Origin of the sequence: Microbacterium oxydans (assembly GCF_900095745.1) — a bacterium.
Lineage (GTDB): Bacteria > Actinomycetota > Actinomycetes > Actinomycetales > Microbacteriaceae > Microbacterium > Microbacterium oxydans_B.
Map to the genome: position 1 here is coordinate 223071 of NZ_FMIR01000014.1, position 56687 is coordinate 279757.

Here is a 56687-nt window from a genome sequence, read left to right on the forward strand (position 1 = left end):
CAGCGAAGCCGGCGAGACCGATCAGGATGATGCTCTTGCGCCCGAACGCATCGCCGATCCGCGCGGCCACGATCAGCGTCGCGGCCAACGACAGGGCGTACACATCGACCAGCCAGAGCCCCTCGGTGTCGGTCAGGCCCAGCTCGCCGCGGATCGCGGGGAGGGCGGTCGAGACGCTGCTGATCGCGAGGGCGCCGATGAGCACTCCGAGCAGGAGCGGGACCATCGCGAACCAGAGGCGAAGGGAGGAGCGAGTGCTGACGAGAGTGGGGGTGTTGGTCACGGTCTCAGTCTGTAAAGTACAGACAGAAGCCACAAGTACGGTCATTTCTGATACGTACTGACACTTCGGATACTAAAGGGGGCCATGCCATGCGGGAGAAGACCGAGCGCATCATCCGCGACTGGACCGAGACCTGCGACGCCGAGGTGTCGATCGCGGTGCTCGGCGGGGCCTGGAAGCCCAGCATCCTGACCCTGCTCGGCGAGCACGAGGTGCTGCGCTTCGGCGAGCTCGGACGCCTGCTCGAGAACCCAACCGCACGCGTGCTCACCCGTCAGCTGCGCGAGCTCGAGGAGGACGGACTCATCACCCGCACCGTGTACCGGGAGGTGCCGCCCAAGGTCGAGTACCGACTCAGCGAGCTCGGCGCGAGCTCCGGGCAGCTGCTGACCGAACTGACCCGCTGGGGCACGCTCTACGCCGGCCGGCAGCGGTCCGTGCTCACCGAGACAGCCGACGCGCCGTCCACACCGGAAGCCCTCACAGCGGCGACCTCCTGAGACTCGCGCACGCGAGTTCCGCCCTCAGATCCGGCGCGGTCCCGGACCGTCGGTGCCGAGCGCATCCTCGGGGTTCAGCAGACGGCACGCCTTCATCGACAGGCAGCCGCAGCCGATGCATCCGGTGAGCTCGCGCCGCAGGTGCTCGAGCTGCGTGCGGCGGAGGTCGAGCTGCTCCCGCCACAGCTTCGCCACCCGCTGCCAGTCGTGCTGCGAGGGCGGCTCATCCGTAGGCAGGCTCTCGAACACCTCGTGCACGTCGGTGAGGGGGATGCCGAGGCGCTTGGCGACCACGATCAGTGAGATCCGCCGCAGCATGTGCCGCCGGTAGCGGCGCTGGTTGCCCGCGGTGCGTGTCGAGACGATGAGTCCGAGCTGTTCGTAGAAGTGCAGTGCCGTCGCCGGCACCCCGCTGCGGCGGACGACTTCGCCGATCGGCAGCAGATCATCGGGTTCCAAAGACATCTGCACCTCCTCTTGACCTCGAGTTTACTCGAGGTATTAGCGTGACGATCGGCCGCCGAAGAACGGCGCCGCGGGGCGGATGACCGCCTGCTCCGACGTCACGAAGGGCACCCCATGACGCACACCCCCGAGCGCACCGCCACCGCGGGGAGCTGGCGCGAGCTCCTCGGCAGTCGCTACGCCCCGATCGCCTCGGTCCTCGCCGGAGGCGTGCTGCTCGAGGCGAGCAACGTGTATCTCACGACCAGCCTGCTCCCCACGATCGTCGGCGACATCGGCGGCGCGGAGTTCTACGCGTGGACGATGATGACCTTCCTCCTGGCATCGGTCGTCAGCTCGATGATGGTGAGCCGGATCCTCACGCAGCAGGGGGCCGTGCGCGCCTACCTGCTCGCGCTCGGCCTGTTCGCGCTCGGCTCGCTGCTGTGCGCGGCGAGCCCGTGGATGTGGGCGCTGCTCTCCGGCCGCGCCGTGCAGGGCCTCGGCGGCGGACTGCTCGCAGGGCTCGGCTACGCACTCATCCAGCGCGCCCTTCCCGAGCGTCTCTGGGCTCGAGGCGCCGCCCTCGTCTCGGCGATGTGGGGCGTCGGCAACATCGTCGGCCCCGTCGTGGGCGGCGTGTTCGCGCAGCTGGATGCCTGGCGGGTGACGTTCGTCGGTCTCGCCGTCGTCTCCGCGCTGATCGGCATCGTCGTGGTGCGCGCCCTGCCGAGGACCGCCCGAGCCCGCTCGAGCGAATCGGTGCCGTGGGGATCCCTCGTGCTCCTCTCCGGCGGCGTCGCCGCGGTGGGTATCGCGAGCGTCGTCCCCAGCGGCCTCGGCACCGGGGTCGCCATCGTGGTCGGCGTCGTCCTGGGCGCATGGTTCCTGCGTCACGAGCGCCGCGGGCGCACCGGCATCCTCCCCCGCATCACGTTCGCCCCCGGCTCCTCGCTTGGCTGGGTCTACGTCACGGTCGCGGTCCTGGCCTTCGCGATCGGCACCGAGGCGTTCATCCCGCTCTTCGGCCAGGAGATCGGTGGATTGATGCCGTTCGTCGCCGGACTGCTCGGTGCCGCCCTGTCCCTCGGCTGGTCGATCACCCAGGTGTTCACGGCCAACGCCACCGGCATCCGCTCGCGCCGCGTGCTCATCACCCTCGGCCCCGTCGTCGTCGCCGCCGGCCTCGCCGCGTACGGACTGCTGCAGCATGAGGGCCCCTCCGCCGTTGTGATCGCACTCTGGTTCGCCACCCTGTTCCTCGCCGGCGCAGGAATCGGCCTGGGCTTCCCCCATCTGACCGTGGCCGCGCTCGGCAGCACGTCGGGCGAAGAGGAGGGCGCCAAGGCGGCCGCAGCGGTGAACACCGTCTTCATCATCGCGAGTGCGTTCAGCTCGGCGATGGCCGGAGTCCTCGTCAACCTCGCGATGCCGGACGTCGTGGATGCCGCCCGCCTGCTGATGCTCGTGTTCGCGGGCGTCACCGTTCTCGGCGCCTTCGTCGCGCGCGGCGCGAGCTGGGGCATCGGGCTGTCCCGCGACGACGAGCAGCCCGCCACTACGACGTCCGACTGACGGAAAGGAAACCTCACCATGGAAACGAAAACTCGGGTCACCGTGATCGGCCTCGGCGAGATGGGCTCCGCGATCGCGAAGGCCCTTCTCGACCGCGGTCACTCCACGACCGTCTGGAACCGCTCCGCGAGCAAGGCCGACCCGCTGGCCGCGGCCGGCGCCGAGGTCGCCCCGACGGCGGCGGATGCCGTGGCGGCGAGCCCGCTCGTCATCGTCTGCCTGCTCGACAGCGGCGCGGTGGATGCGGTCGTCGGAACACTCGACGCGGCGGTGGAGGGAAAGGTCATCGTGAACGTCACCAGCGGCTCCCCCGCGCAGGCACGGAGCAACGCGGAATGGGCTCGCACGCGCGGCGCGAAGTACGTGGACGGGGGGATCATGGGAGACCCGTCGGATGTCGGCAGACCGAACTTCCTGTTGTCGTTCAGCGGCGATCGCGACGGCTTCGACCCTCACCACGAGGTGTTGGAAGACCTCGGCACCCTCACCTACTACGGCGAGGATGCGGGGCTCGCTGCCGTCGAGTTCCTGGCCCAGGTGGCCGTCGGCTACGAGTTCCTCCTCGGTCTGCTGCACACGTTCGCGCTCGTGAAGGCGGAGGGCGCCGACGTCGAGGGGTTCGCCGACCGCGTCGCCGGGTCGGTCGGCGGCTACGTGCCGCTGGTGCAGGCCTTCGGCACCGCCGTCGCGAGTGGGGAGTACGGGCCCGACCTCGGTTCACTCACCGTGCAGGCCGCGCTGATGGACGACCTGATCAGCCACCGCGAGTCCCTCGGCGTCGACACCCTGCGCATGCGCGAGGTCAAACGCCTGATGGACCGACGGATCGCGGACGGCCACGGCGACCAGGGATTCTCGAGCCTGTTCGAGATGCTCGGCCACGCGTGAGCGAACCCACCCACTTCACACACCAAAGAAACCCGCACCAACGATATGGAGAAGCCATGATCCCCTTCGGTCCTCAACTCATCGGCCAGACGGAGAAGGCGCTGAACGCCCTGCTCCAGAGCGTCCTCGCCGGCCGCGACCTCACCGAACACGAGTGGGTCACGCTGAGGCTCACCTCGCAGTTCGACGGCGCCCACGACCTCGACGCCTTCGTCGCCGAACGGCTCCACGACCCGGATGCCGGCCGCCTGACGGCCGCTCTGCGCGATCGCGGGCTTCTCACCGACGCTGCACTCGCTCCCGCGGGCAGCGCCCTGGTCGCCGAGATCGGTCAGGAGATCGCCGCCCTCACCGCGCCCCTGTGGCGTGGGATCGAGGAGGAAGATGCGGAGACTGCGACCCGCGTGCTGAACGTCGTCCTCGAACGGAGCCTGACGCTCCTGCGCACGTCGGGCGCGTAACCCCCCGGCTTCGGGCCGGCCGCCGTCGGACGTAGGCTGGATCGGTGGCGGATTCCCAGGGACGAGTGTGGACAGGTGTCCTGCGCATCGGACCGCACCGGGGCGATCACCGGGTGGCGCTCCGGGCCGCGATCAGCGTGGCGGTGCCGCTCCTCGTGCTGTGGATGCTGGGGCGCCTCGACCTGAGCATCTACGCCAGCTTCGGCGCCTTCGCCGCGCTGTACGGCCGCCACGACGTGTTCCGCGACCGCATCCGGATGCAGGCGAGCGCCGGCGGAGTCCTGCTCGCCGCGATGCTCATCGGCACCGCGCTCTCGGTCGTGTCCGCTCCCGCCGCCGTCAGCATCCTCGTGCTCGCCGTCTTCGCATCGGCTGTCACCCTGCTCGCGTACACGATGCGCTGGCACCCGCCCGGGCCGCTGTTCCCGGTGTTCGCGGTCGGCGCCTGCGCCACCATCCCCGCGACGGCAGCCTCTTTCGGCGACGTGCTCCTGGTCGGCGGCGCGAGCGTGCTGTTCGGGCTCGCCGTCAGCACGATCATCGGCCTGCTCACGCGCGGCACGCAGGAGGCGCCTCCCCGGTCCCGGCAGCCTGTGGGACCGATCGCGTGGGAGATGGCCGCAACCGTCGCCGTCGCGATCGTGGGTGCGGGCTTCGCGGGATTCCTGATCATGGACTCGCACTGGTACTGGGCGGCGGTCGGCGCGGTCGCCGCAGTCAGCGGCCCCCAGCTCAACGCCCGCGTGATCCGCGGCATCCAGCGCCTCGTCGGCACGTTGCTCGGCATCCTCGTCGCAGCGGGAGTCCTTGCGATCGATCTGCCGCCGCTCGCCGTCATCGCACTCGTGGTGCTGCTGCAGGCCGCCGCCGAGCTCTTCGTCGGCCGCAACTACGGCATCGCGATGGTGTTCATCACCCCGCTCGCCCTGCTGATGGTGCACCTCGCCGCGCCGACACCGGTCGACGTGCTCCTGCAGGACCGCGCGATCGAGACCGTGATCGGCGTCGCCGTCGGCACCGTGGTCGCCGTGGCATCGGCGGCGCTCCGTCGGCGGCAGTCGAAACCCTGACTCGGCGTCAGACCCTGACGGGCAGTCAGAACCGAACCGGGGTCAGACCAGCAGCGCGAAGAGGGACTGCGGCACGACGGCTCCGCCCGCGAAGGGCAGCCCGACCGTGTTCAGCAGCACCACGATCAGCACGATCGCGGCGACGAGCAGCAGGAACAGGAACGCGAAGATCACGGCGACGAACCCGCCGTAGCCGCCGGACGTCGGAACCTCGGGCGCGACCGACGGCTGCGCCCAGTCCTCGGCCACCGCGGCCGGCGCCTCGCCGTCGAGGATGCGGGGCGTCGGGCGCACCCGGTCGGAGCGACGCAGCGTGTCCGGCGGAGGCGGCGGGATCACGACATCCGCATCGGGGATGTCGGCCGACGGCGGCGGCGTGAGCAGTCCCTCGGGGATCGGTATCTCGGGCGGAGGCGGCGGGATGACGGCATCGGCGGGCGGGATCAGCGCCTCCTCGGTGGCCAGCGCCTCCTCGGGGGCCAGCGCCTCCTCGGGGACCGCCGTCTCCTCGGGGGTGACCGGCTGTTCCGGGGTGGTGCCGCTGCCGTCCGTCATGTCAGCCTCCGACTGCTCCGATGTCGGTCACCCCGACATCCGTCCGATGGAAATTCTGGAACGACCGCGAGGCCGTCGGTCCGCGCTGCCCCTGGTAACGGTTGCCGTAAGGGCCGGAGCCGTAGGGGTTCTCGGCGGGCGAGGTGAGCCGGAAGAAGCAGAGCTGCCCGATCTTCATGCCCGGCCACAGCTTGATCGGCAGGGTCGCGACATTCGCGAGCTCGAGCGTCACGTGCCCGGTGAACCCCGGGTCGATGAAGCCGGCCGTCGAATGCGTGATGAGCCCGAGGCGCCCCAGCGACGACTTGCCCTCGAGGCGGGCGGCGATGTCGTCCGGCAGGGTGACCTGCTCGTAGGTCGCGCCGAGCGCGAACTCGCCCGGGTGCAGGATGAACGGCTCCTCCGGGTCGACCTCGATCAGACGCGTGAGCTCCGGCTGATCGACCGACGGATCGATGAACGGATACTTGTGGTTGTCGAACAGCCGGAAGTAGCGGTCCAGGCGCACATCGATGCTCGACGGCTGGACCATCCCCTGCTCGTGCGGTTCGAGGCCGACGCGGCCGGATGCGAGTTCTGCCTTGATGTCGCGATCACTGAGAAGCACGGCCCCAGCCTAGTTGCCGATGCTGATCCCCTGGAGATGCATGTCCTGGCGCAGGCGGAGGACCGTGCGCCGCAGCGGTTCGACCATGGAGTGCGGCCAGCGCTCATCGGTGCGGCTGGTCGGCATCGTCACGCTCAGCGCGGCAGCAACGCCCGTCTCTTCCGGCCAGGTGAGCGGCATCGCCACGCAACGGCATCCGTCGATGAACTCCTCGTCATCCACGAAGAAGCCCACATCCCGCCCCTTCTCGATGACCGTGAGGATCTCGTCCGGGTCGGTGATCGTGCGGGCCGTCAGGCGCGGGATCGCGACCTGGTGCAGGCGGCGCATGACGTCGTCGTCGTCGAGCGTGCTCAGCAGCGCCTTGCCGATGCCGGTCGCGTGCGCGTGGAGTCGCATCCCCACGTTCGACGCCAGACGCATGGGGTTCGGCGACGGGCTGATCGCGATGTAGACGTTCTCGACTCCGTCGAGACGAGCCATCTGCACGGTCTCCCCGGTCTCGTCGGTGAGAGCGCGCATGAGCGCCGGCCCGGCCTCGAGCAGCAGGCGGTGTCCGTCGTAGCGCTGCCCGATCTGCCAGGCCTTGAGCCCCAGCGAATAGCGCTTGCTCACCGGGTCGAGCTCCACCCAGCCGGCGTCGACGAGCGTGCGGAGCAGGCCGTGCGCGCTCGAGCGCGGCAGCCCGAGCGCCCCGAGGAGTTCCGGGAACGTCTGGGCGTCGGTCGCGGCGAGGTGCTCGATGATCTCGAGGGTCCGACCGGCGGATTTCACGGCACTCGGCGCCTGCGCGATGTCTGTCATGTCTCCCCCGGAGATGAATTGTGTCCGACGCGAACGTGTGTCACACTATCGCGCGTTCAGGTCTGAGACATCAGATTCACATACGTGAACGCATTGGATTCCCTCGTCAATGGAGATGCACCGATGTCCACCCAGTCCCCCACGCGGCCCGAACTCGCCGCGATCGTCCGCAAGGTCACGCTCCGGCTGATCCCGATCCTGCTCCTGATGTACATCCTGGCCTTCCTCGATCGGGCCAACCTCGGATTCGCGAAGGCCGCCTGGCAGGCCGACACCGGGATCTCGGATGCCGCCTACGCGCTCGGCGCCGGCATCTTCTTCCTCGGCTACGCGGTCTTCGAAGTGCCCTCGAACCTCATCATGCGCAAGGTCGGAGCCAAGATCTGGCTCGCGCGCATCATGATCTCGTGGGGCATCGTCTCCTCGCTCATGATGTTCGCCACCAACGAGTGGATCTTCTACATCCTGCGCGTTCTGCTCGGCATCACCGAAGCCGGCTTCTTCCCCGGCGTCATCCTGTTCCTCACCTACTGGATCCCGCTCAAGTTCCGCGCCCGCGTGAACGGCCTGTTCTACTTCGGCGCACCGCTCGCCTTCATCTTCGGCGGACCGATGTCGGGCATGCTGCTCGACCTCGACGGCAAGGTCGGCCTCCACGGCTGGCAGCTCATGTTCCTGGTGACCGGCATCCTCACGGTGATCATCGGCATCGTCGCGTTCTTCTACCTCGACAACGGCCCGAAGGACGCGAAGTGGCTGAGCGAGGGCGAGCGCTCGACGCTCCTGGCCGCACTCGAAGCCGAGGACTCGGCGAAGGAGAACCACTCGCCGCGGGGCGCCCTGCGCGCGCTCGCCAACCCGGTGGTGCTGTACTTCGCCGCGATCTACCTCACGATCCAGATGAGCGTCTACGGGGTGACCTTCTATCTGCCCACCCAGATCGCCACGATCGTCGGCAAGCCCGTCGGTCTCGAGGTCGGCCTGCTGACGGCCGTGCCGTGGACCTTCGCACTGATCGTCACCTTCGTGCTCTCCCGCCTCGCGGACAGCACGGGTCAGCGCCGCCTGATCGCCACGTGCGCCCTCGCTGCGGCCGGCGTCGGCATCGTGCTCTCCGCCGTCATCCAGGATCCGCTGATCGCCCTGGCCGCGCTCAGCGTCGGTGCGGCGGGGTTCATCTCGGTGCAGCCGGTGTTCTGGACGCTGCCGACGTCGTTCCTCCTGGGAGCGGCGGCCGCGAGCGGTATCGCGCTCATCAACTCGCTCGGCAGCCTCGGCGGCTTCCTCGCGCCGGTCCTGAAGAACTGGGCGGACACCACGTTCGGCGACAGCGCCGGACTCATCATCCTGGCCGCGATCGCCCTGGTCGGCGCCGGCCTCATCGCCCTCAGCAAGGTCGTGAGCCCGACCGTCCGCGAGACGGACGGCGTCGGACTCGCCACGACCCCCACCGCCCGCCAGCGCTGACCACGCCCGGCAGAACAAGGAGAAACGCCCATGCGCGAACTCGTCCTCACCGAGATCGGACGCCTCGACGTCCGGGAAGCACCGATTCCGCAGCCCGGCCCCGGCGAGGCACTCATCCGGGTGGCCGCGACCGGGATCTGCGGATCCGACGTGCACGGCTACACCGGCGAGAACGGACGCCGGTTCCCCGGGCAGGTGATGGGGCACGAGTCGAGCGGGACGATCGCCGCGCTCGGCGCCGGTGTCGACGAGCTCGCGGTCGGCACGGCGGTGACGTTCAACCCCGTCGTCGTGCCCGCTGAGGATGCCGCCGCGTTCGCCGGGCGCGAGCAGCACCATCCCGGCAAGCATGTGATCGGGGTGGCGAAGGAGATCCCCGCCGCGTTCGCGGACTACGTCGTCGTCCCGGCACGCAACGTGGTGGCGCTCCCCGACGGCCTGCCGATCGAATTGGGTGCGCTGATCGAGCCGCTCGCGGTGGCCGTGCACGCCGTGCGCCGCCTCCCGGCCGGGAGCCTCGGGCGCGTGCTCGTGATCGGCGGGGGTCCGATCGGCCAGTCCATCGTGATCGCCCTGCGCGACGCGGGTGCCGGGACGATCATCGTGAGCGAGATGGATGCTGCGCGCCGCGAGCTCGCCCGGCGTCTCGGCGCCGAGACGATCGATCCGGCGGACGGTCCGGTCGCGGACCAGCTCCGCGCCGGCGGCGGGCTCGCCGACGCCGCACTCGACGCGGTGGGGATCACCCCGACGCTGCGGGACGCGTTCACCAGCACCACGCTCGGAGCCCCGATCTGCCTGGTCGGGATGGGGGCTCCGCAGGTGACCATCGATGCGTTCCTGGTCAGCACCGAGGAGCGCTCGCTCATCGGCAGCTTCACCTACGGATCCGACGACTTCGCCGATGCCACCGAGATCATCGGCGCCGACCCCGACGTCTACCGTGCGCTGATCAGCCGCGAGATCGACGTCGCCGATGCAGACACCGCCTTCTCCGCCCTCGCGGCGGGCGACGGCACCCCGGGCAAGGTCCTTGTCCGATTCGACCGAGAGGAAGAGACACGATGACCGGCGCCCCCACCATCCGCGAGGTCCGCGCCTACACCGTGCGCGGCGGCGGAGCGGACTACCACGACCAGGGCGCCGAGCACTGGATCGACGATCACATCGCGACGCCGATGAGCGTCTACCCCGAGTACCGGCAGTCGCGGCAGAGCTTCGGGATCAACGTCCTCGGCACCCTCGTGGTCGAGATCGAGGCGAGCGACGGCACGGTCGGGTTCTCGGTGACGACCGCCGGCGAGATCGGCGCGTTCATCGTCGAGAAGCACCTGGCGCGCTTCCTCGAAGGCCGCAAGATCACCGACATCGAGCGCATCTGGGATCAGATGTACAAGTCAACTCTCTATTACGGACGGCGCGGTGTGGTGCTGAACGCCATCAGCGGTGTCGACCTCGCGCTCTACGACCTGCTCGGTCGTGTGCGACAGGTGCCCGTCTTCGAGCTGCTGGGCGGCCCCGTGCGCGACGAGCTGCAGTTCTACGCGACCGGTGCGCGCCCCGACCGCGCGAAGGAGCTCGGCTTCATCGGCGGCAAGATGCCCCTGCACCACGGCCCCGCCGAGGGCGAGGAGGGGATGCGGAAGAACATCGAGCTGCTCGCCGACATGCGCGAGAAGGTCGGCGATGACTTCTGGCTCATGTACGACTGCTGGATGTCGCTCGACGTCGAGTACGCGACGCGCCTCGCCCACGCCGCCGCCGAGCACGGACTGAAGTGGATCGAGGAGGCGCTCATCCCCGACGACTACTGGGGTTACGCCGAGCTGCGCAAGCGCGCACCCTCCACCGTGCTCGTCACGACCGGCGAGCACGAGGCGACGCGGTGGGGATTCCGACAGCTGCTCGAGACCGGCGTCGACCTGATCCAGCCCGACGTGGGCTGGTGCGGCGGCATCACCGAGCTGCTGAAGATCTCGGCCCTCGCCGACGCGCACGGCACCATGGTCGTTCCGCACGGATCGTCGGTGTACTCGTACCACTTCGTCGTGACACGCACGAACAGCCCGTTCGCGGAGTTCCTCATGATGCACCCGACCGCCGAGGAGGTCGTGCCGATGTTCTCGCCGATGCTCGTGGGCGAGCCCGTGCCCGTGAACGGCCGACTCAAGGTGCCCGAGACTCCCGGCTTCGGCGTCGAGCTCTCCGACGCCATCGACAAGCACCGCCCCTACACGCACTGACCCTGGAGACACGACCTATGGAATTCCTCCGACTCGGCGCGGCCGGCGCCGAACGACCGGCCGTGCGCCACGACGGTCGCATCCACGACCTGACGCCCCTCACCGGCGACATCGACGGCGCGTTCCTCTCCCGCGACGGGATCACCCGCACGCGGGAGGCGCTCGCGGCCGGTGAGCTCCCCCTGTTCGACGGCGCCGAGGCACTGCGCGTCGGTGCGCCGATCGCGCGCCCGATGGCGGTGCTGTGCATCGGGCAGAACTACGCCGCGCACGCCGCGGAATCCGGCGACGCCCCGCCCACGGTGCCGATCCTCTTCCACAAACACCCCAACACGATCGTCGGCCCGTTCGACGACGTGCTGATCCCGCCGGGAGCCGAGAAGGTGGACTGGGAGGTCGAGCTCGGCGTCGTGATCGGTACCACCGCCCGCTACCTCGCGAGCCCGGAGGAGGCGCTCGCACACGTGGCCGGATACGTCGTCTCTCACGACGTCTCCGAACGGGCGTTCCAGGTGGAGCAGTCCGGTGGGCAGTGGTCGAAGGGCAAGAACGCCGAGACCTTCAACCCGCTCGGCCCTGCACTCATCCCCGCCGATGAAGTCGATCCCCAGGCGCTGCGGCTCTGGTCGACGGTGAACGGCGAGGCGCGTCAGGACTCGAACACCGCCGACATGATCTTCACCGTGGCGCAGATCGTGCACCACCTGTCGCAGTACCTCGTGCTCGAGCCGGGCGACCTCATCAACACCGGCACCCCGCAGGGAGTCGCGCTCTCCGGACGCTTCCCCTACCTGCGCTCCGGCGACGTGGTCGAGATCGGCATCGACGGACTCGGGAGCCAGCGACAGCGCCTGGTCGACGCGCGACGCTGAGTCGCGCTTTGGCCAACGCCCGTGCGGCAGGTAGGCTTGCCCTCACCTGCTCTCGGGCGGGTTCGGGACTGTAGTTCAATGGTAGAACTTCTGCTTCCCAAGCAGATAGCGCGGGTTCGATTCCCGTCAGTCCCTCTCTTCCTCTTCTCCCCTCCTCCACGCCCGCGAAATCGCTCATTCCGCGCAGGATTCGCGCGCGGTGCGCCGACTTCGCCGCCTCGCCGCCGACCGCCGTCATCACACTTCTACGTTGATGCGCGTGACCGACGAGAACACGAAGAACCGGGACGTTTCGCGCCGCACGCTCGTCAAGGGCGCCGCCTGGTCCGTCCCGATCATCGCCGCAGCCGTGGCGACCCCGCTCGCGGCGGCGTCGTTCACCGATGTGGGCGCCTTCGCCCTCCGCGGCAACTGCGGCGTGCTGGGAGTCCTCGGACCGGGGTTCACGCTTCAAGCCGGACCGACCGCCCCTTTGCCCGTCGGCACCACCGTCACCATCGTCGGCTCCGGTATCGCGAACATCGGAGCCTTCGGCGCCACCGGGGGCACCGCCAACATCGCGGTCCTCTCCGGCACGAGCAGACTGATCACCCTCACCGCCGAACTCCCCGCGGGCGCGACGATCGCCTTCCGCACGACGCTGTCGATCAGTGTCGCTTTCCAGCTCAACGCCGTCGCGACGCTGCCCACGGGCTACAGCGGCTCCAGCGCGAAGACAGGCGCCAGCGTCAGCTCCACCCTCATCCTCTGCTCGGGCACCTGACCGGAGCGCCGCAGTCCGGCGGCGTGTGGGACGCAGATTCACTACGCCCCACACGCCGACACGGCATCAGCGGAGACGACTCCGGCTGCGGTGCCGCAGCAGCGCCGCACCGGTGAGCACGGTCAGGACGCCCGCCGCCAGCAGCATCCACGGCTCGGCACCGGTGTTCGCCAGACCGCCCGGCAATCCACTGCCGTCACCGCCCGGGTCCCCGACCGCACCGCCGCCGGTCCCGCCGGTTCCCCCGCCGGTTCCGCCACCGGTCCCCCCGCCGTCTCGGGCGGTGACCGTCAGCGGCGCCGACACCTCGGTGCCATCCGCCCGCAGCACCACGAGCGTGTGCGCCCCGACCGGCACGGCCGCGGGAATCGTCACCTGCTGACGGAAGTCTCCGTTCCCGTCGGCCGTCGCCGCCCCGAGCGAGACCGGGTCCGACCTCAGCTCGAGCTTCACACCGGCCCCGGCCTCGAACCCGGTGCCCGCGACGGTGACCGTGCCACCGGCCTTCACCGTCTTGCTGCTGAGCGTGACCGCCGCCTCATCGACGGGATCGGGCACCTGCCACATGGTGGGCGTGAGCGGCGTGACCGTGATGTCCTCGATGGTGGCCGCGCCACCGCGAGACCAGGCGGAGACAGTCGTGGCCCCCGCCTCGGGGAACACCTGATCGGTGATCGACAGCATCCCGTCGTCGGTGAACAGCTCGACGGACGCCCGGTCCAGGTAGATCTCGAGTGTGACCGTGCCGTCGTCATCGAGCGCAAGCGGAACGTCGGAGATCGAGGCGAACGACGGGTGGAAGCCGACGTTGCCGGAGTTCGTCCGGTCGACGAAGAGCCTGCCTGATCGGGTGTCGTAGCCGATCTGCGTGCCCTTTTTCCCGTCGGAGAACACCGTGATCCCCGCCGCATCCGCATCGCCCGGGCGCAGCGTCACATCGAGCTTCGCCACCTCGGCGGTCAGCCCCAGCGCCGTGTCACCGTCAACCGCGACATCGCTGAGAGCCTCGGCCGCCTTCGGGTCGAGCTGCCCGTCGATCTGCGAGACCACCTGCTGGCGCAGCCGCGGCCCGTCTGCCGTGTCGGTCAGCACGACCTCCCGCGGCAGGCTCATCGAGCTTCGCCACGTCGAAGTGGGGATGTCGCCGGCGTAGTCCCAGTTGTTCATCCAGCCCTGCATGATCCGCGATCCGGACGGAGTGCCGAAGTACGACACCGAGGCGTAGTAGTCACGCCCCCAGTCGAGCCAGTCATAGCCCTCGAGGGCGGTCGGCACCGGCGCGTCCGAGAAGGTCACCTGGTCGAACAGGAGGTGCCCCCACCCCTGCCGGTTGTTGTCGACGGCGCGGATGGTCGCCTGCTTGCCCCGGAACTCCTCGACGTCCCACGACGCCCAGTCGAGGTTCTCGCTGTTCGAGCCGGTGGCGCTGCGCACCACGTCGCCGTCGACGATCAGGTTCACGCTCGTCTCGCTCGACCGCTTCTTCGGCTCTTCGTCGCCGATGACCAACTGGTCGAACGTCAGATGGCCCCAGCCGCCCGTCGCCTCGTCGCGGATGCGCAGCTGCGCGTCGCGACCGTCGAACTCGGCCACGTCCCACGAGACCCAGTCGAGCTCACCGCCGTCGCGTCCGGTCGCGGAGCGCACCGCCTCGCCGTCGACGACCAGCTCCGCCTGGAGCGTTCCGTCGTCCCGACGACCGCCGCCGATCAGGAACGACGCGTAATCGCCGTCGATCGTGAACGTCGGCGAGGTCATCGTGCCGACGTTCGCGTCGCCGTTCGGGCCGCCCTCGAAGGTGTTCACGCGCTTCTCGCCCAGGTAGTACTCGCCGCCCTGGGTCGCGGGGTTCCGCGCCGGATCGACGGCGAAGTCGCCTGTGAGCTCCCAACCCGTGCTCTGCAGCGTCTCCCCCTCGGGCAGTTCGAAGTCGAAGATCGTGCGCCCCGCGGGCGGCTCATTGCCGATCTGGCCACCCGGGACGTGCGGATGCTTGCCGCCGCCGACGAGCAGGTTGATGTAGTCGTCTTCGACGGTGAACTCGGGTGACTCCAGGGTTCCGATCGCCCAGTCGTGGTCGAGGAAGCTGTTCGCGAGCCCCTCCCCGACGAATCCCGTGACCGGGCTCTGGCCCTCCAAGGCACCCGCGGCCGGCGCACTTCCCCACGGCCCGTTCGCCCAGTTGCCGGGCTCGTTGGACGCGGTCCAGCCGTCGTAGTCGCCGTCGTCGAAACCCGCGAACGTCGTGCCGGCAGGAACTTCGGTCGGCCCGTCCGTGGTCTCCGAGGTGAAGGTCACGCCGTCGAACTCGCCGACGAAGTACTGCCCTCCGCTTCCACCGTTGACCGCACCGGGGTTGAGATTGACCACCATGACCCACTTGGTGTTCTCCGGGTCGCCGTCGACCGGCAGCTCGAACAGGTCGGGGCATTCCCAGATGCCGGCCGTCGAGTTCGCGGGTCCGAAGTCGGAAAGGTGCTCCCACGACTTGAGGTCGGTGCTCTTGTACAGGACCACCTTGTGGTCGAGCGCCTCGACCGCGGTCATGACCCAGTACGAACCGGCCGGGCCGTCGTACCAGAACACCTTCGGGTCGCGGAAGTTCGCCGAGTTCCGATCCAGCACGGGGTTGCCGTCGTACTTGGTCCAGGTCTGTCCGTCGTCGAGGCTGTACGCGAGCGACTGGGCCTGGAGCCCCGCATGCTCCGGGTGCTTGGCCGTGTATGCGGAGGTGTAGATCGCGACGAGCGGCTTCGATCCGGCCGGGCCGAAGCCGGCCGAGTTGTCTTCGTCGACGACGATCGACCCCGAGAAGATGTCCTCGATGGAGTCGCCGTCCTCATCGAACGTCTGCCCGATCGCCAGCGGCTGCTCCTCCCAGTGCAGCAGATCCGACGATGTAGCGTGCCCCCAGCTCATGTTCCCCCACCGGGTTCCGGCCGGGTTGTGCTGGAAGAAGAGGTGATACGTACCGTCGACGTAGATCATGCCGTTCGGGTCGTTCATCCAGTTCTTCTCGGGCGAGAAGTGGATCAGCGGACGGTACTGCTCATCCCCCGGCTGAGGTTCGGCAGCCGCTGCGGGGAGCACGCAGCCGAGGGCCAGCATGGCGCTCACCGCCCCGCCGATGATGATGCTTCCGGGCATGTGGGGCTGCGTCCGATGCGGACGTCTGGGTTCAGGCAACGGTTCGCTCTCCTTCGTGCGATCAGGGGATTGACATCGATGTCAACCGTTGATGCAGGAGCTTAGGGGGTCGCCGCCGAGAAGCGCAACAGCGATCAGGAGGTCGGCTGCGGAGCGATCTCGCCGCTTCCTCGCGGGATCAGCGCGACCGGGACGACGGTCTTCGCCGGGGCATCGTCGTCGTCACCGAGGAGGGCGAACAGCCTCTCCGCCGCCAAAGTTCCCATGCGCTGCGGGTCTTGCGCGACCACGGTCACACCCGGATCCATGAGGTCGGCGAGCGCGACGTCGTCGAAGCCGACGAGGGCGGTCGACCGGGAGAGACCGGCGGCTCGGAGCGCGTGCACGGCCCCGATCGTGATGAGGTTCTGCGCACTGAAGACGGCGGTGGGCGGGGCGTCCGACGCGAGGAGATCGGCGAGCGCGGCCTGCGCATCCTCCGCGTCGCGCAGGCCCGTGACGATCAGTTCCTCCGCCACCGGCACGCCGGCCTCGGCGAGCGCATCGAAGTAGCCCTGCCGACGCTCGCGGGCGGTGATGAGGTCGAGCCGGTCGGTGAGCAGCGCGATGCGCCGATGCCCGTGCGCGAGCAGGTGCGCCGTCGCGGCGGCCGCCCCTGCGCGGTTGTCGCTGGCGACACTGTCGACCTCGGGCTCCACCGGCTCGCGGTCGATGTAGACGACGGGCAGACCGCGCTCGCGGAGCAGGGGCAGATACTCGGGGTGATCACTGGCCGTGGTGAGGATCAGCCCGTCGACACGGCGCTGGAGGAATGCCCGCACGGCCTCCGACTCCCGCCCGGCATCGTCATCCATGCTCGAGGCGAAGACGGCGACGCCGCGGGCGGATGCGATGTCTTCGACGGCCCGATGGATGGCGCCGGCGAACGGGTTGTCCACACTTCCGACCAGGAGCCCCAGGGTGCGGGTGCGCCCATCGGCGCGGCGCAGACTCCCCGCCTGCAGGTCGAGCTGGTAGTCGAGTTCGCGAACCGCGTTCCACACCCGTTCCGCTGTGGCCTCGGTCACGTTCGGCTCGTCGTTGATCACGCGGGACACCGTCTTGACCCCGACGCCTGCAAGCGCGGCGACGTGCTTCATCGTCGCGCGGGGCCGGTGTGCCGGAGTTGTCGACATCGATGTCACGCTTGAGTCTCATTTCCTGAAGGGTGACTTGACTCTACTTCAGCGATCGACTAGAACTGCCCTTGACATCGTTGTCAACCGGGCGACGACGGCCGAGAGGAACTCAATGACGAAGCACACCCCACGATTCACCCGCGCCGTTCTGGCCGCGGTCTCGGTGTCGGCAGGTCTTGCACTGACGCTGACCGGCTGCTCCGGCGGCACGAACGCCGGAGGCGGCGGTTCCGACGACGACACGATCGGCGTCTCGCTCATCGTGAAGACCAACTCCAACCCGTTCTTCGTGGCGATGCAGGACGGCGCCAAGGCTGCGGCCGAGAAGGACGGCGTCTCGCTCACCCTCGCCGCCGGCAAGGAAGACGGCGATGAGGACACCCAGATCCAGGCCATCGAGGCCGCGATCTCCAAGGGCGACAAGGGCATCCTGATCACCCCCAACGGCCCGGCCGTGCTCGACGCGATCGACAAGGCCCGCGACGCGGGGATCTTCGTGATCGCCCTCGACACCGCACCCGACCCCGCCGACGCCGTGGACATCACGTTCGCGACCGACAACTTCCTCGCCGGCCAGTACATCGGCCAGTGGACCGCGGCGACGCTCGACGGTGAAGACGCCGTGATCGGAATGATCGACCTGTTCGACGACAAGGCCGTGAGCGTGGACTACAACCGCGATCAGGGCTTCCTCGACGGCATGGGCATCGAGCTCGGCGACGACCAGGTCAACGGCGACGAGGAGTCCGACGGCTCCTACAGCGGCGGCAAGGGCGGCTCGTACACGATCGTCGGCAACGAGGCGTCGCAGGGCGCCGAAGACGGCGGGCGTACCGCGATGGAGAACCTCCTCGCCAAGGACCCCGACATCAATGTCGTCTACACGATCAACGAGCCCGCAGCCTACGGCGCCTACCAGGCCCTCGAAGCCGCGGGCAAGAGCAAGGACGACGTCCTGATCGTCTCGATCGACGGCGGCTGTGCCGGTGTCGGTCAGGTCGAGGACGGGATCATCGACGCGACGAGCCAGCAGTACCCGGTGAAGATGGCCGAGCTGGGCGTCCAGGCGATCGTCGACCTCGTCAACGACGGCACGAAGCCGGAGAACTCCGAAGGCCTCGACTTCTTCAACACCGGGGTCGAGCTCGTGACCGACCAGCCCGTCGACGGCGTGAAGTCGATCGACACCGCCGAAGCCTCCGGCATCTGCTGGGGCGGCGAGTAAGCAGTACTCCTGCGGATGCCGCGGGCCGCACACCGGTCCGCGGCATCCCCGGAACGACCTATGGAAGTGACATCGTGACGCAAACAGCCCCCACATCCTCTCTGGATCTCGCCGCCGAGTTCCTCGACCACCGCACGCCGGTGGATCGCGTCCGCGGCGTCCTGCACCGATACCCGGCGATCAGCCCCGCCGTCGTGCTCGTCATCGCCGTCATCGTGTTCGGCGCGATCAACCCCCGCTTCTTCGCCGCAGCGAACCTCTCGCTCGTGCTCGACCAGGTCTCGGTCGTCGGCACCGTCGCCATCGCGCAGACCCTGATCATCCTCACCGCGGGCATCGACCTGTCGGTGGGCGCGCTGATGATCGGCACCTCGATGGTGATGGCGCAGACCGCCGCGAACAACGGGCTCCCCGCGCCGATCGCCCTACTCGCCGGACTCATCGCCGCCCTCGCCGCGGGAGCCCTCAACGGTCTGCTCGTCACCCGCGTGAAGCTGCCTCCGTTCATCGCGACGCTCGGTACGTTCAACGTCTTCATCGCCCTGACCCTGCTCTACAGCGGCGGCCAGACGATCCGGAAGTCGGACATGCCGGAGCTGCTCACCTGGACCGCCACCGCGCTGCCGATCGGCGACGTCCGCCTCACCGTGGGCGTGCTGATCATGCTCGCGCTGTACGCCCTCGTCGCGTACATCCTCGGCCGCACCGCCTGGGGTCGCCACGTCTACGCCGTCGGCGACGACGCGGATGCTGCACGCCTCGCTGGCATCTCGACCAAGAAGGTGCTGTTCAGCGTCTACATCGCGGCCGGCGCCATCCTCGCCGTCGCCGCCTGGATCCAGATCGGCCGCTCGGGCGCAGCCAGCCCCAACGCCGGCGCCGACCTCAACCTCGACTCCATCACGGCCGTGGTCATCGGCGGGACGTCGCTGTTCGGCGGTCGCGGCATCATCTGGGGCACGTTGCTGGGCGCGATCATCGTCGGCGTCTTCCGCAACGGCCTCTTCCTCGCCGGCGTCGACGGTCTCTACCAGACCCTCGCGATCGGCATCCTCGTCATCGTCGCGGTCGCCATCGACCAGTGGATCCGAAAGGTACGCAAATGAGCCAGACAGCGGAAACCCTCTCGCCGGCACCGACACCCACCGGCGTTCCCGTGCTCGAGGCCAAGCGCCTCGTGAAGACGTTCGGCCGCGTGGTCGGTCTCGATGGCGTGAGCCTGCAGCTGCACGCCGGCGAGGTCCTCGCGATCATCGGCGACAACGGCGCCGGCAAGTCGACGCTGATCAAGTGCCTCACCGGCGCGTACATCCCCGACGAGGGACAGCTGCTCCTCGACGGACAGCCGGTGCAGTTCAAGGGACCCCAGGATGCGCGCAACGCCGGGATCGAGACGGTCTATCAGAACCTCGCCGTCTCCCCCGCGCTCGACGTCGCCGCCAACCTGTACCTCGGGCGCGAGCGCCGCAAGCCCGGCATCCTCGGCTCCGTGTTCCGCGCGCTCGACACCGCCGGCATGCGCAAGGACGCCCGCGACCAGGTGCTGAAGCTGGGGATCTCGACGCTGCAGGATGTGACCGTCTCGGTCGAGAACCTCTCCGGAGGTCAGCGTCAGGCCGTGGCCGTGGCGCGGGCGGCGGCCTTCGGCTCGAAGGTGGTCATCCTCGACGAGCCGACCGCGGCCCTGGGTGTGCGCGAGTCGAACCAGGTGCTCGAGCTGATCGAGAACCTCCGAGGCAACGGCGTGCCCGTCATCCTCATCTCCCACAACATGCCGCACGTGTTCCAGGTCGCCGACCGCATCCACATCCAGCGCCTCGGCAAGAAGGCCGCGACCATCACGCCGCAGTCGCACAGCATGACCGATGCCGTGGCCATCATGACGGGAGCAGCGCAGGCATGAGCGACAGCCAGGTCGTCCTCTCCGCCGAGTTCACGGCGCTGCCCGCCGCGGCCGACGAGGTCGACGCCCTGATCCAGGAGTATGCGCAGAGCGTGCGGGCCGAGCCCGGCAACGAGACCTTCGAGGTCTATCGCCGGGCCGAGGACCCGGACCGCTTCGTCGTCTTCGAGCGGTACCGGGACCGGGAGGCGTTCGACGCGCACCTCGGTGCGGAGGCGGGGCGCGCGTTCAACGCCGCTCTCACTCCGCGGATCGTCGAACCGCAGAGCGTCCTCTCCTTCCTGACGCCCACCGGGCGTTCATGAGCCGTCACGTCCTGGTCATCGGAGAAGCTCTCGTCGATGTCGTCCATCGCGGAGATGGGCGCATCGACGAGAGCCCCGGCGGGAGCCCCGCCAATGTCGCCCTCGCCCTCGGTCGCCTCGGCGACACCGCGCACTTCCTGACCCAGCTCGGCGACGATGCGCACGGCGATCAGGTGCGCGAGTGGCTGCACAAGGCAGGGGTCCGGGTCACCTCTTCGGCGACGACGAAGACGGCGACAGCGACCGCGCACCTCGACGAATCCGGTTCGGCCCGCTACGAGTTCGACATCTCCTGGTCGTTGGCCGCGGCCGCGCTCTCCCACAGCAACAACATCGGAATCGTGCACACCGGCTCCATCGCCGCTCTGATGGATCCCGGGGCCGCGGTCGTGCGCGCGCATCTCACGGCGATGCGGGAGACATCGTTGATCACGTACGACCCCAATGTGCGTCCGGCACTTCTCCCCGACCGTCGTCGGGCCGTCGGCGACGTGGAGAGCTTCGTGGCCCTCGCCGACCTCGTGAAAGCCAGCGACGAAGATCTGGCGTGGCTGTATCCCGACGTCGACCCTCTCGACGTGGCCCGGTCGTGGCTGCAGCAGGGGCCGTCGGTGATCGTGGTCACGAAGGGCGCGAGCGGTGCCTTCGCCGTGGCCCGCGACGGCGTGACGCATGTTCCCGGGCGACCAGTGAATGTCGTCGATACGGTCGGGGCGGGTGACACCTTCATGAGCGCGCTCATCCACGGTCTCCTCGATCTCGGCCTCGATTCGGCGGAATCGCGCGAGAAGCTGCGCCGCATCGACGGCGACTCCCTAGCCGAGCTCCTCCGCTTCAGCGCCCGCGCCGCAGCGGTCACCGTCTCCCGGCCGGGGGCAGATCCGCCCCTTCTCGGCGAGCTCGCCACGCTGGCACCGGGCTGACCCGGGGAGCCCGTCCGAGGCATCACGAAGAGCGGCGGGAAGGTGATCTTTCCGCCGCTCTTCTCGTTCTCCCGTGCTTTCTCCTGAGATGTAGTTCGTGGCGTTACCCCTACCCCCTATGGGTATAGGCTACACCGCGACCCGGACATCCCGGCGAGCTTCCAGGAGGAACGACCATGTCCACATCCCGACCCCTGTCACCCGCGAAGCGGTGGCTCGGCCTCGTGCTGATAGCCACCGCGCAATTCGTCGTGATCATGGACACATCGATCATCGGCGTCGCCCTACCCGACATCCAGAGGGCTCTCGGCTTCACCCCCGAGTCGCTGTCCTGGGTGTTCAACGCCTACGTCGTCGCATTCGGCGGCCTGCTCCTGCTGGGTGGACGCCTCTCCGACGCATTCGGCGCCCGCAAGATCTTCGTGCTCGGCTGGATCGTCCTCATCGTCGGCTCGATCATGGCCGGGGCCGCCGGCAACGTCGGCGTCGAGATCGCCGGACGCGCCATCCAGGGCGCCGGATCCGCGATGATCGCCCCCGCAGCTCTGACCCTGCTCATGATGCTGTTCGGCGGGACCTCCGACCTCCCCAAGGCGTTCGCCGTCTACGGCGCCGCCGCACCCATTGGCGGCACGGCCGGTGTCTTCCTCGGCGGAGTCCTGACCGAGTACGTGAGCTGGCCGTGGGTGTTCTACGTCACCGTGCCGATCGCGCTCCTCGTGCTCGCCTTCACCGGCACCGCCCTCCCCCGCACCGTCCGCAAGGCATCGGGCTCGATCGACATCGGCGGAGCGGTCACGGTGACCCTCGGACTCGCGGCCGTGGTCTACGCCGTCGTCAACGCACCGGAGATCGGCTGGCTCACCTGGTCGACCCTCGGGATGCTGGCGGCCGGAATCGTCCTGCTGCTGATCTTCTTCCTCATCCAGGCCCGCAGTCGCAACCCGCTGCTGCGCCTCGGACTGCTGCGCGCCCCGCTTCTCGGAGCGGCGAACGTCGCCCAGTTGATGCTCGGCGCCGCCTGGGTGTCGATGTGGTTCTTCCTCAACCTGTACCTGCAGCAGGTGCTCGGTGCGAGCGCATTCGCCGCCGGTGCCGCACTGCTGCCGATGACCGGACTGGTCGTGCTCGTCATGATCGCACTGGCACCCCGACTACAGGAGCGGTTCGGTGCCAAGGCGCTGATCGTCAGCGGACTCCTCCTACTGGCCGGTGGGCTGGCGTGGCTCGCCTTCATCCGACCGGACGGCACCTACGCCGTCGATGTCCTGCCCGCCTCGCTGCTCGCCGCTCTCGGTATGTCGCTGGCTTTCGTCCCGTCGCTCGGCACCGCCATCAACGCGGCACCTCCGGCGGAGACCGGCGTGGCCTCCGGGCTGGTCAGCACCAGCTATCAGATCGGATCCGCGCTCGGACTCGCCGTCCTCACGGCGATCGTCTACGGCATCGCCGGGCACGACTCCACCACGGTCGAGCTCACCCAGGGATACTCCGCCGCCTTCATCGGCGCGGCGATCCTCGCCCTGCTGGGAGCGATCATCACGGCGATCGCCATGAGGAAGCCGCGGGCAGCGGCCTTCGTCTCCGAGGAGTCGGTATCGGCCTGATCCCCGACTCTCCGACGACGACCAGTGACCCCTGACCCGTAAGGAAAGAATCATGTCCACCCTGAAAGTACTCATCGCCTACGACGGCTCACCCAACGCGCAGAGCGCGATGCACACCGTCGCCGGACTCTTCCCCGGCGCGACCGCGGTGCTGTTCTACGCCCGTCAACCGTTGGAAGGCTTCGCGGCGCACCTCGAAGGCCATCCGGCCCTCGAGAGCCTGCAGGGCCTCGACGCCGCAGCACTCGACGTGTCGGAGAAGATCGCCACCGACGGTGCGCAGCTGGCTCGCGACCTCGGACTGCAGGCGGAGCCGCTCATCTCGTCGACGATGGCCACCGCATCCGAAGCGATCGTGGATGCCGCCGAGGAGCTCGACGTCGACCTGATCGTGCTGGGATCCCGAGGGCTGCGCGGAATCAAGGCGACGCTGCTGGGGAGCACCTCGGCGAACGTGCTCCACCACGCCACGCGCCCCACGCTCGTGATCCCCTCGGATGACGTGGCGGATGCGCGTCGCCGGACGCGGAGCACGACACCCGCGTCGTAGAACACCCCCGACCGCCGACCCGGCCGGGTCCGCGCAACGGATCCGGCCGGTTGAGGAATACCCCTCATGGGTATACCGTTGTCACTGATACCCGGTACGGGTACTGATCGAAAAGAGGATACGCGATGACCACGAACGAATTCCAGGTGACCGGGATGACCTGCGGACACTGCGAGATGTCGGTCCGCGAAGAGGTCGCCGAGGTCCCGGGCGTCGAAGACATCCAGGTGAGTGCGCAGACGGGCGTGCTCCTCGTCACCGGTTCCGACTCCGTCGATGACGCGCAGATCCTGGCCGCCGTCGCCGAGGCCGGGTACTCGGCGGTGCGGAAGGCATGAACGCCGGGGCGCGGCTCGCCCTGTACGGGGCGGGGGTGGTGGTGGCGTTCGGCGCGGCATTCGGCCTCGCCCAGGCCATCATCCCCCCGAGCGTTGTCAGTGAGTGGACGAAAGGTACCGAGATGGAAGAGCACGGAGCACACGGCGCAGTCGCGACCACGGAGGATGCGGCGAGCGCAGCAGCGGACACCCTCAAGGGACTCTCGCTGAGCCTCGAAGGATACGCACTGTCTCCGGTCGAGGCACCGGCGGGGGCGGACGAGCCCGGCGAGCTGAGCTTCCAGATCCGCGACGCGCACGGCACCCCGGTCACGGAGTACACGACCGCGCACGACAAGGACCTGCACCTGATCGTGGTGCGTTCAGACGGAAGTCAGTTCCGTCACGTGCACCCCACGCTGGACGAGGCCACGGGCACGTGGTCGCTGCCGTGGGAATGGGACGCCGCCGGCACCTACCGCGTCTTCGCCGACTTCACGCCGGCCGGCGCGGACGCCCCCTCGCTCACCCTCACGCACACCGTGCAGGTCGCCGGCGAGTTCACGCCCGTCACACCCGAGCCGACGCAGGTCGCCGAGGTCGACGGCTTCACCGTGTCGCTCGACGGGGCGCTCGAAGCCGGATCGGCGAGCGACCTGACCTTCACCCTCACGAAGGACGGCGCCCCGGTGACCGGCCTGGAACCGTACCTCGGTGCCTTCGGCCACCTGGTCGCGCTGCGCGAGGGCGACCTCGCCTACCTGCACGTGCACGCCGCGGGCGACGAGCCGAAGGCGGGAGAGACCTCCGGTCCGGAGATCGCCTTCGCCGCCGAGGCCCCGACCGCGGGCCGCTACCTGCTGTACCTGGACTTCCAGGTCGACGGCACGGTGCACACCGCCGAGTTCGTGCTCGATGCCGCCGCCCCCGCCGGGGACGCACCGGCATCCGACGACGACGCGCACGACGACGGCCACTGAGCCTCGCACGACGCCCGGCCGCCGGCCATCCGCCGCGGCCCTGAGCAACAGTCACCGCAGAAAGAGAAGGACATGAGCACATCAGCACCCTCGAGCGTGGGGTCCGGCGTCGAGTTGGAGATCGGCGGGATGACCTGCGCCTCCTGCGCGATGCGGATCGAGAAGAAGCTCAACAAGCTCGAGGGCGTCGTCGCGACCGTGAACTATGCGACCGAGAAGGCGAAGGTCACGGTTCCCGACGGCTACGACCCGGCACTGCTGATCGCCGAGGTGGAGAAGACGGGTTACTCGGCCGCGTTGCCCGCCCCGAAGGGCAAGCGCGCAGACGCCGGAGCGACCGGTGACGCCGAGGGCGAGGATCCGGAGCTGCGCTCGCTGCGCAACCGCCTGATCGGCTCCGTCGTGCTGACGGTGCCCGTGATCGCGATGGCGATGATCCCCGCGCTGCAGTTCATGTACTGGCAGTGGGCGTCTCTCGCCCTGGCCGCGCCCGTGATCATCTGGGCGGCGTGGCCGTTCCACAAGGCCGCGTGGACGAACCTCCGCCACGGCGCCGCGACCATGGACACGCTCATCTCGATGGGCACCTCGGCCGCGTTCCTGTGGTCGCTGTACGCACTGTTCTTCGGCACCGCGGGTACGCCGGGCATGACGCACCCCTTCGAGTTCGCGCTCGCTCCCTCCGACGGAGCGGCCAACATCTACCTCGAGGTGGGTGCCGGGGTGACGATGTTCATCCTCGCCGGGCGCTACTTCGAGAAGCGCTCCAAGAAGCAGGCGGGTGCCGCCCTGCGTGCTCTCCTCGAACTCGGAGCGAAGGAGGTCGCCGTCCTGCGCGGCGGCGTCGAGACGAAGGTCCCCGTCGAAGACCTGCAGGTCGGCGACGAGTTCATCGTGCGACCGGGCGAGAAGATCGCCACCGACGGCATCGTCGTCTCCGGGACATCGGCCGTGGATGCATCCATGCTCACGGGCGAGGCCGTGCCCGTCGAAGTGGCCGAGGGGGACTCCGTCACCGGCGCCACGACGAACGTCGGCGGTCGACTCGTGGTGCGGGCGACCCGCATCGGGTCGGACACGCAGCTGGCGCAGATGGCGCAGCTCGTCGAAGACGCGCAGACCGGGAAGGCCGAGGTGCAGCGGCTCGCCGACCGCATCTCCGGCGTGTTCGTGCCCATCGTGATCGTGATCGCGGTCGTGGCGCTCGGCGGCTGGCTCGGTGCCGGATTCCCGGTGACCGCGGCATTCACGGCGGCCGTCGCCGTGCTCGTGATCGCCTGCCCGTGCGCGCTCGGTCTCGCCACCCCCACCGCTCTGCTGGTCGGCACCGGACGCGGCGCGCAGATGGGCGTGCTCATCAAGGGCCCGGAGGTTCTCGAATCCACCCGCAAGATCGACACCGTCGTGCTGGACAAGACCGGAACGGTCACCACCGGCCGGATGACGCTGGTCGACGTGTTCGTCGAGGACGGCACCGATCGCGCGGAGCTGCTCCGGCTCGCCGGCGCACTGGAGGATGCCTCCGAGCACCCCATCGCGCAGGCCATCGCCAAGGGCGCCACTCAGGAGGTCGGCGCACTGTCGCCACCCGAGGACTTCGCGAACATCGAGGGCAAGGGCGTGCAGGGCGTCGTCGACGGTCACGCCGTGCTGGTGGGCCGTGACTCGCTCCTCGCCGAGTGGTCGCAGAAGCTCAGCCGCGAGCTCACCTCGACGAAGGCGCGCGCCGAGGGCGAAGGCAAGACCGTCGTCGCGGTCGGCTGGGACGGGCAGGCACGCGGCATCCTCGTGGTGGCCGACACCGTCAAGCCCAGCAGCGCCGAGGCGATCGCCCAGTTCAAGGCGATCGGCTTGACCCCCATCCTGCTCACCGGCGACAACGAGGCGGTCGCCCGCCAGATCGCCGCCGAAGTGGGCATCGAAGAGGTCATCGCCGAGGTCCTCCCGAAGGACAAGGTCGATGTCGTCACCCGACTGCAGCGCGAGGGCAAGACCGTCGCGATGATCGGCGACGGCGTCAACGACGCCCCTGCCCTCGCTCAGGCCGACCTCGGTCTCGCCATGGGCACCGGCGCGGACGTCGCGATCGAAGCATCCGACATCACCCTGGTGCGGGGCGACCTGCGCAGCGCCGTCGATGCGATCCGACTGTCGCGCAAGACCCTCGGAACCATCAAGACCAACCTGTTCTGGGCCTTCGCGTACAACGTCGCGGCGATCCCCGTCGCGGCGCTCGGGATGCTGAACCCGATGCTCGCCGGTGCGGCCATGGCGCTCTCGAGCGTCTTCGTCGTCGGCAACAGCCTGCGCCTGCGCGGCTTCAAGAGCATCGCCAAGCCCTGACGCCCCTTCCGCCACCACCGCCCCCCACCGAAGAATGAGAGAGGAATCACCCGCATGACGAACGACACCGAGGCACCCGCCAGCTGTTGCAGCATCAGTGCCCCGAACCCCGCCGCGGCAGGAAACGGACGCGCAAACCTGCTGGCCGGCGGTGCGAGTGACGATCTGACGACCTGCCCGGTCATGGTCGGCAACCCGGTCAGCAAGAAGGCCGCAGAGGCGGCGGGCCTCTTCCGCGATCACGAGGGCGAGCGGTACTACTTCTGCTGCGCCGGATGCGGCCCGGCCTTCGACTCCGACCCCGCCAAGTACGCCGCCAACATGGCCTGAGAGAGGATGACCCCATGACCGATCCGCATGCGCACCACCACTCGCCCGCGCACTCGATGGATGCCCCGGAGGCTGCGCACGAGAACCATGGCAGCCACGAGAGCCATGGCGATCACGAGGGGCACGAGAACCACGGCGGTCATGGGGGTCACTCAGGTCACGGCGGGCACGCAGGTCACGGCGACCATGTCGGTCAGTTCCGACGCCTGTTCTGGATCAACCTCGTCATCGCCGTACCCGTGGTGGCATTCTCGCCGATGTTCGCGATGATCGTCGGCTACGAAGTCCCCGGGTGGGCGCGGTTCATCGCGCCGGTGCTGGGCACGGTCATGTACGTCTGGGGCGGCTGGCCCTTCCTCGCCGGCGCCGTCAGCGAGCTCAAGTCACGCAAGCCGGGCATGATGCTCCTCATCGGCCTCGCCATCACGGTCGCATTCCTCGCCTCGTGGGGCGCGACGCTGGGACTCCTCCATCACGAGCTCGAGTTCTGGTGGGAGCTCGCACTCCTCATCGTCATCATGCTGCTCGGCCACTGGATCGAGATGCGGTCGCTCGCGCAGACCACGTCGGCACTCGACTCGCTCGCCGCCCTGCTGCCGGATGAGGCCGAGCGCGTCGAGGGCGACACCGTCGTCACCGTCTCTCCCGCCGATCTCGTCGTCGGCGATGTCGTGGTCGTCCGTCCCGGCGGAAGCATCCCGGCCGACGGCCGCATCATCGACGGCACCGCGGCCATGGACGAGTCCATGGTCACCGGCGAATCCCGTCCGGTCACCCGCGCCACGGGAGACACCGTCACGGCGGGAACCGTCGCCACCGACTCCGGTCTGCGCGTCGAGATCACGGCGACCGGCGACGACACGGCCCTGGCCGGCATCCAGCGACTGGTCACCGAAGCGCAGAACTCCTCCTCGCGCGCCCAGCGCATCGCCGACCGCGCCGCCGCGCTGCTGTTCTGGTTCGCGCTGCTCTCGGCCGCCCTCACCGCCGTGGTCTGGACCCTGGTCGGGAACCCGGATGCCGCCGTGGTGCGCAGCATCACCGTCCTCGTCATCGCCTGCCCGCACGCACTGGGCCTCGCGATCCCGCTGGTCGTGTCGATCGCCACCGAGCGCGCGGCTCGCGGAGGCGTCCTGATCAAGGACCGCCTGGCACTGGAGAGCATGCGCACGGTCGATGCCGTGCTCTTCGACAAGACCGGCACGCTCACCAAGGGAGCGCCGACGGTGACCGCCGTCGAGCCGACCGGCGACCTCGACGCCGACCGGCTGCTGCTCCTCGCCGCATCCGCCGAGGCCGACAGCGAGCATCCTCTCGCCCGCGCGATCGTGCGGGCCGCCCAGGAGAAGGGCACCGCTCTCGCGAAGGCATCCGGGTTCACCTCGTCGCCCGCGGTCGGCGTGACGGCGACGGTCGACGGCCGCGAGGTCCGCGTCGGCGGCCCGAAGCTCCTCGACGAGGTCGGCGGGCAGGAGATCCCGGCCGCGGATCAGTGGCGGGGCGAGGGCGCCATCATCCTGCACGTCGTGGTCGACGGACAGGTCGTGGGCGGGCTGAAGCTCGCCGACGAGGTGCGCCCGGAATCGCAGCAGGCCGTGGATGCTCTGCACCGGCTCGGCGTCGAGGTCGTCATGATCACCGGCGATGCCCAGGCCGTCGCCGAGTCGGTCGCCGCCGAGCTCGGCATCGACCGGGTCTTCGCCGGCGTGCGCCCCGAAGACAAGTCGAGGAAGGTCGCCGAGCTGCAGGCCGAGGGCAAGAAGGTCGCGATGGTCGGTGACGGCGTCAACGACGCTCCCGCCCTCGCCCAGGCCGACGTGGGCATCGCGATCGGCGCGGGGACGGATGTCGCCATCGCCTCGGCCGGCGTGATCCTCGCGAGCTCCGACCCGCGGTCGGTGGTCTCCGTGATCGAGCTGTCCCGCGCCGCGTACCGCAAGATGAAGCAGAACCTGTGGTGGGCGGCCGGCTACAACCTGCTCTCGGTTCCGCTCGCCGCCGGCGTGCTGGCGCCCATCGGATTCGTCCTGCCCATGTCGGTCGGGGCTATCCTGATGTCCCTGTCGACCGTCGTCGTGGCGCTGAACGCCCAGCTGCTGCGACGCATCGACATCACCCCCGAAGCGAGCACGCGCGCCGTCCTCGGCCGCTGAAACCCGATCATGCGACGAAGGAAGCAGAGATGACCCCCGAAGCGACGGCTGACGAACACGCCCACGGCTACATCACCGACAAGACCAAGTACCTGAACCGGATGCGCCGCATCGAGGGTCAGGCACGCGGGATCACGAAGATGGTCGACGACGAGAAGTACTGCATCGACATCCTCACCCAGATCAGCGCGCTCACCAGCGCACTCCAGGCGGTGGCCGTCGGCCTTCTCGACGACCACCTCAAGCACTGCGTCGTGGACGCCGCTCGCATGGGCGGCGACGACGCCGACGCGAAGATCAAGGAAGCGTCGGACGCGATCGCGCGGCTCGTGCGGTCCTAGCGGGACGGGACGACGCCGCCGGTCCCGCGTCGGCGCCGCAGAACCGCCGGCGCCGACGCGGACCCGGGTGTCAGACCGCCGGCACGACCTTCAAGTCGACGGCGAGCGAGTTCGCGAAGCTGATCGTGAGGATCCGGTGCGTTCGGTTCCCGAGGTACGACCGGTCCATCGGCGCGTACTTCGCTTCGCGGTCCACACCCCAGTCGATGACGAATCTCATGCCGCCTCGGGTGACCGTGATCCCTCGGGTGACGGTGATGGTCTCCTGTCCGTAGGGCGCCGGCGTGCCGTTGGCGAAGACCACCTGATCGTCGGTGCCGATGATGAGCGGGATGCGCTCGCGAGACGCTCCCGGCGTCGTCATCGCACGCCTGATCCCATCCGGGCGATGTGTCACATCCGTGGTGACGGCGCCGTCCGCGGTCACGTACCTGGTGGTGAAGGTACCCGTGTATCCCGTCAGCGCATCCGCCGGGATCACGGTGCCCGATGCAGTGGAGCCGGCATGATGCGTCGCCGTCACCGGGCCCCGCGATGAGGCCGTCCCGACCGTGTCCGCGACGGTCGTCCAGTCATCCGGCCCCGTGCTGTTCACGGTGAGGGCGAGCATGCCCGCGACGGGGTGCCAGAACGCGTTCGTCCCCATCCGCTGGAGCGAGTTCTGCCGCACGCCGTAGAGGCCTGCGGTGTAGTAGCCGGGGCGGCGGACGAACACGTACTGCTGATCGAGGGTGCCCTTGCGCAGCTCGGTGAACGTGCTCTCCGCCCGATACCGCAGCGCGGCGACCTGGGCATCGCGCTGCGCCGCGGGCACCCCGATCGGCGCCTGCGGGACATGCATGTGCAGCCGCGGCGACGAATCCTGCTTCTGCCTCGGGGCCACGGGTGCCGAGGAGGCGCTCCACGCGTTTCGCGCCTGCGTCTTCTCCTCCGCGCTCGCGTAGAAGGCACGCAGCGCGGGCACGTGCGGCAGCAGCGTCCGCGCGAGGGCGCTGCGATCCAGATCGTCCACGGGGGTGGTGACGAACGTCGCGACGATGTTGCGCGCACTCGTCCCGGAGAGGATGAAGCCTTCGTTCCGCCCGGGTTCCATGACGACGACGTACCCCCACCACGCGGCGAACCGCTCGGCCAGCTGGATGATCGACGGGTCAGGCAGCCGCTTGTAGAGGGCGCCGAGATCGGGCAGCATCACATCGAAGTTGTATCCGGCATCCGGCGCGAGGGGTTCGTGGAAGAACCCGGCCGGAGCCTGGCCGTCCTTCAGGATGATCTGCAGCCGGTTCGGAACGGAGGCGCTCACCGCGGGCTCGCCGAGGATGTGCGCCGCCTCGACCACTCCGGAGAGGCCGGCGACCACCTGATTGGCGAACTGCACAGGTCGGTTCCAATGCGGGCGCGAGGTGTCGACGAGCCAGGCCGAGCTCTTGCGGATGGCGTCGCGGATCTGCAGACGGCGGTCGTGGAGTTCGCCTGCGGCGCGGAGGTCTCGGAGGACCGCGGCGAGCGCCACGGTTCCGAATCCGGTCGGCGACAGGTGGTGCTCGGTGGGCGAGTACTCCGGGTACGAGCCGTCGGCGTGCTGCAGCGAGAGGTAGTGGCCGAGCGCCGCGTCGAGCCGTCCGAGGAGAGCGGGGTCGCGGTAGTACGGGTTCCATGGGCGGTCGTTGGCGTAGAACCACGAGAGCGTCGCGACATGCTCCATGATGCGGGTGTTGTACGGCTGGTTCGGAGTGCGCCACCAGCCGTCCTCCATCCATCCGTAGTTCGGCGCGACGTCCCTGACGCTGTTGGCGAGCGGCGCGACGATCATCAGATAAGCGGCCAGCACCTGCTCGTTCGGGGCGAACTGGGAACGCACCGGCTGCCCGGCGGGGAGCGGCGCGACGAGCGGCAACACCGTGCCGGCCGATGTCGCCAGCGCGGGCGACGCCCCCGCGTTCCCTATCGCGAGCAGCGCCGCGGCGGCACTCGCACCGACCAGGAAGTTCCTTCGGCTGAGCGCCGGCAGCATCTGCGGGCGGGCCTCATCCTCATGCATCATCTCGACTCCTTCGTCTCTGACCGGGGCATGGTGAGTGGCGACGACGCCCGGTCCGCGTCGTCGCTGTGGGGGGAAGTCAGCTCATCCCTTGAGCCCCGTCTGGGCGAGGCCCTGAACGAACTGTTTCTGCGCGATGAGGAACACCACGAGGATCGGGACGACGGTGAGAGACGCTGCGCCGAGCTGCGTGTTCCACATCTGCTCGCCGTAGAAGTCCTGATAGCGGGTGATCGCGAGTCCGAGGGTGAACTTCTCCGGTGTGCGCAGGAAGATGAGCGCCTCGAAGTACATGTTGAACGAGCGCAGGAACGCCATGATCCCGACTGCCGCGATCGCCGGCGTCGCCAACGGGAGGGCGATGCGGAAGAACACCCCGGCCCGTGTGACGCCGTCCAGCCGCGCCGCTTCCTCGTAGTCCTTGGGGAAGCTGAGGAAGTGCTGCCGGAAGATGAACACGGAGACGACCGCTGTCGGCCCGAAGATCGGGAGGATGATGAGCGGCCAGTGGGTGTCGTTGAGCCCCATGGCGTTCACCGCCGTGAAGATCGGGATGATCGTCACCTCGGTCGGCACCATCATCGCCGCGAGCAGCAGGGTGAAGGCCGCGTTGCGCAGCGGGAAACGGATCCGCGCGAAGGCGTAGCCGGCCATCGCCGAGAGCAGGATCGACGACACGGTGACGATCGCCGCGATGTACATCGAATTGCCGTACTGCTGCAGGAACGGCTGCGCCGTGAACACCTGCACGAAGCCGTCGAGGGTCCACTCCCTGGGCAGCAGCGTCGGCGGCTGGAGGAAGATCTCGTTCGCCGGCTTGAACGACGAGAAGAACATCCACAGGGTCGGATACAGGAACGGCACCGACACCACGACGAGCAGCACGTAGAGCACGACGGTGTTGATCCTGGAGCGGCTGCGGGCCGCCTTCGAAGTCTCAGACCTCATCGTGCACCCACTTGCGTCGCGTGGTCCACTGCAGCATCGTCAGGGCCAGGATGATGGCGAACAGAACGACACCGATCGCGCTGGCATAGCCGAACTGCTGGCTGACGAAAGCGGTGCGGTAAAGGAGGAACGGCAGGACGTTGGTCGAATCCCCCGGACCACCTCCGGTGAGCAGCTGCACGGGTGCGAAGACTTCGAGTGAGCCGATCGTGGTGAGGATGCCGGTGAGCAGGATCGTCGGAGCGATCATCGGCACGGTGATGGCCCAGAACGACCGCCACGGCGTCGCACCATCGAGCTGCGCCGCTTCGCGGATCTCCTCCGGTACGCTCTGCAGCGCGGCGAGGAAAAGCACCATGTTCATACCGACTCCCTTGAAGACCTGCACCACGACGAGCGAGATCAGGGAGGTGGAGGGATCTGCCAGCCAATTGGGCCCGTCGATCCCGAGCATCCGCAGCGCTCCGTTGATGCCGCCATCCGGGGCGAGGAGGAACCCCCAGGTCACCGACCAGGCGACGACCGACACCACGACGGGCGAGAAGAAGATCGTGCGGAACCCGGTGATGCCCTTCATCCGCCGATTGAGGAGCACGGCGAGGCTGATGGCGATCACGAGGTTCAGGATGAGGACGCCGGCACTGAACAGCAGGCTCGCGACGACAGAGGCCGAGAAGGTCGGGTCAGCGAAGAGACGCGAGTAGTTGTCGAGCCCGATGAACTCCATGCCGCCGGTGAGCGGACGCCACTCGTTGAAGCTGTACCAGATGACGAAGAGGAACGGGACGACGCCGAGGACGATGACGCCGAGGACCTGGGGCGCGACGAAGGCCACGCCGAGCCAGCGGTCCCCGTCAGGACGGGGACGCCGGCTCGGCAGGGCTCTTCGATCGTTCGCCGCGACGGTGCGTGCGGTCACGCGGGTCAGCCCTTGAGCGTCGGCGAGATCTGCTCGCAGATGCCGGTGACCGCGGCCTCGACGTCGCCACCCGACCACACCGGGTCGAGACCCGCACGGACCTTGTCGGAGAACTGGGAGAGCACCGGATGCTGCGGCTTGACCGAGGCGTCGGGGACCACGTCGATGATCGCCGACTGGATCTCTTCGGGCGAGAGCTTCGGCGCTGCCTGCGAGAGCGTCTCCACGTTGAGCAGGGACTCACGGGGCGGCGGGAAGAACTGCGCGAGGAGCTCGGCATTCGTGGGGTTGGTCAGGTAGGCGAGGAAGCCTGCCGCCTGATCCTGGTTCTCACTGCGCTCGAGGACGCTCACGCCCGCCTGGCCGACGATCGGGTGGTAGCCCTCCGGCCCCGCGGGCAGCGGGAGGAACGACCACTCGAAGCTGTCGTCGAGGCTCCCCGACTGGCTGAGCTGAGCGACGCTGAAGGCGACGTCGCCGCTCGCGAATGCGGCGGGCGCCGCGTTGCCGGAGACGGCGGGAATCGCTCCCCTGTCGATCTGTTCCTGGTACCACGTGAGGTACTCGATCATCTCGGGAGAGGCGAACTCGCAGGTCGTGCCGTCTTCGGACCACGGCGCGGCGCCCCAGGCATTTCCGAGCATGGTCACGGCGCTCCAGTTCGTCGGGTTGAACGTGGGCACGTTCAGTCCCGCCGCTCCCGTCTCGCTGTTCACCGCCGCGGCGATGTCCGCGACCGTCTGCCACGTGTAGTCGGGGGTGCCCACGAGGGACTCGACGTCCGGCTGACCCGCCGCGGCGACGAGGTCGTCGTTGACGTAGAGCGCGAAGGGCGAGTTCGAGAACGGATACGCGTAGACGCCGCCGTCGTCGTCCTGCCACGGCGCGAGCGCGGCCGGGAGGATGTCGTCGAGGTCGTAGCCGTCGGCGTTCTCCAGGGTCTCACGCACGTCGTGCAGGATCCCGGAATCGACGAACTCGGGGCCGCTCGCCTCCGGGATCCAGGCGAGGTCGGGAACGTCGCCGCCGGCGATCTGTGTCGTCAGCCCGGCGATGTAGTCCGGGTTCGTGACGGGTTCGAAAGTGATCGACGCGACCTCGTCACCGTGTTCTTCGACGTAGGCGTCGCCGATCTCCTGCAGCAGTGCCAGGTGACCTTCGTTGGAGGACCAGAGCGCCATCGTCAGGTCGACGGGACCTGAGGCGCCGCTGTCGGTACCGGCGCAGGCGCTGAGGGACACCGCCAGAATTCCGGTGAGCGCGATGGCAGCCCCTCGGGATCGGGTAGCTCGCATGAAGTACTCCTTCGGACTCATAACGCGCCTCGTAGCGCGCTGAAAGAAAAAGTACCAGAACTATCGAGAATATCAAGCAATATTTTCGGAAGCTTGCGGCGGGGCTGTCGACCCTCGCACGACGAGTTCCGTCGCTAGGTCGGTGTGGAAGGCCGGCGGCGCCGAGCCGAGCAGCAGCTTGTGGGCGACCTCCACCGCATAGGAGCCCATCGCCTCGGACGGCTGCCGGATGGTCGTCAGCTGCGGGGCCGTCATCCGCGCGACGAGCTGGTCGTCGAAACCGATGACGCTGAGCTCGTCCGGGACGGACACGCCGGCGCGTCGCGCGGCCTCCAGAACCCCGGCCGCCTGCGCGTCGCTCGCCGCGAAGATCGCCGTCACCCGGTCCGCTCGGCCCAGCAGGGCCTCCCCCGCCTGCAATCCGGATTCGTACGTGAAGTCGCCCTCTTCGATGATGTCGTCCCCGGGTTCGATCCCCGCAGACGCGAGAGCAGCGAGATGCCCGTGCTTGCGGGCGATCGACGCCTGCGTGTCGGAGACCCCGCCGAGGAAGCCGATGCGTCGGTGCCCGAGTGAGAGCAGATGCTGCGTCGCAGCCATTCCCCCCGCAAAGTTCGTGGCACCCACGGAGTACGAGTCGTTGTCCGGCAGCTGGTAGGTGTCGACCTCGACGAGAGGGACGCCGTTCTTCGCCAGCTTCGCGCGCTCCTGAGTCCTCAGCCGCGACTTCAGCGCGATGACCGCGGTCGGACCGTTGCGTTTGGTCCGCTCGATCCAACCGGCGGCGGGCGCTCCATCCGGAAGGTCGAGCAGCACGAGCTCGAGCCCGGCCTCGTGCGCCGCACGCATCGTGCCGCGCAGGATCTCGACCGTCAGCGGGGACGACATGCTCGAGCTCGCGAGCACGACCACCACCGTCGCCAGATCACTGCGCGAGCGCTGCTTCGGCGACAGATACTGCTTGTCGCGGAGCACCGACTCCACCCGCACGCGAGTGTCGGCAGCGACGTCGGGCGCTCCGTTCACGACCTTCGAGACGGTGGAGATCGAGACCCCCGCCTCACCCGCCACCTCGGCAAGCGATGGTCGACGCTCCTTCGCGCGCATGGGCACCCCTTCACTCAGTCAGCGTTCTGGAATTCTATGGCGAACCCGTCTCCTCTAGAGATTTTACTTGGACATGTTCGAGAAAATTACCTAGAGTTCTCGGGAAAGAAAGGTGTTCTTCCGTGACACGACAGCAGGCCGACCTTCTCATCATCGGCGGTGGCGTCGGCGGCGTCTCCGCCGCCCTCGCCGCTCTGCGCCGCGGCAGATCGGTCATCATGACCGAGCAGACCCCCTGGCTGGGGGGCCAGCTGACGAGTCAGCTCGTACCCAGCGACGAGCATCGACGTATCGAGGCGACGGGTCGTAACCGCAGCTACGCCCAGTTCCGCGACCTCGTCCGGGAGCACTACCGGACGTACTACCCGCTCACCGCCGCCGCGAGAGCCGACCAGTATCTCAACCCGGGGGCGGCCTGGGTGAGCCCGCTCAGTGTCGAGCCGAAGGTCATCGTCGCGGTGATCCACGACCTTCTCCGGCCGTACGAGGCCTCCGGCCGACTCGCTCTGATGCTCGAGACCACGCCTGTCGCCGTCCACACCGACGGTGACCGCATTGCCGCGGTGACCGTGCGCGACCGCGAGGGCGTCTCGCGCGAGCTGTCCGCGCCGTTCGTGCTGGATGCGACCGAGCTCGGTGATCTCCTGGAGCTCGGCGGAGTGGAATATGTCACCGGCCGCGAGGCTCGAGGCGAGACCGGGGAGCCCAGTGCGCCGGAGGCCGGTGACCCGCTCGACATGCAGAGCGTCACCTGGTGCTTCGCGGTCGAACACCTCGCCGGTCAGGATCACACGATCGATCGCCCCGACGACTACGACACCTTCCGCGAGTGGCGGCCGCCGCAGCTCGACGGCGAGAAGATGCTCGGATTCCGACGGGCCGCGCACGATGGCTCCATCGCCCGCGAGTACACGCTGCGGGTGAACGACGACGACGACCCCTTCGCCATCGACGTCGACCACCGCAACATGGACGGCGCCCCGGAACTGTGGAACTACCGCCGCATCGCCGCACGGCGCCAGTTCGAGGACGGCGCCTATGAGAGCGACATCGTCATCGTGAACTGGCCGATGAACGACTATGTCGGGGGCCCGCTGTTCGGTGTCGACGACGCCGCCATCCACTGGGATCGTTCGAAGGCGCTGAGTCGGTCGCTGCTCTACTGGCTGCAGACGGAGGCTCCTCGACCCGACGGCGGTGTCGGCTGGCCGGGGCTCCGCCTCGCACCACAGGTCACCGGGACGCCCGACGGGTTCGCGATGATGCCCTACTTCCGCGAATCGCGTCGCATCCGGGCTGAACGAACGATCCTCGAGCAGGATTTCGACCGCGACCTTCGCGACGGACGGGGCGCCGAGCGCTATCCCGACACCGTGGGGGTGGGCCACTACTACTGGATCGACCGGCACGCCACGACCGGCGGTAGCGCCGGTGGCGGCGGGCTCCCGGAGCCGTTCGAGATCCCGCTCGGCGCCCTTCTGCCGCAGCGCGTGCGCAATCTCCTCCCCTCAGCGAAGAACATCGGCACGACGCACATCTCGAACGGCAGCTACCGGCTGCAGCCCGTCGAATGGTCCGTGGGCGAGGCGGTGGGGGCCCTCGCCGCGTACTGCCTCGACCACGGCGTCGAACCGTCGATGGTGCGCGCGGATGCGCGGCACCTCGACGACTTCCAGCGCGACCTCGAGCGCGGAGGCGTGCAGCTGCGGTGGGACCCCACCCTTCGCTGGTAGACCGTCGTCGGCGGATCAGGCCTCGGTCGGCGCAGGACCGGTCGAGGCCCTGATCTGCAGCATCGGTGTCGCCTCCTGATAGACGGCCGGCTCCGCACCGTCGATGACGTCGAGCAGGCGTCGGGCGGCCTCTGCGCCGAGGGCGACCACATCGTGGCTGAGCGCCGTCAACCCCGGCGTCACGAGTCGGCAGAGAAGCGAGTCGTCCCACGCGATGATCGACACATCGCCGGGAACGGACAGTCCCCGCTGATGCGCCGTGGTCAGGGCGGCGACGGCCATGATGTCGTTGTCGAAGATCAACCCCGTCGGCGGGCGCGGCGACGAGAGCACGGCGCGCGTGGCGACCGCACCGGCATCCTCCGAGAGATCACTGCGGACGATGTCATGGTCGAGGCCGTACGCACGGGCGGCCTGGCCGAACGCGTCATCGCGGATAGCCGTGTACGCATACCGTCGGGGCGCCGCGACCCGGGTGATGCGACGATGCCCGAGAGCAGCGAGATGCTGGACGGCCTGTCTCATCGCGGCGGCGTCGTCCGTCCACACGGTCGTCAGGCCGGCCGCAGCACTCGGATCGCCCACCGCGACCGCAGGGACGCCGGCTTCCCTGACGACGGCGATCCGCTGATCGTGTGGCCTCAGGTCGGTGAGGAGGACGCCGTCCACACGCCGCGAACCGCGCCAACGCCGGATCGCCTCGACCTCGGCGTCCGCATCAGCGGCGACCTCGAGCAGAAGACCACGGGAGCGCACGGTGAGCGCCGACTCCACTCCCGCGATGAACTGCATGTAGAACGGCTCGACGGAGAGATCACGAGGATCCTTCGTGAGCACCAGACCGATCGTGTCCGCACCTGCACCCGCCAGGGCACGCGCGGCGCTCGCCGGTGACCAGCCGAGTCGCGCCGCCACTTCGAGCACCCGTTCCCGCGTGGCCTCGGAGATCCCCGGACGACCGTTGAGGGCATAGGAGACGCTCGCGGTCGACGTCTGCGCCTCGCGCGCGACATCGGCGATCGTGACCCGCCGGGCCCGCGCAGCGCTCGTCATCACCGATGCAGCTCCCGTCAGTCGGGATCGATGATATCCCGCAGCGAGGAGACGACGAACGCCTCCCGCGCCGAGTCGGGATCGAGCGGCTCCGGCGCGCGGACGCGGAAGATCGCGGTCTCCCCCGGGAGCACGGTGGTGAAGCCGCGATCGACCGTCGCCTCAGGATGGAGGCGATCCGGCTGGACGAGTACGTCGCGGGCGAGGAGACGTGAGCGGACGCTGATGTCCACACCACCGGCGACGACGGCGACGGCGACTTCCAGCGGTGCGTGAGCGTGCGCGCCACTCGGCGGAGAGAAATGCCAGAGGGCTCGCTGGTGGTCGACGGTGGCGACCACGAACTCTTCCGCCGGATCCCGCGGCTCGGCGATGATCGGCGGCAGCTCGATGCGGGTCACCGAGCGCGGAGGCACGGAGAGCGGGAGCGACTGCTCCGCCGCAGCCATCCCGTCGGCCCGCCGCCGCGTGAGTCCCACCGTGGAGTGCCACGCCTCGTCGTCGTCGTTGATGACGCACAGTTCGAGCCCGCCGTCCCGCGGCTCGATCGTCAGCACGCGCGGTGCGTACATGTCGCGCAGGGCGAAGTAGAGCGGTTTGCACCGGCCCGCGCTGTCGATCGCCGACCAGGACGTCACCGGCCACAGGTCGTTGAGTTGCCACACGATCGTTCCCGAGGTGCGCGGCCAACTCGCGCGCCAGTGCAGCACGCCGGTGCGGACGGCCTCGACCTGCATCCACTGCGTCTGCAGATGCCACCGGTCGAAGTCGTCCGTCGGCGGGAGGTGGCGGGCGAGATTGCGGGCGAGCTTCGCGTGCCCGTCGATGGCCTTCTGGTGATGCCGGACGTTCTCGGAGTCGAGACGAAGTTCGGGGTCCGAGACCGCATCGCGCAGCGTCCGCCAGGCGGCTGCGCCCTGCCAACCGAACTCGGAGACGAAGCGCGGAGAACTGTCACGGTAGACCGAGTAGTCGTCTTCGTTCCAGGCATCCCAGGAATGGAAGGTCTGGTGATCCGGGTCGTTCGGATCATGAGCCCAGCTGCCCGACCAGGGACTCCCCTCCGTGTAGGGACGGGTCGGGTCGAGCTCGCGGACGAGGTCCGGCAGCCACTCCAGGTAGTACCGCTCACCCCAGGTGAGCTCTCCACCCGGCTGCGATGCCCAGTCCTTGTCCAGGCGCATCCAGAGGTTCTCGTTGTTCCCGTTCCAGAGGGCGAGGCTCGGGTGAGAGCTGAGCCTCACGATGTTCTCGCGGGCTTCGGCCAGCACCTCTGCCCTGATCGGCTCCTCCTCGGGATAGGCGGCGCAGGCGAAGAGGAAGTCCTGCCACACGAGCAGGCCGAACTCATCGCACGCGGAGTAGAACGCCTCGCTCTCGTAGACGCCTCCGCCCCACACCCGCACGAGGTTCACATTCGCCTCCGCTGCCTGCTCCAGGCGCATGCGGACGCGGTCGGCGACATCCTCACCGGGGAAGACGCTCTCGGGAATCCAATTCACACCCTTGATGAACATCGGGCGGTCGTTCACCGTGACGACGAACGGCGTGCCGTGCGCATCGGGGGTCCGATCGACGACGACAGTCCGGAAGCCGACCCGCGCGCGGTGTTCGTCGAGCCGCTCTCGCTCCGACCAGAGTGAGACCTCGACCGAGTACAGGTGGGGTTCGCCGAGTCCGCGCGGGTGCCACCGCTGCACATCGGGAACGGCGACCACGATGGTCGCCGACTCTTCGCCCGGCGGCACCTCGGCATGAACGGCCTGCCCCGCGATCTCGATCTCGAGATGCAGCGGGATGCTCGCGCCGGAGGCCGTTCGCTCGAGGTCGATGTGAGCGGTGAGGATGCCGGTCTGCTCGAAGACGTCGACCAACGGACGGACCGCGGCGATCCGCGCCGTGCTCCAGCTCTCGATCCTGACGTCACGCCAGAGCCCGCATCCGGGAAGGGTCGGCCCCCAGTCCCAGCCGAAGCTGCTCGCCATCTTCCGGATGAATGCGAACGGCTGCGGGTAGGCGCTGGGGCGCGCGCCGAGCGCACGTTCCTGCTGCTCGGCATACGTGTATGCGGAGGTGAAGCAGACATCGACGCTGTTCTCCGCCTCGATCGCCGCCGTCACGTCGAACCGGTACGCACGATGCATGTTCCGCGTCTGTCCGACGGTTCGCCCGTTGACGGCGATCGACGCGATGGTGTCCACGCCGTCGAAGACGAGGTCCACCCGCTCCGCGTCGCCGTCCAGGGAAAAGGTGCGATTCAGGCGCCAGTCGCATCGAGCGACCCAGGACACGGCCTCCTCGTTCCGGTCGACGAAGGGGTCGGGAATGAGGTCTGCGTTCCGCAGATCGAGGTGGATCGCCCCGGGCACCTGCGCGGCGACGGCCCTCCCGACGAGCGGCGCGGCCTCTTCCGGGACAGGAGTGTCCCCCTCGGCGTCGACCGTCCAACTCCAACGTCCTGCCAGATCCGACGTCGTACGCATGCGGAGTCCTCCTCGCTGATTCGTGAGGAGTCCACTGTAACCTAAGCGCTTAAGTAGCTTGTTGCCGTACTGCCCCCGCGCCCTGCGGCGGCGGTGCGAATGGTCCCGCTACACCGCGAAGATCCGCCACGACGCCGCGTGCGTCGCCCCGGGGTCGAGGGTCACGAGATCCACGCCGGAGTTGAACGCGTCGGGCGGGCACGTCATCGGCTCGACCGCGAGGCCGATGCGGTGAGTGTCCGCGACGGCGGGAGTGTCGGCGGTGTGCACCTGCACCCACGGGCAGCGCTCGTCCCACGCCATCCCGACGCCGTGACCGTCGGCAGCCGTCAGCCGCACCTCGGCCAGGCCGCCGCCGCGGGCGAGGCCGGTGAAGGCATGATCGATGAAGACATCGCCGATGGGGCGCGCCGAGCGGAAGTCCCACTCCGGATGCTGCGACACCGGCTCGACGGCGACCGGGCTCAGCCGGTCGGGTGTGACCGTGAGCACCTCGGATGCCGGGAGCAGCAGGGTCCAGTCGTCGACGCCGCCCTGGCCGGCCACGAGATACGGGTGCGGACCGGTGCCCCAGGGCGCGGCATCCGCCCCGACGTTGTGCGCGGTCACCGTCTGCTGCAGCCCCTCGGCATCGAGCCGGTACTCGACCTCGACCTCGACACGGAACGGGTACCCGGTCTGCGGCAGGATCACGGCGGCCAGCACGACCCGGTCGTCGAGCACCAGACGGTCTTCGAACTCGACCCAGGCGAGCAGGCCGTGCAGCGCATGCGCGCGTTCCGGCTCGGTGAGCGCCAGCTGCTGCTCCTCTCCGCCGAACGAGTAGCGTCCGTCGACGATGCGGTTCGGCCACGGGGCCAGCGTCACGCCGCGGTAGCCGGGGCGCACGGCATCCGCATCGAACGGCACCACGAGATCACGCTCTTCGAACGTGAGCGTCCGCAGCGTCGCACCGATGCTGGCGATCACGGCCTCATACCCGTGCGCGGCGATCCGCAGCTGACGGCCGGAGCGCGGCATCGTCGTCACAGGCCCTGCGCCAGCCGGTAGTAGGCCTGGTTCCAGCGGACCTGCTTCTGGAACTCGGGCAGCGTGGTGCTGTCGTCGATCACGAGCAGCTCGACCTCGGCCATCTCGGCGAAGTCGCGGAACGCCTCGATCCCGACTGCGGTCGACATGACCGTGTGGTGGGCGGCACCGGCGGTGAGCCAGGCGGCGGCGCTGGTGGTGAAGTCGGGCTGCGGCTTCCAGACCGCGCGTCCGACGGGGAGCTTCGGCAGCGCGGCCCGCGGCGGCACGTTCTCGACCACGTTCGCGGTGAGGCGGAACCGGTCGCGCATGTCGCTGAGCGCCACCACGACGGCGGGGCCGGGATCGGCCGTGAAGACCAGGCGCACCGGGTCGTCCTTGCCGCCGATGCCGAGCGGGTGGATCTCGAGCGTGGGCTTCGCGGAGGTCAGCGACGGGGAGACCTCGAGCATGTGCGCACCGAGGATCAGCTCGTCGCCCGGAGTCATGTCGTAGGTGTAGTCCTCCATCAGGCTCGCGCCGCCGGGCAGACCCGCACCCATCACGTTCGCGATGCGCACGAGCACGGCGGTCTTCCAGTCACCCTCGGCACCGAAGCCGTAGCCCTCGGCCATCAGCCGCTGCACCGCGAGACCCGGCAGCTGCTTCAGCGCACCGAGGTCTTCGAACGACGTCGTGAACGCACCGAAGCCGCCCTCCTCGAGGAACGACCGCAGCCCGATCTCGATCGCCGCACCGTCACGCAGCGACTCGTGCCGCTCGCCGCCCTTCCGCAGCTCGGGCACGACCTCGTACAGCTCCTCGTACTCGGCGACGAGCGCGTCGATGTCGGAGGCGGATGCCGCGGCCACGGCGTCTGCCAGCTCGTTCACGCCCCACGTGTTCACCTGCACACCGAACCGCAGCTCGGCCTCGGTCTTGTCACCCTCGGTCACCGCGACGAAGCGCATGTTGTCGCCGAAGCGCGCGAGCTTCAGGTCGCGCGAGGCCGCGAGGCCCGCCGCCGCCCGCTGCCAGGTACCGAGCTCGCTGCGCAGGCGCGGGTCGGACGCATGCCCGACGATGGTCTTGCGCGGCACACCCAGGCGCGTCTGGATGTATCCGAACTCGCGGTCGCCGTGCGCCGCCTGGTTCAGGTTCATGAAGTCGAAGTCGATGTCGGCCCAGGGCAGCTCGACGTTGGCCTGCGTGTGCAGGTGCGCGAGCGGCTTCTGCAGCGCGTCGAGTCCGGCGATCCACATCTTCGCCGGGCTGAACGTGTGCATCCACGCCACGAGACCGATCACGCGGTCGTCGGCGTTGGCCTCCAGTGCGGTGCGCTTGATGGCCGCGGCATCCGTCAGCACCGGCTTCCAGACGATCCGGACCGGGACCTCGGGCGACTCGTCGAGCAGTCGCGCGATCTCCTGCGACTGCGCCGCGACCTGCGCGAGCGTCTCGGGACCGTAGAGGTGCTGGCTGCCGGTGAGGAACCAGACCTCGTAGCCGTCGAGGGAGGTGGTGAGCGGAGTGCGGGTCATGAACGGTCCTTACAGGGATTCGACGGCGGCGGCCTCGATGGCCAGGCCCCCTCGGTAGCGGTCGAGATAGGCGGAGAACCCGGCGACATCGGCCGGGTCGGGGTCGGCGGTGCTGAGGGATGCCGTGGCGAACACCCGCTGGTCGAGGTAGTCCGCCAGCGAGAGGTCTTCGGCATGGGCGAGGTACGAGGCGAGCACGGCGATGCCCCACGCGCCACCCTCGGCGGCGAGCTCGCCGACGGCGACCGGAGCATCGAGCGCACCGGCTAGGAAGCGCTGGGCGACCCCGGCGGTGCGGAACATGCCTCCGTGCGCGAACATCCGGTCGAGCTGCACACCCTCCGCCGCGAGCACCTGCATGCCGAGCGCGAGCGTGCCGAACACGCCGTAGACCTGGGCGCGCATGAAGTTCGCGAGCGTGAGCGCACTGTCGGGGGTGCGCACGAACAGCGGACGCCCCTCGATCAGGCCGGCGATCGGCTCGCCGGCGAGGTGGTTGTAGGCGAGGAGGCCACCGGCATCCGCTTCACCCTCGAGCGCCTCGCGGAACAGGACGTCGAACGCGGCATCGTCGTCGATCGGCTGGCCGGCCGCGGCGGCGAAGCGTGTGAACAGCCCCGCCCAGGCTGCGAGCTCGCTGGCGCCGTTGTTGCAGTGCACCATGGCCACGGCGTCGCCCGCCGGAGTGGTCACGAGGTCGAGCTCGTGGTGCACCTCGGCCAGCGGATGCTCCAGCACGACCATCGCGAAGATGCTCGTGCCCGCGCTCACGTTGCCGGTGCGCGGGGCGACCGAGTTCGTCGCGACCATGCCCGTTCCCGCATCACCCTCGGGTGGACACAGCGGGATGCCGGGGCGCAGTGCGCCACTCGGGTCGAGGAGGGCGGCGCCGCCGGCGGTGAGGGTGCCGGCCGCGGCCCCGGCGGGGAGCACGCTCGGCAGGAGCTGAGCCGCCGGTGCGGGCAGACGGTCACCGACGAGGGCGTCGTAGGCGTGCAGCATCCGCGCGTCGTAGGCGCCGGTCGCGGCATTGATCGGGAACATGCCCGAGGCATCACCGACCCCGAGCACCCGCTCGCCCGTGAGGCGGTGGTGCACATAACCGGCGAGGGTGTTCACGCTCGCGACCCGGGCGAGATGCGGCTCGGCGTCGAGCACGGCCTGGTGCAGGTGCGCGATCGACCAGCGCAGCGGGATGTTCACGCCGAACAGCTCCCCCAGCTCGGCAGAGGCCGCGCCCGTGCTGGTGTTGCGCCAGGTGCGGAACGGCACGAGCAGCTCGCCGGACGCGTCGAACGCCAGGTAGCCGTGCATCATCGCCGAGACCCCGATGGCGCCGAACGTGTCGGGACGGATGCCATGGCGCTCCTGCGCATCGTCGACCAGAGCCGCGTACGCCGCCTGGAGGCCGCTCCACACCTCGTCGATCGCGTAGGTCCAGCGGCCGTCTTCGAGGCGGTTCTCCCACGAGAACGAGCCTGTGGCGAGGACCTCGGTCGCGTCGGAGCCAATCAGGCAGGCCTTGATGCGGGTCGAGCCCAGCTCGATGCCGAGGCTCGTGCGCCCCTCACGGATGTCGTCGAGCGCACTCATCGGCGGGTGTCCTCGGACTGGCCATAGACGTTCTGATATCGGTCGAACAGGCTGTCGATCGCGGCCTGCGGAATCGGGATGAGCGGTCCCGCCTCGCGGGCGAGGTGCACGGTGCGTGCGACGTCCTCGACCATGACGGCGGCCTTCACGGCATCCTCCGCATCCGCGCCGATCGTGAACGGACCGTGGTTCTGCATGAGCACCGCCCGGGAGCGGTGACCGCTGAGGGTCTCGACGATGCCGCGGCCGATCGAGTCGTCGCCGATGATCGCGAAGGGGCCGATCGGGACGGGCCCGCCGAACTCGTCGGCCATCGCGGTGATGACGCAGGGGATCTCCTCGCCCCGCGCCGCCCACGCGACGGCGTAGGTCGAGTGCGTGTGCACGACCCCGCCGACGGTCGGCATGTGCCGGTAGACGTACGCGTGCGCTGCGGTGTCGCTCGACGGTGAGCGGTCACTGCCGGGCGTGCCGGGGATGACGTTGCCGTCGAGGTCGCACAGGATCATGTTCGAGGCGGTGAGGTCGTCGTAGCTCACACCGCTCGGCTTGATCACGAAGAGGTCGGCGCCGGGCACGCGGCCCGAGATGTTGCCGCCCGTCCAGATGACCAGGCCGTAGCGGACCAGTTCTCCGTGCAGACGGGCCACATCCGCGCGGACGACCGCGATCGCGTGCTCGATGTCGGGTTCGAAGGTGGGGGCGTCGTCGCTCACAGCTGCCTCTGGGTTCGCATCCGGCCACTGTGACCGGTCACAGAAGTCTGTCACGGCAGCGCTCGGTCCGTCAAGGCTCGCCCCCTGCGCCGCCCCCTCTCACCGAGTGCACGGGAAGCTGCCGAGCGCACCGGAAGTTCACGCCAGCAAGCCGTGCACTCGACAACAGGCCGTGCACTCGGCGACGAGGAGCGGGCGGGGAGCGGGCGGGGAGCGGGCGGCGGTCAGCGGGGCGGAGCGACGGAGGCGCGGGAGACCAGCACCGGCGCGATGGGAGTGAGAGCGGATGCCGCGCCCTCGGTTCCGCCGATCGCGGCGGCGACGGCCCGACGCGCGAGCTCCTCGAAGTCCTGCCGCACGGTGGTGAGCGGCGGCCAGTAGTACGCGGCATCCGGGGCATCGTCGAACCCGACCACGCTGACATCGCCGGGAACCGTGAGCCCCGCCTCGTGCAGGGCACTCAGCAGGCCGAGCGCCATCTGGTCGTTCGCCGCGAACACCGCCGTGACCCCGGAACCGCGAACCGCCTCGACCGCCGCGTACCCCGACCCGGCCGACCAGTCCCCCGCGATCACCGGTCCCGGCGTCAGCCCGCGGGCGGCGAGCTCCGCGGCGAACCCCTCGGCGCGCGACTCCGCCTCGAGCCAGTCCGCCGGTCCCGCGAGGTGCGCGATGCGGGTGTGCCCGGCTTCGGCGAGCGCAGCGACCGCCAACCGCGCGCCTGCGGCCTGATCCACCGAGAGTCCGGTCGCGCCGAGTCCGGCGGAATGCAGCGTCACGACCGGCACGTCGATGCGCAGCGCGGCGAGCGCCTCCAGCGTCTGGGCGTGCGGGGCGACGACGACGATCCCCTCCACCCCCTGCACGACGAGGTGGTCGACCGCCGCGACGACAGCCGCGACATCCGCCGCATCCGCGAAGGCCGCGCTCACCCAGTACCCGGCCTCGCGGGCCGAAGCCTCCAGCGCGGCGAGGCTGCGCGAGGGCCCGTACTGCAGCGCATCCGAGGCCAGCACGCCCAGGGTCCGCGAGCGCCGGGTGCCGAGTGCACGGGCGGCGTTGTTCATGCGGTAGCCGAGCTCGGCCATCGCGGCGAGCACGCGCTCCTTGGTGTCGGTGGCGACGTCGGGGTGGTCGTTCAGCACCCTCGACACGGTCTGCCGGGACACGCCTGCGCGGGCGGCGACGTCGCGGACGCCGATGGATCGGCTGCGGCCGCTGCTCGTGTCACTCACGCCGACGAGTGTACGACGCCCGGTCCACTCGGCCCGCCGCCGTGCCACTCTGGTGACATGCGCATCGCTCTCACCGGCTCCTCCGGCAAGCTCGGCCGCGTCGTCGCCCGCGAACTCCGCGCGAACGGCTACGACGTCATCGGCATGGACCTCACCGGCACCCGCGGCCCCGACTTCGTGCAGGTCGACCTGACCGACTACGGCCAGGTCGTCGACGCGTTCACGGCGGTCGGCGACAGGCACGACGGCATCGACGCGGTGGTGCACCTCGGCGCGATCCCGGCCCCCGGCATCCGCACCGACGTCGCGACCTTCCACAACAACATGCCGGCCACGTTCAACGTATTCTGGGCGGCCGTGCGCCTCGGCATCCGGCGCATCGTGTATGCGTCGAGCGAGACGGTGCTGGGGCTGCCGTTCGACGTGCCGCCGCCCTACGTGCCGGTCGACGAGGACTACCCCGCGCGCCCCGAATCCGTCTACTCGCTCGTGAAGACGCTCGAGGAGCAGCTCGCGACCGAGCTCGTGCGCTGGCACCCCGACCTGTCGATCACGGCCCTGCGGTTCTCGAACGTGATGGTCCCTGAGGACTACGCCGAGTTCCCCTCGTTCGACGCCGACGCCCTCGGGCGCAAGTGGAACCTGTGGGGCTACATCGACGCCCGCGACGGCGCCCAGGCGGTGCAGCGGTCGCTCGAGGTCGCAGCCCCCGGATTCGACCGGTTCATCATCGCGGCGGCCGACACGGTGATGTCGCGGCCCAACGACGAACTGCTCGCCGAGGTCTTCCCGGACGTGCCGAGGCGCCGAGAGTTCGGCCCGAACGAGACGCTGCTGTCGATCGACAAGGCGCGCCGGGTCCTGGACTACGACCCGCAGCACTCCTGGCGCGACCACGTTTGACGCCGGCAGCGCCGGGGTCGCCGAGCCCGTCGAAGCGCCTGGAACGGGTCAGCGCCGAGCGATGGTCGAGCCTCGGATGACCAGGCGCACGGGCAGATGGTGCGACCCCTCACCGATGTCGACGCCGTCGATCGCGTCGAACACGCGCTGCGCCGCCTGACGCCCGAGCTGCTGCAGGTTCGCGTCGATGCTGGTCAGCTCCGGGCGGGCGTTGGTCGCCAGCACCTCCCAGTTGTCGTAGCCGATGACGGCGAGGTCGTCGGGCACCGAGCGCCCGAGGTCCCGCGCCGAGTCGAGCACACCGCGCGCGATCTGGTCGGACCCGCAGAACACCGCATCGATATCCGGATGCCGCTGCAGCAGCAGCGCTCCGGCATCCCGACCCCAGTGCTCGGTCCATTCCGAGAGCATCGGGGCGCCGACGAACTCGAGCCCGGCTTCGGCGAGCGCGGCCCTGGCACCGGCGAGGCGATCCTGCGCCGCGGCGTAGGAGGGTTCGCCCGAGATGTGCGCGATGCGTCGGCGCCCGCACGAGAGCAGATGCTCGATCGCGAGGCGCCCTCCCGCGTAGTTGTCGGGGGTGAGAGACAGGTCGCGCGGATCGTCCGACGGCGCATACGCGTACACGACCGGAACCGGGATGTCCTGCCCCAGCGAGGGACGCGGGTCGGTCTGCCGTCCGACGACGATGATGCCGTCGACGCGGCGGCTCAACAGCTCTTTCAGGTGATGCTGCTCGCGGATCGCGTCGCCGCGGGCGTCGCAGAGGAACACGTTGATGCGCCCCGCACCGAAGGCGTCTTCCGCCCCCATGAGGATCGGGATCATGAAGCGGCCTTCGAGGTCGCTGGTGAGCAGTCCCACCGTGCCGGTGCGTCCGGCGAGGAGCCCTCGGGCCATCGCATTCGGGGTGAACGCGAGCTCTGCGGCGGCGGCCACGACCCGGGCCTTGGTGGCCACTGCGACATCACCGCGGTCGTTGAGCGCCTTCGATGCCGTGGCGATCGAGACGCCGGCATGCCGTGCCACGTCGCTGAGCGTCGCCGCCTTGCCCGCCATGTCGCCGCTGCTGACCATCTCGCCCCCTGAACGTTTCTGAAAGGTTATCGGAGCGATGCTTGACCGCCGCGCTTCATTCACGATATACCTTTCGAAAGCGGTTTCGGAGTTTTCGAAATTGCACCTCAGCTCGACACTGCCGTCGCTCGCCGACCGCATCCACTCACCGAAGAGTCCTGGAGGCAATCCCATGCACACCACCCGACGCCGTGCGTTCCGCCGCACGGCCACCATCCTCGCCGTCACCGGCCTGCTCGCCGTCCCACTGGCGGGCTGCGCAGCCGGCGACGACACCGCCGGCCCGACCGAGGAGATCCCCGCGGGAGGCGTCGACGACGGTTCGACGCTGACGCTCTGGACCCGCGCTCCCATCGAACGCCAGGCCAAACTGCTCGTCGATGCGTACAACGACTCGCACGAGAACCAGGTCGAACTCACGGTCGTCCCCAACGACGACTACGTCGCCAAGGTCGGCGCCGCCGCCGGGTCCGGCGGACTCCCCGACCTCTTCGCGGCCGACATCGTCTACGTGCCCAACTGGGCGCAACAGGGCCTCTTCGCCGACCTCTCGACCCAGATCGACGGCCTCGACTTCAAGGACGAGATCAACCAGGGCCACCTCGACGCCGGCACCGTCGACGACAAGGAGTACGTGCTGCCGTTCGCGCTCGACCTCTCGATGCTGTTCTGGAACAAGGAGCTGTTCGCCGAGGCCGGCCTCGACCCCGAGAAGGCGCCGGCGACGCTCGAAGAGTTCTCCGAGGCCGCGCAGGCGGTGCAGGCTCTGAACAAGCCCGACACCTACGGCACCGCCACGGGTCTGAACTGCGGCGGCTGCCTGGTCTTCACCTGGTTCCCCTCGGTCTGGGCCTCGGGCGAAGAGGTCATGAGCGACGACGGCACCGAATCGCTGCTGAACGGCGACGCGGCTCAGGCTGTGTACGACACCTGGGCCGAGCTGGAAGAGGCGGGCGCGGTGCTTCCGAGCTCCACCGACGAGACCGGCCCGACGTGGACCGCGGCCTTCAGCGAGGGCAAGGTCGGCGTGATGCCGTTCCCGGCGACGCTCCTCCCCTCGCTGGAGTTCGACGCGGGCGTGGCCGGCATCCCGGGTGTCGACGGCGGCGTCTCGACGTTCGTCGGCGGCGACGGCATCGGCATCTCGAAGGACTCGAAGCAGTCCGCGCAGGCCTGGAACTTCCTCGACTGGATGATGTCCGAGGAGGCACAGGTCGAGGTGCTCGCCAAGGACGGCAACGCGGTCTCACGCGGCGACCTCGCCGACAACGAGTACGCGGCGGCCGACCCCCGCCTGGTCACGATCAACGAGGTCGCGGCGCAGGGCAGCACACCCGTGGCTCTGAACTTCCAGCAGGCGTTCAACGCGCCGGGCAGCCCGTGGCTCACGCTCGTGCGCAACCGGGTGCTGAACGGCGAGGACTCCGTCGACGCCGACAACGACGAGATCACCGCCATCCTCGGGCAGTGATTTCCGGCGGGCGGCGCGCCATGACGCGCCGCCCGCCGCTCCCCTCGACTGCAGCGACAGCATCCGACAAAGCGACAGCCTCCGACGAAAGAGAACCCGATGACCTCGACCGCACCCCCGCTGCGCCGCCGACGCGCGCGCACCGGATTCGGCGGCCCCGTGCAGGGGTGGTTGTACGCCGCCCCCACCGCGATCTTCGTGGCGCTGCTCTTCGTGGTCCCGCTGATCCTCGTGCTGCAGATGTCGGCATCCGACTGGCCGCTGCTCAGCGGGAACCAGGGGTTGAACTTCCCCGAGAACTACGTGGATGCCGTCAATCACCGTCTCTTCTGGGACAGCATCCGCTTCACCCTGCTATACACGGTCATCACCACCGTGCTCCTGATCGGCCTGGGTCTCGGGCTCGCGCTGCTCGTGCAGGAGTCGACCCGCTGGAAGGGCCTCCTGCGCACGGCGTTCCTGATTCCGAGCGCCCTGGGCCTGGCATCCGCCTCGCTGCTCTTCTATGTGCTGTACTCCCCCATCGCCGGACCCTTCGCCGGACTCATGAAGTCGTGGGGCATCACCTTCCTCGGCACCCCCGACGGCGCACTGTGGTCGACGATCTTCCTCATCGTGTGGCGCTTCGCCGGCTTCTACATGCTGCTGATGCTCGTGGGACTGCAGGGCATCCCCGACGACATCTACGAAGCCGCGCGCATCGACGGCTCGAGCCGCTGGCAGACCTTCCGCTACATCACGGTCCCCCTGCTGAAGCCGACGTTCGCGCTCACGACCGTGATGTGCGTGACCGGGTCGCTGCTCGCGTTCGAGCAGTTCTACATCCTCACCAAGGGCGGCCCCGACAACAGCACGATGACGGTCGTGCAGCTGATCTACAACGTGGCCTTCCAGGGGCAGAACAGCCTCGGCATCGCCGGCGCCCTCTCGGTGATCGTGCTCCTCGCGCTCATCGTCATCAACGTCTTCCAGTTGCGCGCCTTCCGGCGTCCGGATGAGAGCTGACCCGCATGTCTCAGACACTGACCCGCACCATCGTCGCGCCGGACCACCAGCCGACAGCGCCCCGATACCGCTCCACAGCGGCCCGCATCGTCTTCGGCATCCCGTACTGGGTGTTCACGACCGCCCTCGCGGTGATCTTCCTCTACCCGCTCATCTGGACCGGCGTCTCGTCGGTCAGCCCGATGGCGGGCACGAGCCAGACCGACGGCTGGGGGTTCGGCAACTATGCCGCCCTCGGCGAGTACCAGGCGGGCATCTGGGTCTACCTCGGCAACTCGCTGTTCGTCTCGGTGCTCACGGTCGCCCTGACCCTGTTCATCTCGCTGCTCGGCGGCTACGCCTTCGCCCGGTTCTCGTTCCCGGGTAAGAACGCGCTGTTCCTGCTGACCCTCGCGATCCTGATGGTGCCGTACGCGACCCTGCTCATCCCGCTGTACGTGATCCTCAACGCGGTCGGCCTGCAGAACTCGCTGGTCGGGGTGGCCCTCGTGATCACCATGTTCCAGCTGCCGTTCTCGATGTTCATGATGCGCATCTCGTTCGAATCGATCCCGCGCGAGATGGACGAGGCGGCGATGGTCGACGGATGCTCCAGCTGGGGCGCCCTGTGGCGGGTGCTGCTCCCGGCGGTCAAGCCCGGACTCGTCACCGTCGGGCTGTTCGCGTTCCTCACGGCATGGAACGACTTCATGGCGCCGCTGATCCTCATCAACGACTCGAACCGCATGACACTGCCGCTCGCGGTCGCGAACCTCCGCGGGCAGGTGCAGGGTGTCGTCGACTACGGCGCCACCGAGGCGGGAGTCGTCGTGCTGGCGCTCCCCTGCATCGTGCTGTTCCTGATCCTCCAACGACACTACGTGCGCGGCTTCATGTCCGGCGCCTTCAAGGGATGACGATGTTCGACACCACTGCACCGGCTGCTCCGGTGGTTCCCACGCGCGGGCGCCTGCGCCCCCTCGGCCTCGACGACGTGCGCATCACGGGCGGATTCTGGGGCGAACGCCAGGCCGTCAACGGCACGGCGACCCTCGACCACATCGAATCGCGCCTGGAGTCGGAGGGCTGGCTGCCTAACTTCGATCTCGCCGCCGCGGGCACACTGCCCGAGGGGCGCCGCGGGCGGGAGTTCGCGGATTCCGAGATCTACAAGTACCTCGAGGCCCTCGCCTGGGAGATCGGACGGACGGATGCCGCGACCGATGCCCCGCTCGAGCAGCGTTTCCGCGCCGTGGTCTCGCGGGTGGCTGCCGCGCAGGAGACCGACGGCTATCTGAACACGCAGTTCGGGCGCCCGGGGCAGGGCGAGCGCTGGTCGGATCTGGAGTGGGGCCACGAGCTGTACTGCCTCGGACACCTCTTCCAGGCGGCGGTCGCTCGGCACCGCACCCGGCCGGATGCCGACGACGGACTCGTCGCGGTCGCCCGACGCGCGGCCGAGCTCGTCTGCGGCGAGTTCGGCGCCGACGGCCGCGACGCGATCTGCGGTCACGCCGAGGTCGAGGTCGGACTCGCCGAGCTGGGACGGGCGCTCGGGGAACAGCGCTTCATCGACCAGGCGGCCCTGTTCGTCGAACGGCACGGCCGCGGGTCGCTCGCCGAGATCGAATGGGGCCAGGAGTACTTCCAGGACGACGTGCCGGTGCGCGCGGCCGAGGCGCTGCGCGGGCACGCCGTGCGCGCGAACTACCTGGCCTCCGGCGCCACCGACGTCGCGATCGAGCTCTCCGACGACAGACTGCTCGACGCGTTGCGCGGGCAGTGGGACCGCACGGTCAAGCGCCGCACCTATGTGACCGGCGGTCAGGGATCGCACCACCAGGACGAGGCGTTCGGCGCCGACTGGGAGCTGCCTTCGGATCGCGCCTACTCCGAGACGTGTGCCGGAGTCGGGTCGATCATGTTCTCGTGGCGGCTGCTGCTCGCGACCGGCGACACCCGTCACGCCGACCTCATCGAGCGGACCCTCTTCAACGTCGTCGCGACGTCTCCCGCGCCGGACGGTCGGGCGTTCTACTACGCGAACACCCTGCACCAGCGTGTTCCGGGGGTACCTGCCGATCCGGAGGGAACGTCCAAGCGTGCTTCCTCGTCACTGCGGGCGCCGTGGTTCGAGGTCTCCTGCTGCCCGCCCAACGTGGCGCGCACCTTCGCGAGCCTCGCGGCCTATGTCGCGACGGCCGACGACGAGGGCGTGCAGCTGCATCAGTACGCGCCGGCATCCGTGCGGACGGCGCTGCCCGACGGACGCGTGATCGCGCTCGACATCGCGACCGGATACCCGGTCGACGGCGGCATCCGGGTGACGATCGCGGAAGACGCCGAGTTCACGCTCACCCTGCGGGTGCCGGCGTGGGCAGAGGGCGCGACGGTGCGGGTCGACGCCGACGGCGAGAGCGCGCAGCATCCGGCCACTCCCGGCACGGTCGAAGTGCGCCGCGCCTTCCGCGCCGGTGATTTCGTCGAGCTGACGCTGCCTCTCCTGGCGCGCACGACGAGCCCCGATCCTCGCGTCGACGCCGTGCGCGGCTCGGTCGTGGTCGAGCGCGGCCCCGAGGTGCTGGCTCTGGAGTCTCTCGACTTCGGCGCCGATGTGGTCGACGCGGTGGTCGCCGGCGAGCCCGTCGAGTCCGGAGGTCAGGTGCGGATGCCGTTGCGGAACCGCGCCTCCGGCGAGGTCGCGGAGGCCCTGCTCGTCCCGTATCACGACTGGGCGCAGCGCGGTCCGTCGACGATGCGGGTCTGGATCCCGACGGCCTGACCCCCGGGGCTACTCCCGTTTCCGGGTGACCGCCCGCTGCAGCAGCACGAAGACCAACAGGATGCCGCCGGTGATGATGGTCGTCATCTCCGGCGGGATGCCGCCGTCGCGCGTGATGAGCACGGTCATGAGACCGAGCACCAGCGCTCCGACGACCGAGCCGAGCACGTAGCCGTAGGCCCCGGTCAGCACGGTTCCGCCGATCACGGCCGCCGCGATCGCGTCGAGCTCCCAGCCGATGCCGGTGATGTTCTGGGCGGTGCCGAGCCGGGCGGTGTAGAGCACGGCGGCGAGGCCGGCGAGCGATCCGCTGATCACGTAGACGAGAACTTTGGTCCGCGCCACGGGGAGACCCATCAGCAGCGCGGAGTTCTCGGATCCGCCGATCGCGTAGACGGTGCGCCCTGTGCGGGTGCGGTGAAGCACGAAGAAGGCGACGAGCACGACGACGATCGCGATGATCACCGCCGGGGTGATGACGAGGTCGTTCACCTTCGGTCCGTCGATGATCTTGATCTTCTCGGCGATCAGGCGGATCGGCGAATCCGCCGGGAGCTGCTCCGGCTTGGTGCTCAGCAGGGAGGCGAGGCCGCGTCCGAGGAACATCATGGCGAGAGTCGCGATGAACGGCTGCACGTTGAAGTACCGGATCAGCACGCCGGAGACGAGGCCGAAGAGCCCGCCGATGCCGATCATGAGCACGATCACGACGAACGGATTCCACCCGGCGTTCGAGAGCATGACCCCCGCGACCGACGAGACCGCGATGACCGAGCCGACCGACAGGTCGATGCCGCCCGTGAGGATGACGAAGGTGAGAGCGACCGCGAGCACGATGAGGTGCGCGTTGTTGATGAGCAGGTTCGACAGCGTGCTCGCCTGGACGATCTTCCCGTAGGCGATCTCGCCGTAGACGATCATGCCGACGAAGATGATCACCGAGGCGATGGTCGGGACGACCGACGGATTCGACGTGAGCTGTCGGCGGATCCGATCGACGAGACTCGGGCCGGCACTCTGGACTGGTGCGGCGGCGATGACGCTCATACTGCAGCCTCCTTCACGATCTCGACTCGCGGTGAGGGCGTCTGCGCCTTCTTGCGACGTTGGAACCAGCTGCGCACCCGCTCGGACTGCAGCAGGCAGATGGCGACGATCACGATCGCCTTGAACGCCGGGGTGGCCGACGACGAGACGCCGAGGAACAGCACGGTCTTGTCGAGGGTCGCGATCAGGAGAGCACCGACGAAGGCGCCGCTGAGCGAGAACTTGCCACCGGCGAGCGAGGCACCGCCGATGACGACGGCGAGGATCGCGTCCAGCTCGAGCTGGTAGCCGGTGCGGGAGATGTCGACCGTCATGACGCTGCCGACCGACATCACCCCGGCGATGCCCGCGAGGATGCCGCTGAGCACGTAGGTCGTCAGCAGCAGCCCCTTCGGCTTGATTCCGGCCATCCGGCTCGCCTTCGGGTTGATGCCGATCGCCTCGATCATGAGGCCGAGGGCGCTGCGGCGCACCACCCACGCGACGACCAGGACGATCGCCACGGCGAGGATGAACACCACGGGGATGCCGATGACGAAGCCGTTCGCGATCCAGCGGAACGGATCGCTCGACGCAGCCGTGTTCTGGCCTCCGGTGATGACCTTGGCGATACCCCGCCCGGCGAGCATCAGCACGAGTGTGGCGATGAAGGGTTGGAGGCCGACGTAGGCGACGAGGATGCCGTTCACCGCGCCGAGGATGGCGGTGACGAGCAGCGCGAGACCGACGGCGGCGAGGGCGACACCGACCGATCCGGAATCGCCGGCTGCGGCGAGGAACTCCATCGACACGGCTCCGGCGACAGCCATCAGCGAGCCGACCGAGAGGTCGATGCCGCCGGTCGCGATCACGAGTGACATGCCGATCGCGATCATCATGATGGGTGCCGCCTGGCGGAGGATGTCGACCAGGTTGCC

At 69.1% G+C, this 56687-nt stretch carries 51 protein-coding genes and 1 tRNA gene (2 of these 52 cut by a window edge); 30 read left to right on the forward strand and 22 right to left on the reverse strand.

Annotated features, from left to right (window positions below):
* Positions 1-283: the 5' end (the start) of an MFS transporter gene (locus tag BQ2383_RS07510; protein ID WP_167381560.1), read on the reverse strand. Its footprint begins 1061 nt before the window's first position; only the first 283 of its 1344 coding nucleotides appear in the window; it begins with the start codon at positions 281-283; its stop codon lies off the left edge, out of view.
* Positions 284-372: 89 nt separating this feature from the next.
* Here BQ2383_RS07510 and BQ2383_RS07515 point away from each other — a divergent pair, with 89 nt between their 5' ends.
* Positions 373-783: a winged helix-turn-helix transcriptional regulator gene (locus tag BQ2383_RS07515; protein WP_091031971.1), complete on the forward strand. Its 411-nt coding sequence runs from the start codon at positions 373-375 to the stop codon at positions 781-783.
* Between the two features lie 24 nt (positions 784-807).
* Here the strand turns inward: BQ2383_RS07515 and soxR are convergent, their stop codons facing one another.
* Complete coding sequence (gene soxR, locus BQ2383_RS07520; RefSeq protein WP_091031975.1) at positions 808-1248, reverse strand: redox-sensitive transcriptional activator SoxR; 441 nt, start codon at positions 1246-1248, stop codon at positions 808-810.
* A 114-nt stretch (positions 1249-1362) separates the two neighbouring features.
* Between soxR and BQ2383_RS07525 the strand changes: the two genes are divergently transcribed.
* From BQ2383_RS07525 to BQ2383_RS07540, 4 genes are read left to right on the forward strand one after another with little or no spacing between them, the layout of a single operon-like run.
* Positions 1363-2802 (forward strand): MFS transporter, encoded by a 1440-nt coding sequence (locus tag BQ2383_RS07525; RefSeq protein ID WP_091031979.1) that lies wholly within the window; start codon positions 1363-1365, stop codon positions 2800-2802.
* A gap of 18 nt (positions 2803-2820) precedes the next feature.
* Entirely contained in the window at positions 2821-3690 is an 870-nt protein-coding gene (locus tag BQ2383_RS07530; protein WP_091031982.1) for an NAD(P)-dependent oxidoreductase, read from the forward strand.
* A 56-nt stretch (positions 3691-3746) separates the two neighbouring features.
* Positions 3747-4151, forward strand: a complete 405-nt coding sequence (locus BQ2383_RS07535; RefSeq protein ID WP_091031986.1) for a hypothetical protein — start codon at positions 3747-3749, stop codon at positions 4149-4151.
* A 44-nt stretch (positions 4152-4195) separates the two neighbouring features.
* Positions 4196-5221 carry an FUSC family protein gene (locus tag BQ2383_RS07540; protein ID WP_167381561.1) on the forward strand — a complete coding sequence of 342 codons (1026 nt, stop codon included), beginning with the start codon at positions 4196-4198 and terminating at the stop codon, positions 5219-5221.
* Positions 5222-5263: 42 nt separating this feature from the next.
* Here the strand turns inward: BQ2383_RS07540 and BQ2383_RS07545 are convergent, their stop codons facing one another.
* From BQ2383_RS07545 to BQ2383_RS07555, 3 genes are read right to left on the reverse strand one after another with little or no spacing between them, the layout of a single operon-like run.
* Positions 5264-5776, reverse strand: a complete 513-nt coding sequence (locus tag BQ2383_RS07545) for a hypothetical protein (protein ID WP_091031992.1) — start codon at positions 5774-5776, stop codon at positions 5264-5266.
* A 1-nt stretch (position 5777) separates the two neighbouring features.
* A complete protein-coding gene (gene dcd / locus BQ2383_RS07550; protein WP_091031994.1) occupies positions 5778-6383 on the reverse strand; it encodes a dCTP deaminase in 606 nt (201 codons plus the stop codon).
* Positions 6384-6392: 9 nt separating this feature from the next.
* Complete coding sequence (locus BQ2383_RS07555) at positions 6393-7187, reverse strand: IclR family transcriptional regulator (protein WP_091031997.1); 795 nt, start codon at positions 7185-7187, stop codon at positions 6393-6395.
* Positions 7188-7310: 123 nt separating this feature from the next.
* Between BQ2383_RS07555 and BQ2383_RS07560 the strand changes: the two genes are divergently transcribed.
* The 6 genes from BQ2383_RS07560 to BQ2383_RS07585 all read left to right on the forward strand — a co-directional run bounded on the left by BQ2383_RS07560 (position 7311) and on the right by BQ2383_RS07585 (position 12532).
* Positions 7311-8654, forward strand: coding sequence for an MFS transporter (locus BQ2383_RS07560; RefSeq protein ID WP_091031999.1), 1344 nt, complete (start codon positions 7311-7313; stop codon positions 8652-8654).
* Positions 8655-8684: 30 nt separating this feature from the next.
* Positions 8685-9722 carry a zinc-dependent alcohol dehydrogenase gene (locus BQ2383_RS07565; protein WP_091032002.1) on the forward strand — a complete coding sequence of 346 codons (1038 nt, stop codon included), beginning with the start codon at positions 8685-8687 and terminating at the stop codon, positions 9720-9722.
* Positions 9719-10897: an L-rhamnonate dehydratase gene (rhmD, locus tag BQ2383_RS07570; RefSeq protein ID WP_091032004.1), complete on the forward strand. Its 1179-nt coding sequence runs from the start codon at positions 9719-9721 to the stop codon at positions 10895-10897. Before BQ2383_RS07565 ends, rhmD begins: the two co-directional genes overlap by 4 nt.
* A 17-nt stretch (positions 10898-10914) precedes the next feature.
* A complete protein-coding gene (locus BQ2383_RS07575) occupies positions 10915-11769 on the forward strand; it encodes a fumarylacetoacetate hydrolase family protein (protein ID WP_091032007.1) in 855 nt (284 codons plus the stop codon).
* Positions 11770-11833: 64 nt separating this feature from the next.
* Positions 11834-11904: transfer RNA gene (locus tag BQ2383_RS07580), tRNA-Gly, on the forward strand.
* Between the two features lie 124 nt (positions 11905-12028).
* Positions 12029-12532: a hypothetical protein gene (locus tag BQ2383_RS07585; protein ID WP_140403318.1), complete on the forward strand. Its 504-nt coding sequence runs from the start codon at positions 12029-12031 to the stop codon at positions 12530-12532.
* A gap of 66 nt (positions 12533-12598) precedes the next feature.
* Here BQ2383_RS07585 and BQ2383_RS07590 read toward each other — a convergent pair whose 3' ends face one another.
* Together BQ2383_RS07590 and BQ2383_RS07595 are read right to left on the reverse strand one after the other, a co-directional pair.
* Positions 12599-15679 (reverse strand): GH32 C-terminal domain-containing protein, encoded by a 3081-nt coding sequence (locus BQ2383_RS07590; RefSeq protein ID WP_432206338.1) that lies wholly within the window; start codon positions 15677-15679, stop codon positions 12599-12601.
* Positions 15680-15813: 134 nt separating this feature from the next.
* A complete protein-coding gene (locus BQ2383_RS07595) occupies positions 15814-16854 on the reverse strand; it encodes a LacI family DNA-binding transcriptional regulator (RefSeq protein WP_237682264.1) in 1041 nt (346 codons plus the stop codon).
* Between the two features lie 115 nt (positions 16855-16969).
* On the opposite strand from BQ2383_RS07595, the gene BQ2383_RS07600 reads away from it, so the two are divergent.
* The 13 genes from BQ2383_RS07600 (at position 16970) to BQ2383_RS07660 (ending at position 29834) form a co-directional block, all read left to right on the forward strand.
* Positions 16970-18082 carry a substrate-binding domain-containing protein gene (locus BQ2383_RS07600; protein WP_091032012.1) on the forward strand — a complete coding sequence of 371 codons (1113 nt, stop codon included), beginning with the start codon at positions 16970-16972 and terminating at the stop codon, positions 18080-18082.
* Positions 18083-18156: 74 nt separating this feature from the next.
* Positions 18157-19188 carry an ABC transporter permease gene (locus BQ2383_RS07605; protein ID WP_167381562.1) on the forward strand — a complete coding sequence of 344 codons (1032 nt, stop codon included), beginning with the start codon at positions 18157-18159 and terminating at the stop codon, positions 19186-19188.
* The gene (locus tag BQ2383_RS07610) at positions 19185-19985 is read left to right on the forward strand and encodes an ATP-binding cassette domain-containing protein (protein ID WP_091032017.1); all 801 of its coding nucleotides are present in this window, start codon (positions 19185-19187) and stop codon (positions 19983-19985) included. The genes BQ2383_RS07605 and BQ2383_RS07610 overlap by 4 nt, the downstream gene beginning before the upstream one ends.
* Positions 19982-20290, forward strand: coding sequence for a putative quinol monooxygenase (locus BQ2383_RS07615; protein WP_091032020.1), 309 nt, complete (start codon positions 19982-19984; stop codon positions 20288-20290). The genes BQ2383_RS07610 and BQ2383_RS07615 overlap by 4 nt, the downstream gene beginning before the upstream one ends.
* The gene (locus tag BQ2383_RS07620) at positions 20287-21213 is read left to right on the forward strand and encodes a carbohydrate kinase family protein (protein WP_091032021.1); all 927 of its coding nucleotides are present in this window, start codon (positions 20287-20289) and stop codon (positions 21211-21213) included. Before BQ2383_RS07615 ends, BQ2383_RS07620 begins: the two co-directional genes overlap by 4 nt.
* A gap of 176 nt (positions 21214-21389) precedes the next feature.
* Entirely contained in the window at positions 21390-22820 is a 1431-nt protein-coding gene (locus BQ2383_RS07625) for an MFS transporter (protein ID WP_091032023.1), read from the forward strand.
* A gap of 52 nt (positions 22821-22872) precedes the next feature.
* Positions 22873-23370: a universal stress protein gene (locus tag BQ2383_RS07630; RefSeq protein WP_091032025.1), complete on the forward strand. Its 498-nt coding sequence runs from the start codon at positions 22873-22875 to the stop codon at positions 23368-23370.
* A 125-nt stretch (positions 23371-23495) separates the two neighbouring features.
* The gene (locus BQ2383_RS07635) at positions 23496-23708 is read left to right on the forward strand and encodes a heavy-metal-associated domain-containing protein (protein ID WP_091032028.1); all 213 of its coding nucleotides are present in this window, start codon (positions 23496-23498) and stop codon (positions 23706-23708) included.
* Positions 23705-24667, forward strand: a complete 963-nt coding sequence (locus tag BQ2383_RS07640; RefSeq protein WP_091032030.1) for a heavy metal-binding domain-containing protein — start codon at positions 23705-23707, stop codon at positions 24665-24667. The genes BQ2383_RS07635 and BQ2383_RS07640 overlap by 4 nt, the downstream gene beginning before the upstream one ends.
* A gap of 72 nt (positions 24668-24739) precedes the next feature.
* Positions 24740-27010, forward strand: coding sequence for a heavy metal translocating P-type ATPase (locus BQ2383_RS07645; RefSeq protein ID WP_091032033.1), 2271 nt, complete (start codon positions 24740-24742; stop codon positions 27008-27010).
* Between the two features lie 54 nt (positions 27011-27064).
* A complete protein-coding gene (locus BQ2383_RS07650; RefSeq protein ID WP_091032036.1) occupies positions 27065-27340 on the forward strand; it encodes a YHS domain-containing protein in 276 nt (91 codons plus the stop codon).
* Between the two features lie 14 nt (positions 27341-27354).
* Complete coding sequence (locus tag BQ2383_RS07655) at positions 27355-29493, forward strand: heavy metal translocating P-type ATPase (RefSeq protein WP_091032037.1); 2139 nt, start codon at positions 27355-27357, stop codon at positions 29491-29493.
* 29 nt (positions 29494-29522) lie between these two features.
* Positions 29523-29834 carry a metal-sensitive transcriptional regulator gene (locus BQ2383_RS07660; RefSeq protein WP_091032040.1) on the forward strand — a complete coding sequence of 104 codons (312 nt, stop codon included), beginning with the start codon at positions 29523-29525 and terminating at the stop codon, positions 29832-29834.
* Between the two features lie 70 nt (positions 29835-29904).
* On the opposite strand, the gene BQ2383_RS07665 is transcribed toward BQ2383_RS07660, so the two are convergent.
* The 5 genes from BQ2383_RS07665 to BQ2383_RS07685 form a co-directional block, all read right to left on the reverse strand.
* Positions 29905-31878: a twin-arginine translocation signal domain-containing protein gene (locus BQ2383_RS07665; protein ID WP_091032042.1), complete on the reverse strand. Its 1974-nt coding sequence runs from the start codon at positions 31876-31878 to the stop codon at positions 29905-29907.
* 81 nt (positions 31879-31959) lie between these two features.
* The gene (locus BQ2383_RS07670) at positions 31960-32823 is read right to left on the reverse strand and encodes a carbohydrate ABC transporter permease (RefSeq protein ID WP_081859916.1); all 864 of its coding nucleotides are present in this window, start codon (positions 32821-32823) and stop codon (positions 31960-31962) included.
* Positions 32813-33742 (reverse strand): carbohydrate ABC transporter permease, encoded by a 930-nt coding sequence (locus BQ2383_RS07675; protein ID WP_081859917.1) that lies wholly within the window; start codon positions 33740-33742, stop codon positions 32813-32815. The genes BQ2383_RS07670 and BQ2383_RS07675 overlap by 11 nt, the downstream gene beginning before the upstream one ends.
* A gap of 5 nt (positions 33743-33747) precedes the next feature.
* Positions 33748-35037 carry an ABC transporter substrate-binding protein gene (locus tag BQ2383_RS07680; protein WP_167381563.1) on the reverse strand — a complete coding sequence of 430 codons (1290 nt, stop codon included), beginning with the start codon at positions 35035-35037 and terminating at the stop codon, positions 33748-33750.
* A 72-nt stretch (positions 35038-35109) separates the two neighbouring features.
* Positions 35110-36144 carry a LacI family DNA-binding transcriptional regulator gene (locus BQ2383_RS07685; protein ID WP_091032048.1) on the reverse strand — a complete coding sequence of 345 codons (1035 nt, stop codon included), beginning with the start codon at positions 36142-36144 and terminating at the stop codon, positions 35110-35112.
* Between the two features lie 122 nt (positions 36145-36266).
* Here BQ2383_RS07685 and BQ2383_RS07690 point away from each other — a divergent pair, with 122 nt between their 5' ends.
* Positions 36267-37877: an FAD-dependent oxidoreductase gene (locus tag BQ2383_RS07690; RefSeq protein ID WP_208617635.1), complete on the forward strand. Its 1611-nt coding sequence runs from the start codon at positions 36267-36269 to the stop codon at positions 37875-37877.
* 15 nt (positions 37878-37892) lie between these two features.
* Here the strand turns inward: BQ2383_RS07690 and BQ2383_RS07695 are convergent, their stop codons facing one another.
* The 7 genes from BQ2383_RS07695 to BQ2383_RS07725 form a co-directional block, all read right to left on the reverse strand.
* Positions 37893-38930, reverse strand: a complete 1038-nt coding sequence (locus tag BQ2383_RS07695; RefSeq protein WP_091032053.1) for a LacI family DNA-binding transcriptional regulator — start codon at positions 38928-38930, stop codon at positions 37893-37895.
* 17 nt (positions 38931-38947) lie between these two features.
* Positions 38948-41413: a glycoside hydrolase family 2 protein gene (locus tag BQ2383_RS07700; protein ID WP_091032056.1), complete on the reverse strand. Its 2466-nt coding sequence runs from the start codon at positions 41411-41413 to the stop codon at positions 38948-38950.
* Positions 41414-41521: 108 nt separating this feature from the next.
* Complete coding sequence (locus BQ2383_RS07705; RefSeq protein WP_091032321.1) at positions 41522-42433, reverse strand: aldose 1-epimerase family protein; 912 nt, start codon at positions 42431-42433, stop codon at positions 41522-41524.
* 5 nt (positions 42434-42438) lie between these two features.
* Positions 42439-43962: an L-arabinose isomerase gene (araA, locus tag BQ2383_RS07710; RefSeq protein ID WP_091032060.1), complete on the reverse strand. Its 1524-nt coding sequence runs from the start codon at positions 43960-43962 to the stop codon at positions 42439-42441.
* A 9-nt stretch (positions 43963-43971) separates the two neighbouring features.
* A complete protein-coding gene (locus BQ2383_RS07715) occupies positions 43972-45555 on the reverse strand; it encodes a xylulokinase (RefSeq protein WP_091032062.1) in 1584 nt (527 codons plus the stop codon).
* Positions 45552-46271, reverse strand: coding sequence for an L-ribulose-5-phosphate 4-epimerase (locus BQ2383_RS07720; protein WP_091032064.1), 720 nt, complete (start codon positions 46269-46271; stop codon positions 45552-45554). The genes BQ2383_RS07715 and BQ2383_RS07720 overlap by 4 nt, the downstream gene beginning before the upstream one ends.
* Positions 46272-46495: 224 nt before the next feature.
* On the reverse strand, positions 46496-47506 hold the full coding sequence (locus BQ2383_RS07725; protein WP_091032324.1) for a LacI family DNA-binding transcriptional regulator: 1011 nt from the start codon (positions 47504-47506) through the stop codon (positions 46496-46498).
* A gap of 57 nt (positions 47507-47563) precedes the next feature.
* On the opposite strand from BQ2383_RS07725, the gene BQ2383_RS07730 reads away from it, so the two are divergent.
* Positions 47564-48409 (forward strand): NAD-dependent epimerase/dehydratase family protein, encoded by an 846-nt coding sequence (locus BQ2383_RS07730; RefSeq protein WP_091032067.1) that lies wholly within the window; start codon positions 47564-47566, stop codon positions 48407-48409.
* 48 nt (positions 48410-48457) lie between these two features.
* On the opposite strand, the gene BQ2383_RS07735 is transcribed toward BQ2383_RS07730, so the two are convergent.
* Complete coding sequence (locus BQ2383_RS07735) at positions 48458-49486, reverse strand: LacI family DNA-binding transcriptional regulator (RefSeq protein ID WP_029264424.1); 1029 nt, start codon at positions 49484-49486, stop codon at positions 48458-48460.
* Positions 49487-49658: 172 nt separating this feature from the next.
* Between BQ2383_RS07735 and BQ2383_RS07740 the strand changes: the two genes are divergently transcribed.
* The 4 genes from BQ2383_RS07740 to BQ2383_RS07755 all read left to right on the forward strand — a co-directional run bounded on the left by BQ2383_RS07740 (position 49659) and on the right by BQ2383_RS07755 (position 54723).
* Complete coding sequence (locus tag BQ2383_RS07740; protein WP_091032069.1) at positions 49659-50957, forward strand: ABC transporter substrate-binding protein; 1299 nt, start codon at positions 49659-49661, stop codon at positions 50955-50957.
* Positions 50958-51056: 99 nt separating this feature from the next.
* On the forward strand, positions 51057-51962 hold the full coding sequence (locus BQ2383_RS07745) for a carbohydrate ABC transporter permease (RefSeq protein ID WP_029264422.1): 906 nt from the start codon (positions 51057-51059) through the stop codon (positions 51960-51962).
* Positions 51963-51967: 5 nt separating this feature from the next.
* Positions 51968-52858: a carbohydrate ABC transporter permease gene (locus BQ2383_RS07750; RefSeq protein ID WP_091032072.1), complete on the forward strand. Its 891-nt coding sequence runs from the start codon at positions 51968-51970 to the stop codon at positions 52856-52858.
* Positions 52855-54723, forward strand: coding sequence for a beta-L-arabinofuranosidase domain-containing protein (locus BQ2383_RS07755; protein WP_205828688.1), 1869 nt, complete (start codon positions 52855-52857; stop codon positions 54721-54723). The genes BQ2383_RS07750 and BQ2383_RS07755 overlap by 4 nt, the downstream gene beginning before the upstream one ends.
* 9 nt (positions 54724-54732) lie before the next feature.
* Here BQ2383_RS07755 and BQ2383_RS07760 read toward each other — a convergent pair whose 3' ends face one another.
* A complete protein-coding gene (locus BQ2383_RS07760; RefSeq protein WP_091032078.1) occupies positions 54733-55770 on the reverse strand; it encodes an ABC transporter permease in 1038 nt (345 codons plus the stop codon).
* Positions 55767-56687: the 3' portion of an ABC transporter permease gene (locus tag BQ2383_RS07765; RefSeq protein ID WP_091032081.1), read on the reverse strand. The gene runs 156 nt beyond the window's last position; only the last 921 of its 1077 coding nucleotides appear in the window; its start codon lies off the right edge, out of view — the gene reads right to left on this strand; its stop codon occupies positions 55767-55769. Before BQ2383_RS07765 ends, BQ2383_RS07760 begins: the two co-directional genes overlap by 4 nt.

What these genes read in the sequence shown, in the direction of transcription:
- BQ2383_RS07750 (WP_091032072.1), top strand. Translation starts at nt 51,968, where the DNA reads ATGTCTCAGACACTGACCCGCACCATCGTCGCGCCGGACCACCAGCCG.
- BQ2383_RS07650 (WP_091032036.1), top strand. Translation starts at nt 27,065, where the DNA reads ATGACGAACGACACCGAGGCACCCGCCAGCTGTTGCAGCATCAGTGCC.
- BQ2383_RS07705 (WP_091032321.1), bottom strand. Translation starts at nt 42,433, where the DNA reads ATGCCGCGCTCCGGCCGTCAGCTGCGGATCGCCGCGCACGGGTATGAG.
- BQ2383_RS07645 (WP_091032033.1), top strand. Translation starts at nt 24,740, where the DNA reads ATGAGCACATCAGCACCCTCGAGCGTGGGGTCCGGCGTCGAGTTGGAG.
- BQ2383_RS07590 (WP_432206338.1), bottom strand. Translation starts at nt 15,679, where the DNA reads ATGCCCGGAAGCATCATCATCGGCGGGGCGGTGAGCGCCATGCTGGCC.
- BQ2383_RS07600 (WP_091032012.1), top strand. Translation starts at nt 16,970, where the DNA reads ATGACGAAGCACACCCCACGATTCACCCGCGCCGTTCTGGCCGCGGTC.
- BQ2383_RS07545 (WP_091031992.1), bottom strand. Translation starts at nt 5,776, where the DNA reads ATGACGGACGGCAGCGGCACCACCCCGGAACAGCCGGTCACCCCCGAG.
- BQ2383_RS07760 (WP_091032078.1), bottom strand. Translation starts at nt 55,770, where the DNA reads ATGAGCGTCATCGCCGCCGCACCAGTCCAGAGTGCCGGCCCGAGTCTC.
- BQ2383_RS07715 (WP_091032062.1), bottom strand. Translation starts at nt 45,555, where the DNA reads ATGAGTGCGCTCGACGACATCCGTGAGGGGCGCACGAGCCTCGGCATC.
- BQ2383_RS07575 (WP_091032007.1), top strand. Translation starts at nt 10,915, where the DNA reads ATGGAATTCCTCCGACTCGGCGCGGCCGGCGCCGAACGACCGGCCGTG.
- BQ2383_RS07525 (WP_091031979.1), top strand. Translation starts at nt 1,363, where the DNA reads ATGACGCACACCCCCGAGCGCACCGCCACCGCGGGGAGCTGGCGCGAG.
- BQ2383_RS07515 (WP_091031971.1), top strand. Translation starts at nt 373, where the DNA reads ATGCGGGAGAAGACCGAGCGCATCATCCGCGACTGGACCGAGACCTGC.
- BQ2383_RS07535 (WP_091031986.1), top strand. Translation starts at nt 3,747, where the DNA reads ATGATCCCCTTCGGTCCTCAACTCATCGGCCAGACGGAGAAGGCGCTG.
- araA (WP_091032060.1), bottom strand. Translation starts at nt 43,962, where the DNA reads ATGACCCGCACTCCGCTCACCACCTCCCTCGACGGCTACGAGGTCTGG.
- BQ2383_RS07740 (WP_091032069.1), top strand. Translation starts at nt 49,659, where the DNA reads ATGCACACCACCCGACGCCGTGCGTTCCGCCGCACGGCCACCATCCTC.
- BQ2383_RS07670 (WP_081859916.1), bottom strand. Translation starts at nt 32,823, where the DNA reads ATGAGGTCTGAGACTTCGAAGGCGGCCCGCAGCCGCTCCAGGATCAAC.
- BQ2383_RS07745 (WP_029264422.1), top strand. Translation starts at nt 51,057, where the DNA reads ATGACCTCGACCGCACCCCCGCTGCGCCGCCGACGCGCGCGCACCGGA.
- BQ2383_RS07615 (WP_091032020.1), top strand. Translation starts at nt 19,982, where the DNA reads ATGAGCGACAGCCAGGTCGTCCTCTCCGCCGAGTTCACGGCGCTGCCC.
- BQ2383_RS07565 (WP_091032002.1), top strand. Translation starts at nt 8,685, where the DNA reads ATGCGCGAACTCGTCCTCACCGAGATCGGACGCCTCGACGTCCGGGAA.
- BQ2383_RS07660 (WP_091032040.1), top strand. Translation starts at nt 29,523, where the DNA reads ATGACCCCCGAAGCGACGGCTGACGAACACGCCCACGGCTACATCACC.
- BQ2383_RS07620 (WP_091032021.1), top strand. Translation starts at nt 20,287, where the DNA reads ATGAGCCGTCACGTCCTGGTCATCGGAGAAGCTCTCGTCGATGTCGTC.
- BQ2383_RS07625 (WP_091032023.1), top strand. Translation starts at nt 21,390, where the DNA reads ATGTCCACATCCCGACCCCTGTCACCCGCGAAGCGGTGGCTCGGCCTC.
- BQ2383_RS07560 (WP_091031999.1), top strand. Translation starts at nt 7,311, where the DNA reads ATGTCCACCCAGTCCCCCACGCGGCCCGAACTCGCCGCGATCGTCCGC.
- BQ2383_RS07700 (WP_091032056.1), bottom strand. Translation starts at nt 41,413, where the DNA reads ATGCGTACGACGTCGGATCTGGCAGGACGTTGGAGTTGGACGGTCGAC.
- BQ2383_RS07595 (WP_237682264.1), bottom strand. Translation starts at nt 16,854, where the DNA reads ATGTCGACAACTCCGGCACACCGGCCCCGCGCGACGATGAAGCACGTC.
- soxR (WP_091031975.1), bottom strand. Translation starts at nt 1,248, where the DNA reads ATGTCTTTGGAACCCGATGATCTGCTGCCGATCGGCGAAGTCGTCCGC.
- BQ2383_RS07530 (WP_091031982.1), top strand. Translation starts at nt 2,821, where the DNA reads ATGGAAACGAAAACTCGGGTCACCGTGATCGGCCTCGGCGAGATGGGC.
- BQ2383_RS07610 (WP_091032017.1), top strand. Translation starts at nt 19,185, where the DNA reads ATGAGCCAGACAGCGGAAACCCTCTCGCCGGCACCGACACCCACCGGC.
- BQ2383_RS07680 (WP_167381563.1), bottom strand. Translation starts at nt 35,037, where the DNA reads ATGCGAGCTACCCGATCCCGAGGGGCTGCCATCGCGCTCACCGGAATT.
- BQ2383_RS07635 (WP_091032028.1), top strand. Translation starts at nt 23,496, where the DNA reads ATGACCACGAACGAATTCCAGGTGACCGGGATGACCTGCGGACACTGC.
- BQ2383_RS07685 (WP_091032048.1), bottom strand. Translation starts at nt 36,144, where the DNA reads ATGCGCGCGAAGGAGCGTCGACCATCGCTTGCCGAGGTGGCGGGTGAG.
- BQ2383_RS07640 (WP_091032030.1), top strand. Translation starts at nt 23,705, where the DNA reads ATGAACGCCGGGGCGCGGCTCGCCCTGTACGGGGCGGGGGTGGTGGTG.
- BQ2383_RS07655 (WP_091032037.1), top strand. Translation starts at nt 27,355, where the DNA reads ATGACCGATCCGCATGCGCACCACCACTCGCCCGCGCACTCGATGGAT.
- BQ2383_RS07695 (WP_091032053.1), bottom strand. Translation starts at nt 38,930, where the DNA reads ATGACGAGCGCTGCGCGGGCCCGGCGGGTCACGATCGCCGATGTCGCG.
- BQ2383_RS07555 (WP_091031997.1), bottom strand. Translation starts at nt 7,187, where the DNA reads ATGACAGACATCGCGCAGGCGCCGAGTGCCGTGAAATCCGCCGGTCGG.
- BQ2383_RS07665 (WP_091032042.1), bottom strand. Translation starts at nt 31,878, where the DNA reads ATGATGCATGAGGATGAGGCCCGCCCGCAGATGCTGCCGGCGCTCAGC.
- BQ2383_RS07730 (WP_091032067.1), top strand. Translation starts at nt 47,564, where the DNA reads ATGCGCATCGCTCTCACCGGCTCCTCCGGCAAGCTCGGCCGCGTCGTC.
- BQ2383_RS07755 (WP_205828688.1), top strand. Translation starts at nt 52,855, where the DNA reads ATGACGATGTTCGACACCACTGCACCGGCTGCTCCGGTGGTTCCCACG.
- BQ2383_RS07630 (WP_091032025.1), top strand. Translation starts at nt 22,873, where the DNA reads ATGTCCACCCTGAAAGTACTCATCGCCTACGACGGCTCACCCAACGCG.
- BQ2383_RS07735 (WP_029264424.1), bottom strand. Translation starts at nt 49,486, where the DNA reads ATGGTCAGCAGCGGCGACATGGCGGGCAAGGCGGCGACGCTCAGCGAC.
- rhmD (WP_091032004.1), top strand. Translation starts at nt 9,719, where the DNA reads ATGACCGGCGCCCCCACCATCCGCGAGGTCCGCGCCTACACCGTGCGC.